60 protein-coding genes, 1 other RNA gene and 1 pseudogene (2 of these 62 cut by a window edge) are annotated in these 57671 nt (G+C 38.3%); 28 read left to right on the top strand and 34 right to left on the bottom strand.

The window, feature by feature from the left end; genetic code table 11:
• Window positions 1-170: the 5' end (the start) of an NAD(P)H-binding protein gene (locus AC0JIQ_RS10100; protein ID WP_046739194.1), read on the bottom strand. It extends 496 nt beyond the left edge of the window; 170 of the gene's 666 nt are visible here — the first part of the coding sequence; it begins with the start codon at window positions 168-170; the stop codon falls past the left edge of the window.
• A 212-nt stretch (window positions 171-382) separates the two neighbouring features.
• On the opposite strand from AC0JIQ_RS10100, the gene rpsT reads away from it, so the two are divergent.
• Window positions 383-649 carry a 30S ribosomal protein S20 gene (gene rpsT, locus AC0JIQ_RS10105; protein ID WP_004639414.1) on the top strand — a complete coding sequence of 89 codons (267 nt, stop codon included), beginning with the start codon at window positions 383-385 and terminating at the stop codon, window positions 647-649.
• 118 nt (window positions 650-767) lie between these two features.
• Here the strand turns inward: rpsT and AC0JIQ_RS10110 are convergent, their stop codons facing one another.
• Together AC0JIQ_RS10110 and AC0JIQ_RS10115 are read right to left on the bottom strand one after the other, a co-directional pair.
• Window positions 768-1499, bottom strand: coding sequence for a histidine phosphatase family protein (locus tag AC0JIQ_RS10110; RefSeq protein ID WP_474203250.1), 732 nt, complete (start codon window positions 1497-1499; stop codon window positions 768-770).
• A gap of 51 nt (window positions 1500-1550) precedes the next feature.
• Entirely contained in the window at window positions 1551-2408 is an 858-nt protein-coding gene (locus AC0JIQ_RS10115; protein WP_474201573.1) for a 3'(2'),5'-bisphosphate nucleotidase CysQ family protein, read from the bottom strand.
• Between the two features lie 11 nt (window positions 2409-2419).
• Here AC0JIQ_RS10115 and AC0JIQ_RS10120 point away from each other — a divergent pair, with 11 nt between their 5' ends.
• The 4 genes from AC0JIQ_RS10120 (at window position 2420) to AC0JIQ_RS10135 (ending at window position 5270) form a co-directional block, all read left to right on the top strand.
• Window positions 2420-3124: an HAD-IA family hydrolase gene (locus tag AC0JIQ_RS10120; protein ID WP_474201574.1), complete on the top strand. Its 705-nt coding sequence runs from the start codon at window positions 2420-2422 to the stop codon at window positions 3122-3124.
• Window positions 3108-3536, top strand: a complete 429-nt coding sequence (locus tag AC0JIQ_RS10125) for an RNA-binding S4 domain-containing protein (RefSeq protein ID WP_005215468.1) — start codon at window positions 3108-3110, stop codon at window positions 3534-3536. The genes AC0JIQ_RS10120 and AC0JIQ_RS10125 overlap by 17 nt, the downstream gene beginning before the upstream one ends.
• Before the next feature lie 158 nt (window positions 3537-3694).
• Window positions 3695-4741 carry a recombinase RecA gene (gene recA / locus AC0JIQ_RS10130; RefSeq protein WP_004661473.1) on the top strand — a complete coding sequence of 349 codons (1047 nt, stop codon included), beginning with the start codon at window positions 3695-3697 and terminating at the stop codon, window positions 4739-4741.
• Between the two features lie 46 nt (window positions 4742-4787).
• The gene (locus AC0JIQ_RS10135; protein ID WP_346511181.1) at window positions 4788-5270 is read left to right on the top strand and encodes a regulatory protein RecX; all 483 of its coding nucleotides are present in this window, start codon (window positions 4788-4790) and stop codon (window positions 5268-5270) included.
• Between the two features lie 10 nt (window positions 5271-5280).
• Here the strand turns inward: AC0JIQ_RS10135 and ffs are convergent.
• Window positions 5281-5377, bottom strand: an RNA gene (ffs, locus tag AC0JIQ_RS10140) — signal recognition particle sRNA small type.
• A gap of 319 nt (window positions 5378-5696) precedes the next feature.
• Here ffs and AC0JIQ_RS10145 point away from each other — a divergent pair.
• Window positions 5697-6560 carry a YbgF trimerization domain-containing protein gene (locus AC0JIQ_RS10145; RefSeq protein ID WP_474201575.1) on the top strand — a complete coding sequence of 288 codons (864 nt, stop codon included), beginning with the start codon at window positions 5697-5699 and terminating at the stop codon, window positions 6558-6560.
• A gap of 68 nt (window positions 6561-6628) precedes the next feature.
• Here AC0JIQ_RS10145 and AC0JIQ_RS10150 read toward each other — a convergent pair whose 3' ends face one another.
• The 3 genes from AC0JIQ_RS10150 to AC0JIQ_RS10160 all read right to left on the bottom strand — a co-directional run bounded on the left by AC0JIQ_RS10150 (window position 6629) and on the right by AC0JIQ_RS10160 (window position 9523).
• Window positions 6629-8500 (bottom strand): SurA N-terminal domain-containing protein, encoded by a 1872-nt coding sequence (locus AC0JIQ_RS10150; protein WP_474201576.1) that lies wholly within the window; start codon window positions 8498-8500, stop codon window positions 6629-6631.
• A 128-nt stretch (window positions 8501-8628) separates the two neighbouring features.
• The gene (locus tag AC0JIQ_RS10155; RefSeq protein ID WP_004661469.1) at window positions 8629-8901 is read right to left on the bottom strand and encodes an HU family DNA-binding protein; all 273 of its coding nucleotides are present in this window, start codon (window positions 8899-8901) and stop codon (window positions 8629-8631) included.
• 166 nt (window positions 8902-9067) lie between these two features.
• Window positions 9068-9523, bottom strand: coding sequence for a phasin family protein (locus tag AC0JIQ_RS10160; RefSeq protein ID WP_474201577.1), 456 nt, complete (start codon window positions 9521-9523; stop codon window positions 9068-9070).
• 209 nt (window positions 9524-9732) lie between these two features.
• On the opposite strand from AC0JIQ_RS10160, the gene AC0JIQ_RS10165 reads away from it, so the two are divergent.
• The 8 genes from AC0JIQ_RS10165 (at window position 9733) to fdx (ending at window position 15865) form a co-directional block, all read left to right on the top strand.
• Window positions 9733-10380, top strand: a complete 648-nt coding sequence (locus AC0JIQ_RS10165; protein ID WP_474203251.1) for a hypothetical protein — start codon at window positions 9733-9735, stop codon at window positions 10378-10380.
• A 108-nt stretch (window positions 10381-10488) separates the two neighbouring features.
• Window positions 10489-10962 carry an Rrf2 family transcriptional regulator gene (locus AC0JIQ_RS10170; protein WP_004661463.1) on the top strand — a complete coding sequence of 158 codons (474 nt, stop codon included), beginning with the start codon at window positions 10489-10491 and terminating at the stop codon, window positions 10960-10962.
• 1 nt (window position 10963) lies between these two features.
• Window positions 10964-12181 carry an IscS subfamily cysteine desulfurase gene (locus AC0JIQ_RS10175; RefSeq protein ID WP_474201578.1) on the top strand — a complete coding sequence of 406 codons (1218 nt, stop codon included), beginning with the start codon at window positions 10964-10966 and terminating at the stop codon, window positions 12179-12181.
• 91 nt (window positions 12182-12272) lie between these two features.
• A complete protein-coding gene (gene iscU, locus AC0JIQ_RS10180) occupies window positions 12273-12659 on the top strand; it encodes a Fe-S cluster assembly scaffold IscU (RefSeq protein ID WP_004639432.1) in 387 nt (128 codons plus the stop codon).
• A gap of 29 nt (window positions 12660-12688) precedes the next feature.
• Window positions 12689-13009 (top strand): iron-sulfur cluster assembly protein IscA, encoded by a 321-nt coding sequence (gene iscA, locus AC0JIQ_RS10185; protein WP_004661460.1) that lies wholly within the window; start codon window positions 12689-12691, stop codon window positions 13007-13009.
• A gap of 83 nt (window positions 13010-13092) precedes the next feature.
• Window positions 13093-13611 carry a Fe-S protein assembly co-chaperone HscB gene (gene hscB, locus AC0JIQ_RS10190; RefSeq protein ID WP_004661458.1) on the top strand — a complete coding sequence of 173 codons (519 nt, stop codon included), beginning with the start codon at window positions 13093-13095 and terminating at the stop codon, window positions 13609-13611.
• A gap of 38 nt (window positions 13612-13649) precedes the next feature.
• Window positions 13650-15509: a Fe-S protein assembly chaperone HscA gene (gene hscA, locus AC0JIQ_RS10195; RefSeq protein WP_474201579.1), complete on the top strand. Its 1860-nt coding sequence runs from the start codon at window positions 13650-13652 to the stop codon at window positions 15507-15509.
• A gap of 17 nt (window positions 15510-15526) precedes the next feature.
• Window positions 15527-15865, top strand: a complete 339-nt coding sequence (gene fdx / locus AC0JIQ_RS10200; RefSeq protein WP_004661453.1) for an ISC system 2Fe-2S type ferredoxin — start codon at window positions 15527-15529, stop codon at window positions 15863-15865.
• Window positions 15866-15917: 52 nt separating this feature from the next.
• Here the strand turns inward: fdx and AC0JIQ_RS10205 are convergent, their stop codons facing one another.
• The 5 genes from AC0JIQ_RS10205 to AC0JIQ_RS10225 all read right to left on the bottom strand — a co-directional run bounded on the left by AC0JIQ_RS10205 (window position 15918) and on the right by AC0JIQ_RS10225 (window position 23196).
• A complete protein-coding gene (locus AC0JIQ_RS10205) occupies window positions 15918-16688 on the bottom strand; it encodes a hypothetical protein (RefSeq protein WP_474201580.1) in 771 nt (256 codons plus the stop codon).
• Window positions 16689-16720: 32 nt separating this feature from the next.
• A complete protein-coding gene (locus AC0JIQ_RS10210) occupies window positions 16721-18157 on the bottom strand; it encodes an adenylate/guanylate cyclase domain-containing protein (RefSeq protein ID WP_004661449.1) in 1437 nt (478 codons plus the stop codon).
• A 49-nt stretch (window positions 18158-18206) separates the two neighbouring features.
• Window positions 18207-18641, bottom strand: coding sequence for an HIT domain-containing protein (locus AC0JIQ_RS10215; protein WP_004661448.1), 435 nt, complete (start codon window positions 18639-18641; stop codon window positions 18207-18209).
• 199 nt (window positions 18642-18840) lie between these two features.
• Complete coding sequence (gene mfd, locus AC0JIQ_RS10220; protein WP_474201581.1) at window positions 18841-22302, bottom strand: transcription-repair coupling factor; 3462 nt, start codon at window positions 22300-22302, stop codon at window positions 18841-18843.
• Between the two features lie 81 nt (window positions 22303-22383).
• Window positions 22384-23196 (bottom strand): SDR family NAD(P)-dependent oxidoreductase, encoded by an 813-nt coding sequence (locus tag AC0JIQ_RS10225; protein ID WP_474201582.1) that lies wholly within the window; start codon window positions 23194-23196, stop codon window positions 22384-22386.
• A gap of 284 nt (window positions 23197-23480) precedes the next feature.
• Between AC0JIQ_RS10225 and AC0JIQ_RS10230 the strand changes: the two genes are divergently transcribed.
• Window positions 23481-24071: a DUF4291 domain-containing protein gene (locus AC0JIQ_RS10230; protein WP_474201583.1), complete on the top strand. Its 591-nt coding sequence runs from the start codon at window positions 23481-23483 to the stop codon at window positions 24069-24071.
• Between the two features lie 99 nt (window positions 24072-24170).
• On the opposite strand, the gene aceI is transcribed toward AC0JIQ_RS10230, so the two are convergent.
• Window positions 24171-24605 carry a chlorhexidine efflux PACE transporter AceI gene (aceI, locus tag AC0JIQ_RS10235; protein ID WP_004661441.1) on the bottom strand — a complete coding sequence of 145 codons (435 nt, stop codon included), beginning with the start codon at window positions 24603-24605 and terminating at the stop codon, window positions 24171-24173.
• An 87-nt stretch (window positions 24606-24692) separates the two neighbouring features.
• Between aceI and aceR the strand changes: the two genes are divergently transcribed.
• The 4 genes from aceR (at window position 24693) to AC0JIQ_RS10255 (ending at window position 28693) form a co-directional block, all read left to right on the top strand.
• Window positions 24693-25586 carry an HTH-type transcriptional regulator AceR gene (gene aceR, locus AC0JIQ_RS10240; protein WP_474201584.1) on the top strand — a complete coding sequence of 298 codons (894 nt, stop codon included), beginning with the start codon at window positions 24693-24695 and terminating at the stop codon, window positions 25584-25586.
• 107 nt (window positions 25587-25693) lie between these two features.
• On the top strand, window positions 25694-26683 hold the full coding sequence (gene tal / locus AC0JIQ_RS10245) for a transaldolase (RefSeq protein WP_336937202.1): 990 nt from the start codon (window positions 25694-25696) through the stop codon (window positions 26681-26683).
• Between the two features lie 73 nt (window positions 26684-26756).
• Window positions 26757-27407 (top strand): leucine efflux protein LeuE, encoded by a 651-nt coding sequence (gene leuE / locus AC0JIQ_RS10250; protein ID WP_474201585.1) that lies wholly within the window; start codon window positions 26757-26759, stop codon window positions 27405-27407.
• Window positions 27408-27514: 107 nt separating this feature from the next.
• A complete protein-coding gene (locus tag AC0JIQ_RS10255) occupies window positions 27515-28693 on the top strand; it encodes a benzoate/H(+) symporter BenE family transporter (RefSeq protein WP_474201586.1) in 1179 nt (392 codons plus the stop codon).
• A gap of 44 nt (window positions 28694-28737) precedes the next feature.
• Here AC0JIQ_RS10255 and AC0JIQ_RS10260 read toward each other — a convergent pair whose 3' ends face one another.
• The 6 genes from AC0JIQ_RS10260 to pepN all read right to left on the bottom strand — a co-directional run bounded on the left by AC0JIQ_RS10260 (window position 28738) and on the right by pepN (window position 36365).
• On the bottom strand, window positions 28738-30570 hold the full coding sequence (locus AC0JIQ_RS10260) for a monovalent cation:proton antiporter-2 (CPA2) family protein (RefSeq protein WP_474201587.1): 1833 nt from the start codon (window positions 30568-30570) through the stop codon (window positions 28738-28740).
• A 116-nt stretch (window positions 30571-30686) separates the two neighbouring features.
• Window positions 30687-31406, bottom strand: coding sequence for an MgtC/SapB family protein (locus tag AC0JIQ_RS10265; RefSeq protein ID WP_346511165.1), 720 nt, complete (start codon window positions 31404-31406; stop codon window positions 30687-30689).
• Between the two features lie 56 nt (window positions 31407-31462).
• A complete protein-coding gene (locus tag AC0JIQ_RS10270; RefSeq protein WP_474201588.1) occupies window positions 31463-32155 on the bottom strand; it encodes a hypothetical protein in 693 nt (230 codons plus the stop codon).
• 322 nt (window positions 32156-32477) lie between these two features.
• Entirely contained in the window at window positions 32478-32894 is a 417-nt protein-coding gene (locus tag AC0JIQ_RS10275) for an RDD family protein (RefSeq protein ID WP_241307663.1), read from the bottom strand.
• A gap of 69 nt (window positions 32895-32963) precedes the next feature.
• The gene (locus AC0JIQ_RS10280; protein WP_474201589.1) at window positions 32964-33647 is read right to left on the bottom strand and encodes a dienelactone hydrolase family protein; all 684 of its coding nucleotides are present in this window, start codon (window positions 33645-33647) and stop codon (window positions 32964-32966) included.
• 111 nt (window positions 33648-33758) lie between these two features.
• Window positions 33759-36365, bottom strand: a complete 2607-nt coding sequence (gene pepN, locus AC0JIQ_RS10285) for an aminopeptidase N (RefSeq protein ID WP_474201590.1) — start codon at window positions 36363-36365, stop codon at window positions 33759-33761.
• Window positions 36366-36709: 344 nt separating this feature from the next.
• Here pepN and AC0JIQ_RS10290 point away from each other — a divergent pair, with 344 nt between their 5' ends.
• Window positions 36710-36967 (top strand): hypothetical protein, encoded by a 258-nt coding sequence (locus AC0JIQ_RS10290; protein ID WP_004661424.1) that lies wholly within the window; start codon window positions 36710-36712, stop codon window positions 36965-36967.
• Between the two features lie 55 nt (window positions 36968-37022).
• Here AC0JIQ_RS10290 and AC0JIQ_RS10295 read toward each other — a convergent pair whose 3' ends face one another.
• The 4 genes from AC0JIQ_RS10295 to AC0JIQ_RS10310 form a co-directional block, all read right to left on the bottom strand.
• Window positions 37023-37496 carry a DUF2147 domain-containing protein gene (locus AC0JIQ_RS10295; RefSeq protein WP_034601217.1) on the bottom strand — a complete coding sequence of 158 codons (474 nt, stop codon included), beginning with the start codon at window positions 37494-37496 and terminating at the stop codon, window positions 37023-37025.
• A 206-nt stretch (window positions 37497-37702) separates the two neighbouring features.
• The gene (locus tag AC0JIQ_RS10300; protein WP_228129370.1) at window positions 37703-38140 is read right to left on the bottom strand and encodes a DUF2147 domain-containing protein; all 438 of its coding nucleotides are present in this window, start codon (window positions 38138-38140) and stop codon (window positions 37703-37705) included.
• A 238-nt stretch (window positions 38141-38378) separates the two neighbouring features.
• On the bottom strand, window positions 38379-38855 hold the full coding sequence (locus AC0JIQ_RS10305; protein ID WP_004661419.1) for a DUF2147 domain-containing protein: 477 nt from the start codon (window positions 38853-38855) through the stop codon (window positions 38379-38381).
• Window positions 38856-38997: 142 nt separating this feature from the next.
• Window positions 38998-39471 carry a DUF2147 domain-containing protein gene (locus tag AC0JIQ_RS10310; RefSeq protein ID WP_474201591.1) on the bottom strand — a complete coding sequence of 158 codons (474 nt, stop codon included), beginning with the start codon at window positions 39469-39471 and terminating at the stop codon, window positions 38998-39000.
• A 228-nt stretch (window positions 39472-39699) separates the two neighbouring features.
• Between AC0JIQ_RS10310 and AC0JIQ_RS10315 the strand changes: the two genes are divergently transcribed.
• Together AC0JIQ_RS10315 and thiM are read left to right on the top strand one after the other, a co-directional pair.
• A complete protein-coding gene (locus AC0JIQ_RS10315; protein ID WP_474201592.1) occupies window positions 39700-40860 on the top strand; it encodes a hypothetical protein in 1161 nt (386 codons plus the stop codon).
• A 35-nt stretch (window positions 40861-40895) separates the two neighbouring features.
• Entirely contained in the window at window positions 40896-41711 is an 816-nt protein-coding gene (thiM, locus tag AC0JIQ_RS10320) for a hydroxyethylthiazole kinase (RefSeq protein WP_474201593.1), read from the top strand.
• 31 nt (window positions 41712-41742) lie between these two features.
• On the opposite strand, the gene AC0JIQ_RS10325 is transcribed toward thiM, so the two are convergent.
• The 3 genes from AC0JIQ_RS10325 to AC0JIQ_RS10335 form a co-directional block, all read right to left on the bottom strand.
• Window positions 41743-42594, bottom strand: a complete 852-nt coding sequence (locus tag AC0JIQ_RS10325; RefSeq protein ID WP_474201594.1) for an AraC family transcriptional regulator — start codon at window positions 42592-42594, stop codon at window positions 41743-41745.
• An 87-nt stretch (window positions 42595-42681) separates the two neighbouring features.
• The gene (locus tag AC0JIQ_RS10330; protein WP_474201595.1) at window positions 42682-43044 is read right to left on the bottom strand and encodes a 5-carboxymethyl-2-hydroxymuconate Delta-isomerase; all 363 of its coding nucleotides are present in this window, start codon (window positions 43042-43044) and stop codon (window positions 42682-42684) included.
• 9 nt (window positions 43045-43053) lie between these two features.
• On the bottom strand, window positions 43054-44766 hold the full coding sequence (locus AC0JIQ_RS10335) for an AAA family ATPase (protein WP_474201596.1): 1713 nt from the start codon (window positions 44764-44766) through the stop codon (window positions 43054-43056).
• Between the two features lie 159 nt (window positions 44767-44925).
• Here AC0JIQ_RS10335 and AC0JIQ_RS10340 point away from each other — a divergent pair, with 159 nt between their 5' ends.
• On the top strand, window positions 44926-45891 hold the full coding sequence (locus AC0JIQ_RS10340) for an alpha/beta hydrolase (protein WP_046739221.1): 966 nt from the start codon (window positions 44926-44928) through the stop codon (window positions 45889-45891).
• A 31-nt stretch (window positions 45892-45922) separates the two neighbouring features.
• Window positions 45923-46636, top strand: a complete 714-nt coding sequence (locus AC0JIQ_RS10345; protein ID WP_474201597.1) for a glutamine amidotransferase — start codon at window positions 45923-45925, stop codon at window positions 46634-46636.
• 411 nt (window positions 46637-47047) lie between these two features.
• On the opposite strand, the gene AC0JIQ_RS10350 is transcribed toward AC0JIQ_RS10345, so the two are convergent.
• Window positions 47048-48775, bottom strand: a complete 1728-nt coding sequence (locus AC0JIQ_RS10350; protein WP_474201598.1) for a glutamine--tRNA ligase/YqeY domain fusion protein — start codon at window positions 48773-48775, stop codon at window positions 47048-47050.
• A gap of 167 nt (window positions 48776-48942) precedes the next feature.
• Here AC0JIQ_RS10350 and AC0JIQ_RS10355 point away from each other — a divergent pair, with 167 nt between their 5' ends.
• From AC0JIQ_RS10355 to nfsB, 3 genes are all read left to right on the top strand, one after another.
• Window positions 48943-49452 carry a peptidylprolyl isomerase gene (locus AC0JIQ_RS10355; protein ID WP_004654349.1) on the top strand — a complete coding sequence of 170 codons (510 nt, stop codon included), beginning with the start codon at window positions 48943-48945 and terminating at the stop codon, window positions 49450-49452.
• A gap of 84 nt (window positions 49453-49536) precedes the next feature.
• On the top strand, window positions 49537-50253 hold the full coding sequence (locus AC0JIQ_RS10360) for a UDP-2,3-diacylglucosamine diphosphatase (protein ID WP_474201599.1): 717 nt from the start codon (window positions 49537-49539) through the stop codon (window positions 50251-50253).
• 290 nt (window positions 50254-50543) lie between these two features.
• A complete protein-coding gene (gene nfsB / locus AC0JIQ_RS10365; protein ID WP_005204680.1) occupies window positions 50544-51197 on the top strand; it encodes an oxygen-insensitive NAD(P)H nitroreductase in 654 nt (217 codons plus the stop codon).
• 62 nt (window positions 51198-51259) lie between these two features.
• Here nfsB and AC0JIQ_RS10370 read toward each other — a convergent pair whose 3' ends face one another.
• The 7 genes and pseudogenes from AC0JIQ_RS10370 to tsaE form a co-directional block, all read right to left on the bottom strand.
• Window positions 51260-51886 carry an NAD(P)H-dependent oxidoreductase gene (locus AC0JIQ_RS10370; protein WP_474201600.1) on the bottom strand — a complete coding sequence of 209 codons (627 nt, stop codon included), beginning with the start codon at window positions 51884-51886 and terminating at the stop codon, window positions 51260-51262.
• Between the two features lie 78 nt (window positions 51887-51964).
• Window positions 51965-52552: pseudogene (locus tag AC0JIQ_RS10375) on the bottom strand (TetR/AcrR family transcriptional regulator).
• Window positions 52553-52585: 33 nt separating this feature from the next.
• Window positions 52586-53443, bottom strand: a complete 858-nt coding sequence (locus AC0JIQ_RS10380) for an EamA family transporter (RefSeq protein WP_474201601.1) — start codon at window positions 53441-53443, stop codon at window positions 52586-52588.
• Between the two features lie 81 nt (window positions 53444-53524).
• Window positions 53525-54037, bottom strand: a complete 513-nt coding sequence (gene hfq, locus AC0JIQ_RS10385) for an RNA chaperone Hfq (RefSeq protein ID WP_005215403.1) — start codon at window positions 54035-54037, stop codon at window positions 53525-53527.
• 91 nt (window positions 54038-54128) lie between these two features.
• Window positions 54129-55073, bottom strand: coding sequence for a tRNA (adenosine(37)-N6)-dimethylallyltransferase MiaA (gene miaA, locus AC0JIQ_RS10390; protein ID WP_050039440.1), 945 nt, complete (start codon window positions 55071-55073; stop codon window positions 54129-54131).
• A gap of 6 nt (window positions 55074-55079) precedes the next feature.
• A complete protein-coding gene (gene mutL, locus AC0JIQ_RS10395) occupies window positions 55080-57017 on the bottom strand; it encodes a DNA mismatch repair endonuclease MutL (protein ID WP_474201602.1) in 1938 nt (645 codons plus the stop codon).
• Window positions 57007-57483 carry a tRNA (adenosine(37)-N6)-threonylcarbamoyltransferase complex ATPase subunit type 1 TsaE gene (gene tsaE / locus AC0JIQ_RS10400; protein ID WP_474201603.1) on the bottom strand — a complete coding sequence of 159 codons (477 nt, stop codon included), beginning with the start codon at window positions 57481-57483 and terminating at the stop codon, window positions 57007-57009. The genes mutL and tsaE overlap by 11 nt, the downstream gene beginning before the upstream one ends.
• A 107-nt stretch (window positions 57484-57590) precedes the next feature.
• Between tsaE and AC0JIQ_RS10405 the strand changes: the two genes are divergently transcribed.
• On the top strand, window positions 57591-57671 hold the 5' portion of the coding sequence (locus AC0JIQ_RS10405) for a hypothetical protein (RefSeq protein WP_474201604.1). 552 nt of this gene lie beyond the right edge of the window; 81 of the gene's 633 nt are visible here — the first part of the coding sequence; it begins with the start codon at window positions 57591-57593; the stop codon falls past the right edge of the window.

Raw genomic sequence — 57671 nt, forward strand, 5'->3', positions numbered from 1 at the left:
TCTAGAATAAGTTGGGTCACTTTACTATAAGATTTTAATTTATCTGAATTTTTCCTTACAACAACAGTCACAGAACTAAAATCATTTGACTGTTCCAATTCAGCCACTAGCGCTTCACCCACTAGCCCTGTAGCACCAATAACAATTGCTTTTTTGTCACCTATTCTCATTTTTATTTATTCCGACTCATAACTAAGCCTAATGTAACGTTTTCTTGCAAGATTATCACCTGTTAAATGTACTTAAAAGTATCACAAGGCTTGACTTCGGGGCTTAGTTTCCTCAAAATATGGCACTTGTTTACGGGCTGGTGAATGTTGCCAATATTTTTTGGTTTTAACTTCAGCCCGCCCAGACCAACTTATTTTCAAGGAGTGCACGAGTGGCAAACTCTGCTCAAGCTAAAAAACGTGCTCGTCAAAACGTTAAAGCACGTAAACACAACGCAAGCTTGCGTTCTATGGTTCGTACTTACATCAAACGTACTGTAAATGCGATCGCTGCTGGTGACTATGCTGTTGCTTCAGAAGCTTATAAAACAGCTGTACCTGTAATCGACCGTATGGCTGATAAAGGCATCATCCACAAAAATAAAGCTGCTCGTCACAAGAGCCGCTTAAACGCTCAAATTAAAGCATTAGCTAACTAATTTGATGCATGTAAAAAAGCCCGATTTTCGGGCTTTTTTATTGTCTTCAATTTAGTAATGCAACGTTAGTAGTTTTTTAATTTTAAATTGCACAATTCAATCATACTTTTCAAAAATCTTATTTATTCTGAAAATCTTTAATGACCAGTTCATGCTTTTGACCACGCCAAATCCATTTTAGCTTACTATTGCTAAAATCCTCACCCTCAAACCACACAAATAAGCCCTCCATCATCTCAGGCCAATCCGACTTATCAATCTGTGTTTGACCTGAAATCACTGCAACGATCGCAGCAATAATGGTGTCGTGACTAACAGCCAAGCTTAAACCTTGATGTTGAGTCGGATGGGTATGATATAACAGCTCCAAAACATCAAAAACGCCTGTAATTGGATTTTTCATACCAGGCAAAGCATTGTTCACAAAACTATTAATAAACCCTAATGCGCCTTGTTTACGAAAGTAAGGGGCTGCTTGCTGAATATCCAGCACAAAACTTCCGGGTTCTACTAACAATCGCTGCTCAACAATTTCGATCGTATGAGTATTTATTGCCTCATGAATCCCATCTGCACCTTGAATCATTAATGCAGCCGTATCAACACAACGCTGAATCGGACTAGAGATACAATGTTGAATTGCTCGATCCGTATTTTTAATAAGATATTGACCCCATGCATAAGCCAAATCTCGACCTTGCTCCGTTAATTGCAAGTCATAACCAGCCAAACCCTGCCCATTCACCAACTCACGTAAAGAGTGACGAGTAAACAACGTGACAGGAGTTGAAGCATCTGGCAGTAAATCAATTGCTTCAAACATACTTTTAGGCAATAAATGCAGGGCCATATTCACATACAAGCTTAAATTTAGCTCACTATACCACGCACGCTAGAAGACTCAATCTAAAATGCCCGAATGCGCCAACGCCTCGTAAGCAATTTTTTTGCAATATTGATCTCTAAATGCGATAAAACCACCATTCAAAACAGTCTCACGCTGATTATATTGAAATGGTTTTCCATCCAGAGTCATCAATCCACCACCGATACTTTCAAGTAAAGCTTGTCCTGAACTCGTATCCCACTCTGAAGTTGGATGAAATCTTGGGTAAATATCAATTTCACCCTCTAACATCATGCAGAACTTATAGGCACTCCCTGCCTCACGTCTTTCTACAGCACGATCTCGCAAAATTGGTTCGATAAAGTTTTTATATTTGGGGTTTTTACTGCTATGGCTTAAACCAATTTGAAGTGGTGCTGCCAAATCATGTTCTTCGATCTGGTATTGAAACCATTCTTGACGGCTAAAACTATACTTATAAGGTAAGTGTGACTGATAACCAATATACACGACCTGTTCACAGGGTACGGCAATAATTGCAAAAGTCGTTTCATTACCTTCGATCAAGCTTAAATTAATCGTAAATTCATCACGCTCATGAATAAACTCTTTCGTACCATCTAAAGGATCGAGCATCCAGCAACGCGACCAAGCAGATCGAGCAGAATAATCACTCTCCTCTGACAACACTGGTAACTCTGGCGTAAATTCCGCTAACTGCTTTAATAAAAAACGATTTACTTTCAAATCTGCCTGAGTCACAGGCGAATCATCACTTTTTTCCTGAATATTAAACTCACCACCCGCACAATAATTTTGATATTCTTCCAATAATATTTGACTTGCCTGCGCCATGATTGGCACAAGTTTCAGAATAAATTGATCTTGTGGGGCAAGCGTTTTAATAAACATAGATCAGCCTTATGTCATATTCAGATTTACAGCAGCAGCCTATCGCCATGTTCGACATGGATGGCACATTACTCGATTTAGCCTTCGATGATTTCATTTGGAATCATTGTTTACCTGAACGTCATGCCCAAACACATCAGTGCAGTTTAGAGCAAAGTAAACAAACACTATTCCAATTTTACCAACAACATAAGCATACACTATCTTGGTATTCTTCGGCGTATTGGACTGCTAAAGTTGGCGTAGATGTTTTGCAACTACAATATGAACACCGTGAAAAAATTCGCGCACGTAAAGGTTGTCATGAATTATTAGAACAACTCAAAGCTCAAGGCTATCGCTGTTGGTTACTGACCAATGCCGATCGAGCAGGCGTGCAACTGAAGCTTGAAAATGTCGAACTTAGCCCTTACTTTGAAGTCATGATCAGTAGCGAAGAGCTTGGGCATGCCAAAGAAGAAGTCGCTTTTTGGCAAAAGTTACAACAAATACATCCATTTGATCCAGCTCAAGCAATATTTATTGATGATACGGTTGCGGTACTCCAAGGCGCTGAACGTTTTGGTATTACCCAACTGTTTAGCATTTTACAACCGTCTAGTGCTAAACCAGCTCGACTCGCCACGGAAATAGCGTACCCATCACTCGATCATTTAACCAATCTCTTTGATTATCTTGACACCAACTTACAGGTAACAGATGCCAAAACAGCATGAATCAGACAGCATGGATGCCATGCGCATTGATAAATGGCTTTGGGCTGCGCGTTTTTTTAAAACACGCTCTATTGCCAAAGCCGCAATTGAAGGTGGTAAAGTCCATCACAACAATGACCGCGTTAAAGTTTCTAGAGACGTCCGTATTGGAATGGAACTCACCATCCAGCAAGGTTTTGAGAAAAAGACCGTTGTTGTGAAAGCGCTATCAGCTGTTCGAGGTGGTGCCCCCATGGCTCAACTTCTTTATGAAGAAACGCCTGAAAGTATTGAACGCAGAGAGTTGCATGCATCACAGCGAAAATTGCATAATCTAGCCCGACCTGATCACCGACCAAGTAAAAAAGATCGTCGTGATATCAATCGTTTTAAACAAGAAAATGTACAATCATGGTCATATCATGATGAATAAAATTTTCTAATTTGGATGCGTCATCTTGTGTCGTACTGACACAGATCAGATGTGGAATATACAACTAGAATCTGCCACTATACTCAAGTCCCAACAAGTTGAGATTCAATACATCCACTTGGGTTAGTCGTTAAGAAATAAAGTTTTGAGGTTTTGAGATGGATGATAATAAAAGCAAGGCGTTACAAGCAGCCTTAAGCCAAATTGAAAAGCAGTTTGGTAAAAATACCGTGATGCGCTTAGGTGATAATACTGTACAAGCTGTTGAAGCGGTTTCTACAGGTTCTTTAACTCTTGATATCGCATTAGGGATTGGCGGATTACCTAAAGGTCGTATTATCGAAATTTATGGTCCTGAATCTTCAGGTAAAACTACCATGACATTACAAGCAATTGCTCAATGTCAAAAAAATGGCGGTACCTGTGCCTTTATCGATGCAGAACATGCATTAGATCCAGAATATGCACGTAAGCTTGGCGTAGATATTGATAATCTATTGGTTTCACAACCTGACCACGGTGAGCAAGCGCTCGAAATCGCCGATATGTTGGTGCGTTCTGGTGCAATCGATTTAATCGTTGTCGACTCTGTAGCAGCATTAACCCCTAAAGCCGAAATTGAAGGCGAAATGGGTGACTCGCACATGGGCTTACAAGCACGCTTAATGAGTCAGGCTCTACGTAAAATTACAGGTAATGCGAAACGCTCGAACTGTATGGTGATCTTCATTAACCAAATCCGTATGAAGATTGGTGTGATGTTTGGTAGCCCAGAAACTACTACAGGTGGTAATGCACTTAAGTTCTACGCTTCTGTACGCTTAGACATCCGTCGTATTGGCCAAGTGAAAGAAGGTGACGAGATCACAGGTAACGAAACGCGTGTTAAAGTTGTGAAAAACAAAATGGCGCCTCCGTTCAAAGAAGCTGTGTTCCAAATCATGTATGGCAAAGGCACTAATCAGTTAGGCGAATTGGTTGATCTTGCTGTTCAACAAGACATCGTACAAAAAGCGGGTGCTTGGTATTCTTATCAAGGCAATAAAATTGGCCAAGGTAAAAATAACGTGATTCGACATTTTGAGGAAAATCCAGCAATGGCTCAAGAAATCGAAAAGGTCATTCGCGAACAACTTCTTACTAAAAACAACAAAGAAGCAGCTCAAACTGAAGATGAAGAAGAACCAGATTTTTTAGAAAGCTAAGCTGAAACGCCCTTCGGGGCGTTTTTCTTTCAAGAGGATATAAAACTTGTTTAATTCTGAAAAAATAGAGAAACCGAAAACACTAACAGGTGCAAGATTACGCTCTTATGCATTTGCCCTTCTTACACGTCGGGATTATTCCAAAGCAGATCTCGAAGCAAAATTAAATCAATATGCGATCAATCCAGAAGAAGTCACAAATCTAGTTGATGAGTTAGCACAACAAAATTACCAAAGCGACCAACGTGTTGCAGAACTCACATTGGCCAGTCAACTTAGAAAAGGTAAAGGATTACAAAGAATTAAACAGGCTTTAAAAGCAAAACAACTCGATACAGAACTTATTACAGAAGAACTTTCAGAGGTCGATTGGCTAGATCAAGCTTATCAACTCAAAATAAAGAAATTTGGGATAGATGTAGAGACAGATCCAAAACTAAAAGCAAGACAAATTAGATTCTTACAATACCGAGGATTTGATATGGGAATAATTATGAAAGCAATTGCTCGAACGAGCGATGAAGAATAAATGGTGGCAGCCCTACTAGCATTACTTCGGCACATCATAGATCTATTACCGTTGCTACCTTCCGGTCCTGGCGGGGTTCATAGAGTACAATTGCGAAGCTACCAGCAGGGCTACCATTGCCTGACAAAGTATAGAGATTTTTGCCTGAGTTGCAAGACTTGTATCTGTTTTTAAGTGACTTTTTGATTCAATTGCTTATTTCATCAGCAAAATCTATCTCTATATTATCTATTTAATTTAAAAGTGTATAAACATTAAACAATAGATAATTTCTTTATTCGAAAAATGCTTGAAGATTGTAAATGCTTATTGCATTTAAATGAGTTGCTGCTTTAATGACTAAATCAAAAACATAGATCTAGTGTGCCACAAGTAAACATGAGGACTTGTTCGCTCACGGCTTTTTAACTTTATGGATGAATTTTTATGCTAAAAAAGTATTCCGTACTTTTTACTGCCTTACTCGCTAGCGCACATTTATATGCAAATGTTCCCATTGAATCTCGTGCACTCAGCCAAACGATTGCAGATAATACAAATATCTCTAATACTGGCTCAAACCTAAATTGGGATCTCATTCAAAAGAACCAAAAACTAGAAGAAGAAGTTCGAAAATTACGAGGCCAATTAGAAGAGCATGACAATTCAATTGAGCAACTGAAAAAAGAGTTGGCAAATCGCTATACAGATTTAGATCAACGCTTAGAATTACTCTCTCAAAAAATTGATCCGCCAGAAGAAAATACAGAACCAGAAAATAGTACGCCAACAGATACAGTAAAAACAGAAACAAACTCAGCTCCAACATCTGCACCCGCCTCAGCAGCTCCCAACCCTGTAAAACAGGATTCAGTGCCTCAAACACCTGTCGTACAACCGAAGTCAAATACTGCTACCACGAGCAATACCAACAACCAAATTGAGCTGGAAAAAGCAGCATATACGGTTGCACTAGATGCCTACAAACAAGGTGGGGCAAAAAAAGCCATTCAACCAATGCAAAATTTCATTAAGAACCACCCAAATGGAATTTATGTTGGAAACGCTTACTTTTGGCTAGCTGAGTTTTATTTAGCGGTTGAACCTGTTGACTATAAAGCAGCCAAGCAAAACTATAATATCGTAGTAACACGCTATCCTAATTCAGCAAAAGCTTCTCGAGCGGTTTATCAACTTTATAGCATTGCAAAAGAAGTCGATAAAAATGCAGCTTTAGCTAGTCAATATAAAACCAAGTTGTTAAGCCAATACCCTCAATCTGAAGAAGCAAAATTTATTCAGAAAAAATAATGCTTATAATGCACAAAAAAGCCAGTTCATAAGAACTGGCTTTTTAAATTTCAAAGCTTAGATCAAACTTATTTGATCTTCGCCTGTGATTTTAAATAATCAGTATAGTCTTCTAGTAACTGCTGACCACGGAACTGCTGATACAACTTAGTTAACTCAGCAATTTGCTCTGGCGGTAACTCATTTGCAGCATTAGTATTCACGTTTGAAACTGCAACGATAACCAACTCATTAGGTAATTTTGCTGTCGTAGCAGACCACATACCGTCTTTGGTTGGCGCTGGAATACTGAAAGCAGCACGCTCAATTGCACGTTTTAGACCTTGAGAACGTGCAAATGTCCCTGCATCTTCAAAAGTGACTTGTGATTTTGCAACAACTTGTGCAGCAGGCAACGCTTTAAAATCAGCTAAAATTTTTGCAATTTTTGCTTGAGCAGCTTTATATGCCTTTGCTTCAATGACTTTTGCTTTTACTTCAGCAGTCGCTTGATCTAATGGTTTAACGCCCGCTGCATGGTAATTACGGACTTTAATCCAAATCGTATCACCATTCGCTAACTGAATATTAGAAGATGCATTACGGTCACCGTTTTTCACATCATCATTAAACAGTTTTGCTTTAACATTTAAATCGCTCAAATAAGGGTTTTGAGTGGTTAAGGTCACCCCATTTAAAGATTCAACACGAGCACCCTTCACCTCTTGAGCAACTGCTTCTAAAGAGTCATTGCCCACAACCATTTCATTTAAGCTATTTACAGTATCGCTAAATAAATTTGCAGTTTTTGCCTTCTGTACTTCAGCTGTTAAGCGAGCTTTCTCAGTCTCAAATGAAGGAATGTTTGCAACTGGTGCATTTGCCTCAATGATATGGTAGCCATATTGTGTTTTAACAGGCTTAGAAACTTCACCATTCTTTAATGCATTAACTGCATTATCAAAGTCAGCTGAGAAAATACCTGGTGCATAAGCATCAACTAAACCACCTTGTGCTTTTGAAGTTGGATCTTCAGAGAATTGCGCAGCCGCTTGAGCAAATGGCATTCCACCTTGAATCTTGGCATAAACATCATTCGCAATTTTTTGAGCTGCTGCCGCATCGCGCGCATCAGTTGTAATTAAAATATGCTTCACTTCACGTTTTGCATCTTTCTGCTGCTTTTCAACAAAAGCTTTATAAGCCTGTTGTAAATCAGCCTCAGTGATATTTAAATTAGTTTGAGGCAATAATGCTGGGCTTAAAACCACATAATCAACATCAACACTCGCAACTTGCTTAAATTCATTTTTATGCTTGTTGTAGTACTCTGTTATTTCTTGAGTTGACGCAGTCAAACCTTTTTTATAATCATCCAACTTAATACTTGCTAAATGTAAAGTACGCTGTTCTGTTTGCAAACTCGCAAGCTGATGTAAATCAGATTTACTCACCAACGCATAATCTAACAAAGTCGATGAAATCATTTTTAGGGCATGATCTTGACGCAAGCTTGCAATTAAAGCTTGGTTAGTCATTCCAACTGAACGTAAATAATTTTCATACAACTTTTGAGAAAACTGTCCATTCTCTTGGAAACTCGGTTGTTGTGCCAACATTTGCTCTAGCTGAGTATCGCTCAAAGAAATACCTAATTTTTCCGCCTGTTGTTGCAGTAAAGAGCGTGCAATCAGCGCATCTAAAGCTTTTTGCTGAATAACTGGCTGATTTAAAAGAGACTCATCACCCTTTACCATTGATAAATATTGATCTTTATAATTTTTAGTCGCACTTTCCAAGTCTTTATTAGAAATATCTTGTCCGTTAACAGATTTCGCAACGTCTGCTTTATTACTGCCGCTAAAATATCCTTCAATACCTACAAGCGCTAAAGGGGTCAAAAACAAAACTAATAGGACTTTGCCAAGCCAACCCTTAATGACTGTACGAAATGATTCCATAAGTATTCCAATATTTTATTTCGGGGCAATTTTAACTGAAAAACCAAAGCGAATGAATGCTGAATAAAGTATTTCATTCAATAAATAAAAAACGCACCCAAAATGGTGCGTTTTCTGATTTAAAAAGATTACGCAACTGAATCTTTTAAACCCTTACCTGGTTTAAAACTAGGTACTTTGCTTGCTTTAATTTGAAGCTCTTCACCTGTTTTAGGATTACGACCAGTACGTGCAGCACGTTCTTTAACGCTAAATGTACCAAAACCAACTAAAGTAACCGTATCACCGCTTTTAAGTGCTTCAGTGATTGACGCAATTGTTGCATCGAGTGCCTTACCAGCATCCGATTTAGATACTCCCCCTTTTTCAGCAATCGCATCAATTAATTCTGATTTATTCATGATAAAAAATATCCTCTTAATATCGTTTGTTAAGATCCAAGGCTATAGTTTAAAAGGCCATGCCGCCTTTATAGCAATGCTTTAGGGGAGAACGCAATACTAGAAAGGCTTTTTAGCAAAAATAAATACTCAAAAACCACACAAACAGACGAGTGCCTATATTTTTTTACTTTTTATTCAATTTACTCTTTAATTGATTATTTTCTTCAATCAATGCATCTACTTTAATATGTAGCTGAACTAAAAGTTGCTCGATATGCTGGAGATCTTTTGGAGTGACTAGACCAATACGATTCAACGAATGATTCACGCCTGTGTCTAAAATTTTTTCAACTTTATCTTTAGTATCCGTCACTGATTCTTTGGCTTTTTCAGTCACTTTTCCAACAGTGTTATCAGCAAAATCTACGGTCTTGGATTCTAGCTCTTCACCCACCTTGACTAAAGAGTCAAATAATTTATTTCCCTCTTCTTCGGCACGTGAAAAAGCACCTAATCCAGCCAGCCAAATCTGTTGCGTATACTTTTTGAAATCAAGGGCAGATTTTTTAGAACTCTTTGATTTTAGCTTAGTTTTTACCTCTACCTCATCAGTTGGTTGTTCTACATTTGAGTTGTCCATTAACCATTACTCCCAAGCACTTTACAAACAGTATGTCGTATTTAACCATAAAAATGTTTTTATAATATCAAAGTTAAGACTTGATCGTTTTAAAAAACTGTTCTACAAAGCAATAAAGTCATGTAAATTATTTTTAACAATTGAGTATGGATACTCAGATTTACGTGCTTTATGAAATTTATAGTGTGATTGCAAGGATAAAGAGACCTATGAGTGATACGCAACAAAGACATAAACACCCCCATTTGTTGCTAAACATTGTCATCATTGTTTTAGAAACTTTTTTTTCATTCATTCTCACGCATGATGCAACTTTACGGCTGCAAGCGAAAAAGCTTATCGATGAAAAAGTTACCATTCGAATCAACAGTTATATTCCTTTTTTTGACTTTTATGTCCAATTTACCGAAAAAGGAATGTTGTTTGATATGAAAGCACTAGATCGAAAAGTTGATCTAGAAATAAATAGCACACTCATCGATTTGATTAAAATTTTCGTATTTAATAATCAGCGCAGTATTTACAATATGCGTATTTTAGGTGATGCAAGACTTCAAGAAGATGTGATGGATTTAATCCCTCACCTCACACTCACGAGTATACTCGCAAATTGGAAACAATGGTTCAACGCATTTGATAGTGATGCAGAAGCTATTGCGTCTCAGCAACGAATTGCGCCATTGCTTGATAAAATCGATCAGCAACGGTCTGAGATCAACTCATTATTGGTTGAAGTTAAACAATATCAAAACCGCATTCATCGCCTGCAAAAACGCCAACGTTGGATTAATATTTCATTCGCTGTATTCAGCTTTATTTTAATAGGCTTTTTCGTTTATAATATGTGGATACAATAATTCCAACATATTTCACTTTTCACACGCATTTTGGCAATTAAAAAACTTGACTATTTTAGTCGGAATTCATAAAATTTAGACATCTAGTCTAACCATGTGTACCGAATCATGCGTCTTACAACTCGCGGTCGTTACGCAGTGACTGCTCTACTTGATTTAGCTTTGCAGCCAACTGAACAAACGATCACGCTTGCCGAAATAGCAGCACGTCAATCCATATCAGTCGCCTATTTAGAACAGTTATTCGCAAAACTTAAACGACATGGGTTAGTTTCGAGTGTTCGTGGTGCTAATGGTGGATATCATCTTGCACGAAATGCAACTGAAATTACCGTGCTAGAAATCATCGAAGCTGTAAATGAAACCGTCGATGCAACACGTTGCGACCATAAAGGCAATTGTCAAAATGGTGCAATGTGCTTAACGCATGACTTATGGCAAGAACTCTCCCACCATATTGCCGATTATCTCGCAAAAATCTCTCTTGCAGACCTGATCGCACGCGACAACGTTCAAACTGTTGCACTTCGCCAAAACTCAGCAAGTTTAGATTCAGCCCTCCTATCGGTTACAGGTATTTGACATGAAACGTCCAATTTATCTTGATTATGCAGCAACAACACCAGTACTTCCTGAAGTTGCAGAACGTATGATGGAATGTTTAACCTTTGAAGGGACTTTTGGTAATCCTGCATCACGCTCGCATGCCTATGGTTGGCAAGCTGAAGAAAAAGCTGAATATGCACGTGAACAAGTTGCAAACCTGGTTAAAGCAGATCCACGTGAGATCGTTTGGACTTCTGGTGCAACTGAATCTGACAACTTAGCACTAAAAGGTATTGCTCAGTTTTACGGTTCAAAAGGCAAGCACATCATTACTAGTAAAATCGAACACAAAGCAGTGTTAGATACTTGCCGTGAGCTAGAAGAACAAGGTTTTGAAATTACTTATTTAGAACCTGAACCATGCACAGGTTTAATTACGCCTGAAATGGTGAAAGCAGCTTTACGTCCAGATACCATTCTTGTTTCACTGATGATGGTGAACAATGAAATCGGTACGATTACTGACGTAGCAGCTATTGGCGAGCTAACACGTGCGAATAAAACATTCTTACACGTTGATGCTGCACAAGCCGCTGGTAAAGTTGAAATCGATCTTTCAACTATGAAAATTGATTTAATGAGCTTCTCTGGTCATAAAATTTATGGCCCTAAAGGAATTGGTGCCCTATTTGTCCGCCGTAGCCCACGTGTTCGCTTAAAAGCACAAATGCATGGTGGTGGTCATGAGCGTGGTATGCGTTCTGGTACTTTAGCAACTCATCAAATTGTAGGTATGGGTGAAGCTTTTGAAATTGCTGGTAAAACTATGCAAGCAGAACAAGAGCGTCTTCGCCACCTACGTGACAAACTATGGAATGGCTTCCAAGACCTTGAGCAAGTATTCTTGAATGGTCATCCGACTGAGAACGTTGCAAACTATCTTAATGTCAGCTTTAACTTCGTTGAAGGTGAATCATTGATGATGGCGTTAAAAGATCTTGCAGTATCAAGTGGTTCAGCATGTACATCTGCGACATTAGAGCCTTCATATGTATTACGTGCTTTAGGTTTATCTGATGAATTAGCACATAGTTCAATTCGTTTTAGTTTTGGTAAATACACAACTGAAGCAGATATTGATCATGTGTTAACAATTACCAAAGCTGCTGTTGAGAAATTACGTGAACTTTCTCCGCTTTGGGATATGTATAAAGAAGGTATCGACCTTTCAACAGTTGAATGGGCTGAACACTAATTCATTGTAGTTTGAATTGAACTCTTCATTGAAAACAGTGTTTTAACCCTCATATTAATATTAGGCTGACCCCGAGGTTTGGAGAAGCGACATGGCTTATAGCGAAAAGGTAATTGATCATTACGAAAACCCTCGTAATGTTGGTGTATTAGACAAAAATGCAGAAAACGTAGGTACAGGTATGGTCGGCGCACCTGCATGTGGCGACGTGATGCGTTTACAAATTCAAGTCGATGACAATGGCGTAATTGAAGAAGCTCGCTTCAAAACTTACGGCTGTGGTTCTGCAATCGCATCAAGCTCTCTTGTAACTGAATGGTTAAAAGGTAAAACACTTGATGAAGCTCAAGCAATTAAAAATATTGATATTGCGACCGAGCTTGCGCTTCCACCAGTAAAAGTACACTGCTCTGTATTGGCTGAAGATGCAATCAAAGCTGCGATTGAAGACTATCGTGGTAAGAAAGCGAAAGCTTAATTGATGACCGAAATAATATTGGAGTTTTCATGATCCATTTAACTGAAAATGCTGCGACTCACATCAGCAATTACCTGCAAAACCGCGGTAAGGGTGAAGGCATTCGTATTGGTGTGAAAACTTCGGGTTGTTCTGGGTTGGCTTATGTACTTGAGTTTGTCGATGATATCGATACACATGATCAAGTGTTTGAACAACTCGGTGTTAAAGTTTTTGTTGACCCTAAAAGCCTCGTTTATCTCAATGGTTTAGAGATGGATTATGTGAAAAATGGTTTGAATGAAGGCTTTGAATTTAACAACCCTAACCAAAAAGGTGAATGTGGTTGCGGTGAATCATTTACCGTCTAACTAGCAACACCCTCTTTCTTTTCGTCAAAACAGTGTGTTCCGCACTGTTTTAACGTATTTATTAATAGCGGAATTCATCTCCCATGAATCATTTTGAGTTGTTCCAATTACCAGAAGCACTCGATATAGATTTAGCAGCTTTAAAAAAACAATTTTTAAGTTTGCAACAGCAATATCATCCCGATAAAGCCACTGACAAAGATCAAGCATTGATTAAGTCGAGTGAAATCAATCAAGCGTATAAAGTGCTCTCACAAGTTGATAGTCGTGCGGCGTATTTACTTGGCTTAAAAAAACAAGATCATCACTTGGATCAGTCCATTAGCGATTTTGAATTTTTACAATCTGCACTCGAAATGCGTGAACAGCTTGATGAGGCCACCTCTACCGAGCAACTTAGTACCTTAAAAGTTGAAGTTCAGCAATGGATTGACGGTTTAGTTCGTGAATTTAAAATCGATTTTGCTGAAGAAGATTGGGCTGAGGCTCGTGATACCGTTCGTAAACTACGTTTTTTTCAACGTGTAATGAATGATATTGATAAAGCTGAAGATCGTATGTTGGACGAAGAAGATAGCTTCGATCTCGATGATGATTTTTAATCCGCTGTTACCAAATATTTTCAAGGGATACCTCACGCATGGCACTTTTGCAAATTGCTGAACCAGGTCAAGCTACTGCCCCGCATCAACATCGTATTGCGATCGGTATTGACTTAGGGACAACCCACTCTTTAGTGGCGACAGTGCTATCGGGAAAACCGAAAGTTCTGCAAGATGACAAAGATCGTGTATTACTACCGTCGATTGTTCATTACGCAAAAGATTCAACGACGTTTGGTTATGAAGCCAAGCCGTTTATGATGACTGACCCCAAAAATACTGTTGTTTCAGTAAAACGTTTTATGGGTCGCTCGCAAGCAGATATCAAATTCCAGCATCCGTATACACTTGTTGGTGCAGAAAATGAGATGCCAGCATTTGAAACTGCTGCTGGTCGCAAAACGCCTGTCGAAATTTCTGCTGACATTTTAAAGCAGTTAAAAGACCGTGCCGAAGCAAGCCTCAACAACCCTATCAACGGTGCAGTGATCACTGTTCCAGCATATTTTGATGAAGCACAACGCCAAGCGACACGTGATGCTGCTCAACTTGCAGGTTTAAATGTTTTACGTTTGTTGAATGAACCTACTGCGGCAGCTGTTGCCTATGGATTAGACCAAGATACCAACTTGAGCACCGATCGTAACTACGTGATTTACGACCTCGGTGGCGGTACATTTGACGTTTCTATTTTACGTTTCTCACAAGGTGTTTTTGAAGTTCTTGCGACTGGTGGACATACCGCGCTTGGTGGTGATGACCTAGACCGCTTAATCGTAAAATGGGCAAAAAAACAGCTTAATATCGAAACTTTAAGCGATGAAGAATATGCTGTTTTTGTTGTTGCAGCGCGTCAAGCCAAAGAATACTTAACAGATCATGAATCTGCTGAATTAAAATTACTGGATGATCGCCTTACTTTAGATCGCCCAACTTTTGAATCGATTATTCAAGTCGCACTCGATAGAACCATGAGTGTATGTAAACGTGTACTGCGTGATGCCAAACTTGAGCTCGATGAAATCGAACATGTGGTTTTAGTAGGTGGTTCAACACGTTCGTATGCCGTACAAAAAGCTGTACGCGAATTATTTGAACATGAACCACTCTGTACTATCAATCCTGATGAAGTCGTTGCAATTGGTGCATCTATTACCGCAAACCAGCTCATTGGCAACAGTCAAGATGGTTCATTATTACTTGATGTCACGCCACTTTCTCTTGGTCTAGAAACCATGGGTGGATTGGTTGAACGTTTGATCTCGCGAAACACCGCAATCCCTGTAGCACGCCGTCAAGAATTCACCACTTATCAAGATGGCCAAACAGCAATGTTGATTCATGTGGTACAAGGTGAACGTGATTTAGTCGAGCATTGTCGCTCATTGGGTCGTTTTGTGTTACATGGCATCCCACCAATGACTGCTGGTCAAGCACGCATTGAAGTAACCTTCCAAGTTGATGCTGATGGCTTACTGACAGTATCTGCAAAAGAAACTACTTCTGGTGTTCAAGCGCAAATTGATATCAAACCATCTTATGGTCTATCTGCAGCGGATACTGAACGCCTCTTGGTTGAAGGTTTCCAACATGCGGAAGAAGACAAACAATTGCGCCATCTGCAAGAAACAAAAGTGGAAGCACAACGTGAGTTGGAAGCTTTAGAACAAGCGTTAAAAGCAGATACCGATTTACTCTCTCAGCAACAAGCACGAGATCTAATTCTTGCTGCTGAAGCGTTAAAAGCTCGCCTTAAAACCGATGAGCTTGCAGCGATTGAACATGCTGTTCAACAACTTAAAATTCACAGCGATGCGTTTGCAGCACTTCGTATGAATCGACATATTGACCATGCCTTAAAAGGTACAAAACTTGAAGATTGGTCAAACTCAAACTAAAGGTATAGGTGATCAATATGCCACGTATTAAAGTTCTTCCTCATGCACTCATTTGCCCCGAAGGTGCAGAATTTGAAGTCGAACAAAACGCCAATTTATGCCAAAGCTTATTGAAACAAGGCATTAAAATTGAACATGCTTGCGACATGTCTGCGGCATGTACGACTTGCCACGTGATTGTTCGTAAAGGATTCGATAGCCTTGAAGAAATGAACGATGTTGAAGCAGATTTACTCGATCGTGCATGGGGTTTAGAGCCTGACTCTCGCCTGTCATGTCAGGTTGAGATCGTTGATGAAGATTTAGAAATTGAAATTCCGAAATATACGATTAATCATGCTTCGGAAAATCATTAAACTTTATCCATAAAAAAACTCCTCTTTATTAGAGGAGTTTTTTAATCTAAGTTTATTGATCAACATCATAATCATCAAAATATTGCCAAATAGACTCCACATGATCTCTATAAGCACCTTTATCTATAGGTAGATCATATAATATTTGCAAATCTGGATTATATTTGAGTAATTGCGCCATATTGGTCAATTGAATATTTTGCTCAAAATCCAAACTATTTTCAGAAAAATCATGTGCATCCACATGACAATACATTTGCCAATCTCCGCCTGCGTGAGATACCCAACGTATTGGCAATTTTCCATCAATGACACAACAACACGCAATAACCCCTAAATATTGTGGGAATGCTTTGTATGCTTGCGGATTAAAATCTCTGGTGAAAGGAGTCGCATCCATCACTTCCTGATAGCCTGTAAATGCAATTCCCCGTTCCGCAAAGAAATTTTCAATATCACCATCTTGACGTTTTGCATTATTCAACCAGATCACTTGCCACTCAGTTAGACGTTCTCCACGATCAGCAGTAAATACGCCTGTTTGAGGTTCGTTAATCCAACAGCTTTGACGTATCAAAACCAAAGGATGTTCCGCTCCAGCTGTTTTTTCGGAAAACTGTTGAGCATCTTCATAACTGGAAAATGCACAATAATAATCTTGCCCCTCATATTCATCTAGTGCACCACGTTCTGGATGACACCAAACTCGATATTCAAGAACATCATCATAAAAATAACCTGCACCTGACTTTACCAAAGCAGGATACTCACCCACCATGCTCTCATCAATAGCCAATGGATACTGTGAAACGAATGCAGACATTATTAAACTCTATAATTAATTATTGAATATTTTTATCTTACTTCATCATCCAAAGTCAGCTTTGGAATACCCTGAGCATTGGTAATTTTTTGTTGTGTTTTGATACGCTGAACCATATTCTCCAAAATTTCAACCAATTCCGGATATTCATAATTCTGCACTTCCTCTAAATTCAAGACCAGATGGAAGCCTTTATAATCGAAATCAAACCATTTTTGTGTATCGGATTTCTTACCTGTGAATTTTTCCATTACCTGCCACGTTTTAACAGGTCCTTGAATCCCTTTTAAATAAATTGGCACTTTCGGTACGCACAAAAACTCACCTTTGATCAGTTGGTGAGTGTCATCCGCAATTAAGATTTCATCAACTTCAGCAGCAGACTGCAAACGTGCTGCTAAATTTACATCACGACCAACAATGGTGTAAGCCATACGATGTGAAGCCCCGTAGTTGCCTACGTGACAATAACCCGTACTAATACCCATTCGAATGTGCAACGCTGGATAGCCCATTTTCTTCCAACGCTCACGCAACAATTTCATTTGCTGACGCATTGCGATCGCCATTTCTACACAAGACTTCGCGTCTTGTTCAACACCCTGAGAATTTGGATCACCGAAGAAGATGAGAATCGCATCGCCCATAAACTTATCAACGGTTGCTTCATACTGTTTTGCTATTTCAGTCATATGACTTAAATAATCATTAAGTAAAAAAGCTAAATCATCTGGAATAAGGCTTTCTGAAAGTTCAGTAAACCCTTGAATATCGGAGAAGAAAATGGTTAATTTCTTACGTTTGTATTCAATTTTAGCTTCAGCTTCCCCACGCATGATCGACTGCCATAATTGTAATGGCGCATATCGACTCAATTGGTTAGCAAAAGCAATGTAGCGTGTCATTTGGTTATGATAATGCTGACGCTGTTGCCCTAAAATATTGATTCTTCTATGTTGATAATAGTTACCAATCACAATGAACATCATCAAACCAAATAAACTAACAACAGTTAGTTCTGGGTTTGTAGGCTCGAAATATTCTTCAGCACCAAAAATTGCAAAAGTACAAAAGTAAAAAGTGAGAACACCGATCAGTCCGATTAAACACGCAACAGGGAGTGTAATTTTATTATTTAAACCAACGTAAAGAAGTCCAAATAAAATCGTAAAAGTAGGAACTAAACTAAGGTGTAATCCCGCAAGGACGATCGCAACAATGACAGCTTCAAAAGCAAAAAGTACATTTTTTTCAGTATTCTTATCAAATTTGTATTGAAGCCAGTTGTCTAATTTGGGACAGATTAGGAAATGAATCAGTAATAAAGGAAGGATGTAAAGTTGATAGTTAGCACTCGGTGCGGTAAATGTATAAATTACCAAAATCAATGACAATATCGAATATCCCATCAAACGATGAAAATAAGCGAACTGTCTAGGTTCTTTATCTATTAACCTATCTAGTGGCACCCTATCCTCCTTCCTTATTATAGAAGATTGTTTTTATTTTATATTTCCATCAATCCATACGCCAGTCGAATGGCATATCGCCTTGACCACGTAATGCAAGCATCAAGGTTTGACGCATATGCGCAAGTACATCATTACTATAAGGTACCGCAGGCGTACCCCAAACAGGTTTCGGCCATGCAACATCATTTTGATAACGCACAACATGATGAAAATGAAGTTGTGGTACAACATTACCTAATGCAGCAACATTCATTTTGTCTGCACGAAAAACCCGTGACAATTGACTAGATAACCAACTAGATTCGCGCAAGAACTGCTCTTGATCAGCTTGGCTTAATTCATATAACTCGGTAATCCCTGGTACACGTGGTACAAGAATTAACCATGGAAATTGCATATCATTCATTAAACGACATGTTGAAAGCGGGAAATCGCCTACAAAAAATGTATCTTGAGCAAGTTGTGGATGCAAACTAAACATATCTTTATAAATGATGCAGAATAATGATGATGGTCAATACTATCACATCAGTTTTGATGTGAGTATTATTAGTCGCCTGTTTGATTACAAATAACAATGATTTTCTTTATTTATTACATCAACATCTGACAAAAAGCAGATTCTTTGCTTAAAGAAAATCAAAGTAGTTTAATTATGCAGCAAAAAATTTACTTTTCAACTAACTATGTAGTTCGTTGAGTAGTTTATTCAATAGATCAACAATAAACTGAATCCGCTTATCGTACTCAGCCATTTGCACTGTGATCTTTAAACGTTGACCACCTTCCATACGATAGTGGGTTGGATTCTTTTGCATTAATTGAATGATACTGATTGCTTGCACTGGTGTGTCTGGCGAAAATTCAATGTATCCACCATTATTATTGACATCAATCTTAGTAATCCCTAACTGCTCTGCTTTCAAACGTAATTGATGCACACTAAACAATTGTTTGACTGACTGAGGTGGAATGCCAAAACGATCAATCAGTTCCATCCGAATATTATCAAGCTTCTCTTGCGTATCAGTATTACTAATACGCTTGTAAAACAACAAACGCTGATGTACATCTCCTAGATAATCATCTGGAATCAGCGCAGGCATATGTAGGTTAATTTCAGCAGTTAATGACAAAGGCGCATCAAAGTTTGGCGTTTTACCTTTTTGGATGGCTTTGGTCGCTTTCTCTAGCATTTCCATATACAAGCTATAACCAATCGCTTGCATCGAACCACTTTGCTGCTCACCGAGTAATTCACCCGCACCCCGAATCTCCAAGTCTTCAGTTGCAAGCATGAATCCTGCGCCCAGTGTTGAAGCACGTTGAATGGCATCAAGACGCTTTTCTGCATCGCCTTTGAGATGTTTTAGCGATGGAACCAATAAATAAGCATACGCTTGGTGATGCGAACGCCCAACACGACCACGTAATTGATGCAATTGCGCCAAACCTAACTTATCTGCTCTTTCAATGATAATCGTATTGGCATTGGGTACATCAATACCCGTTTCGATAATGGTTGAACACACGAGAACATTATATTCTTTGTGATAGAACTGCTGCATGACCTGCTCAAGTTCACGTTCGCGCATTTGTCCATGAGCAACCGCAACACGTGCCTCAGGAACTAAATTACGAATCGTTTCTGCTGCTCTTTCAATGGTTTCAACTTCATTATGTAATAAATAAACCTGACCACCACGTAACAACTCACGCAAAATCGCTTCTTTAATTGAGTCATCTGTATGTTCTTGAACAAAAGTTTTGACTGCTAAACGGCGGGCAGGCGGCGTTGCAATAATCGAAAGATCTCGCATCCCAGAGAATGCCATATTCAGAGTTCGTGGAATCGGCGTCGCCGTTAGCGTCAGCATATCTACATCGGCACGCAAAGCTTTAATCCGTTCTTTATCACGAACACCAAAACGATGTTCCTCATCAACAATCATTAATCCAAGATTCTTGAATTGAATGTTTTCTTGCAGGATTTTATGTGTTCCCACCACAATATCAACTTTGCCTTCAGCTAAGTCTTCAATCGTTTTCAAATGCGTTTTATTACTACCAAAACGAGACAGCACTTCAATACGCACCGCTGTATCAGCAAAACGATCTTTAAAGGACTCATAATGCTGCTGTGCCAATAAAGTAGTAGGAACTAATACTGCAACTTGCTTGTTGTTTTGTACTGCAACAAAGGCTGCACGCATCGCCACTTCGGTTTTACCAAAGCCCACGTCCCCACATACCAAACGATCCATTGGTTTCGCCAACTGCATATCATGGATGGTTGCTTCAATCGCGTTAGCTTGGTCTAAAGTCTCTTCATAGGCAAAGCCACTAGAGAATTGCATATATCCAGTATGATCGAGCTCAAAGGCAAAACCCGGTTTCGATTGACGGCGTGCCTGAATATGTAACAACTCAGCCGCAACATCATGAATTTGCTCTAAAGCTTTCCGCTTGGCTTTACTCCATGTATCTGTACCTAATTTATGTAAAGGTGCTAAGTCAGGATCGCCACCACTATAACGACTGATCAGGTGTAAATTGGTGACAGGCACATAAACTTTTGCACCATCTGCATAATCGAGCTGTAAAAACTCATGATCCTGTTGATCAATTTCTAAGGTAATTAAGCCTGCATAACGCCCAACACCATGATCGATATGTACTACAGGCGCACCGATACTGAGTTCAGTTAAACTCCGGACAAGAAATTCTTCAGAAACTTCTTGCTGACGCTTACGACGTCGTTGCACTACCCGATGTTCATAGAGTTGATTTTCAGAAATGACTGATAGTTGATTGCTGAGCACGAGTCCACGATCTAATGGCGCGCTTGTGATTGCAACTTGGAGCTTGTCTTTCTGAAATTGAACAAAACTCTCTACATTTTGGATTTCACCTAGAACCGAACGTAATGCATCTTTTAAGGTTTCACGCCGACCTGCACTTTCAGCGACCAATAACACAGGATGTTTAACTTGGTCGATATAATGTTTAACTGCTTCAAATGGCTGTTCTTTTTTAGGATCAACTGCAAGCTTTGGTGGTTGTTCTGCTGCAAGATTTAAAACACCTACTTTTTCGTCAAATGCTTCTGCTGAAGCTAAAATCCTTGGAAATTGATTTAATGCCTGTAACACATGATTTGGCATTAAAAAAAGCTCTTCAGGCGGAAGAATTGGTTGGTCGATGTTATGACGGCGATCTTCATAACGACGAACCACTTCTTTCCAGAAATTAATTAATTCATCTTCAACTTCGTTATTTGTAATGACAACGCAATTCTTTGGTAAGTATGTCATAAGCATACTTTGCGCTTCCATCACCTTTTTCTCAAAGAACAAAGGTAAATAGAACTCTAATCCTGGTGTTGCGATTCCTTCAAGTACATCTTGATAAATTGGGTTTTTCTTAGGATTCGCAGTTGGAAAACTTTCTGCGTAACGATCTCTAAAGGTAGAACGTCCCTCTTTTAAAGGAAATTCTTTTGCTGGTAAAACAGTGAAGTTTTTTAAAGATTCAGTGGTTCTTTGCGTTTCTGGATCAAAGAATTTTAAGCTTTCAATTTCATCATCAAATAAATCAATTCGAATCGGTTGATCTTGTCCAGATGCATAAATGTCCATGATACTGCCACGAACTGCAAATTCCCCATGATCATAAACAGTATCAACCAAACGATAACCCGCCTGCACCAGTTGCTTTTTCTGTGCTTCTAAATCGAGTCGTTGTCCAACTTTAATATCAAAGTGTTCACCAACTACCCATGAGTACGGTGCAACACGTTGCGCTAAGGTACTGGCAGAAACTAGTAGAATACCCTTTTGTGGCATATTCGCTAAAATCGCCAAACGTTCAGAAACAATATCTTGATGTGGCGATAAACGGTCATAAGGCAAGATTTCCCAATCAGGAAAAATCGTTGGTTTTATCCCGTAAAATTCAAGTTCACTTTCGAGCTGAGCAAGATGTTGATTATTTCTCGCAACAATCACATATAGATTTGAACTTTGCGTGGCAATTTCTTTGAATAATAATGCTGCTGATGATCCAAGTAAGGAACCAATCCAGCGTTTTTCGCCTGCTTTGAATTGTTGTAGGTTTAATTGAGAGATTTCTTGTTGAAACATAGAGAAAATCATGTAATCGAAAAGACAATAGGCTTAGTTTAACATGGAGTTTTTTATGTGGATATGAATCCAGAAAGAAGACTAACTGGATTTATCCTTTAATTTTTTCTCTAATCGACGATCCATCAAACGAAATAATGGTCGAGTTAAATTCATCACAGTTGTCGGCGCTGTATTCAGTAAAGCATTGGCAATTGCACCACTGGTACTGGTAATACGATAAGATTTTTGCTGTACAGCTTTGACAATCCAGCCTGCGGCGGTGGACGTATCTAGCATCCGCATATGTTTATAAATCTTTGTTTTAGATGACATGGGTGTTCTTACCATTGGGAAATAAACAATACTCACATCAATTCCTTGATCACCTAACTCCATTCTGAGCGAACGTGAAAAGGATTCTAAAGCCGATTTACTGGCTAGATATGCTGAAAATAATGGAATTGGAACTTGAGTTGACATAGTAGAAATATTGACAACATGTCCCTCACCTTTTTCCAGAAAGTGTGGCAACAAGGCTAATGTCAAACGCACTGCTGCAAAATAATTGATTTGCATGGTACGCTCAAAATCGTGCAGCCGATCTAATGCCTGAATAATTGGACGACGTATTGAGCGAGCAGCATTATTAATCAGGACATCAACTTTTGCATGTTCACTAAGTATTTGTTCAATACAGTTTTTAGCATGATCTTCCTGAGTAATATCTACAGGATAAATCCATACTTGACCGCTTTGCTGTTGAATGACCTGCTGTACTCGTTCCAATTCATCTTTACGGCGAGCAATGAGACAAATTTTCGCACCCAATGCAGCAAGTTGAATCGCAGCCTGTTCACCAATTCCACCTGATGCACCTGTCAATATAATGGTTTTTCCTTGTAGATTTGTCATACGTTTTCCTATTTTTATACAATCTATAATTATCCATTTTGATCTTATTCATTTAGCTTTCAGGAGAAAAGTCTTCTTTGGAAAAACTCAAAAAATGCCTTTCTCAATTTATAATTAAGCTCACCAATAATTTTGGTTTACTTAGGCTATTTAACTCGCTATCCTATTCAAATCGTTTATATGCGATAAAAATGAAACTCACGGTCATTTAAAAATAAACTTTAAATTAAAAATCAAATAGTTAACTTACTTTCAATAAAAAGAGAGAAATTTAATCTAAATCTATGTCAATAATCACTCCCACTCAACAAATTCGAGCTGTTTATAACAATCAGACTATTCGTGTTTATCAAGCTTATTCTGATGCTATTGCAAATGCCGCCCTTCTTAATCAAACTTTTGTCTCACCACCATTTAAAATGGAAAGAATGACATGGATCAAACCATCATTCCTTTGGATGATGTATCGTGCAGGCTGGGGTTTTAAAGACAACGGACAAAACCGTATCTTGGCCATTGATATTCGCCGAGAAGGTTTTGAATGGGCTTTGGCACATAGTTGTCTTAGTCACCGTGATCCGATCACAAGTGAGCAAGCATGGCAACAACTGAAAGAAAATTCACCTGTACGAATTCAATGGGATCCTGAACGCGATCTATTATTACGACCACTTGAACATAGAGCGATACAAATTGGACTGAGTAAAGAAGCAGTTCAACATTATGTAAATCAATGGATTGTTTCGATTACAGAGGTCACACCACTTGCACATCAGATTTATGCTTTAGTACAAAAGAATAAAATGGAAGAAGCTCAATTATTATTACCAAAAGAAATGGTATATATTCCTTCAATAAAAAAAGATTCACTCTGATTGAATCATTTTTTATTGAAAAATAGGATTTTCTAAACTTTTTTCAGCATCAAATCGTTAAACAATAAAGGCTGATTTCTCAGCCTTTATCTATATCTATTAATTGACAGAAGCCAACTTCACATCAGGAAAGAAACGCTCTTCTACCATGTCATAACACCATTGGAAAATAAAGGTATAAACCAAAATACACATCGTAAGACCAAAATCTAAAATTAATGCATCAATAAAGCTCATCTTCATCATATAAGCAATAATTGGAATGGTCGCAAGCATCAAACCACCCTCAAAACCAATCGCATGCAAAATACGCACAGGAATCGTTCGTTTCCACTGATATTTATGTTCAACTTTCTCAAAATAATGGTTAAAAATCATGTTCCAAATAACCGAAATGACGGCCATGATTACACCTAGAATACCAGTCACCTCTAAAGGCATACTAAAAATAAAACTTAACGCAATTGCGATGATGACCAATAAGATCACTTCATAGCTAATTGCATGAATGAGTCTTCTTCTGGAAATCAACATTTTCTAACACTCTTTTGTTTGGATACGTGCCATTTTATTTTTATAATCTTGATTAATCTAATCAGGTTCTTTCAGTTTTTTTGACAGATGAATATTAATCAAGAACAACTTCTAATGTTTCAAACTGTCATTGAGACAGGCTCATTTTCTGCGGCTGCGCGGAAACTCGGCAAAGTTCCTTCGGCAGTGAGTATGTCAATTGCCAATTTAGAAATTGATCTCAATCTCAATTTATTCGAGCGAGCTGGACGTGAACCTACACCAACACCTGCGGCAATGGTTTTATATGAAAAAACTCAACAACTTTTGATTGAGATAAATCAGTGGAAACAACATGCTCATGCGCTCAGCACTGGACTAGAGTCAACTTTAAACATTGTCGTCGTCTCTGAATTGCTACATACCAATTGGACCGATTACATCACGTTACTTGAACAACATTTTCCAAATCTAACTATTAATATTTTTTCTGCTCCTCAGGAAGATGCTTTACAGATGTTACTGGATCAGTCTGCGCAACTTGCACTCATGTTTGAACGAGAACAGTTAGACAGTCGTGAACAATTTGTTGAATTAAAAAGAGAAGCTCTTGTTCCAGTGATTGCTCAAGGTCATGCTTTAGCCCAATTTGAGCAAATATCATTTGAGCAAATGGTGCAGACGCGCCAAATCGTGGTCGCTAGCCGTGACCATAGCATCAAGCCAGAACTACTATTTTCTAAAGATTATTGGCGTACAGATAATCATCACTCTGCGTGTATGATGATTCTTCGGAATTTAGGTTGGGGTGTTTTGCCCTTAGAAATGTTTAATGAAAACCCTGAATTAAAGAAAAAGTTAAAAGTTTTGCAACTTTATGATTTCACCCCAAAGTTTGAATACTACGTCGATCTAGTTTGGAGTCGTGAAAGCGAGTTAGGTGTTGCTGCTAGATTTTTGATTGAACACATTCGACAACTACGTCAGCAACCTAGAAAATAGAGTAAATCACTCAGGTTTAAATGTATTCAAAGCGATGCTTTGCTTTCCTGTAGATTGTGCTATAAAGAAGTTATCCATAATTTTGTTTAAGTAAGAACGCTATATCAATGACTCAGACTGCATTACACCAATTAAAAAATTTAACAACCGTTGTTGCCGATAGTAGTGATCTAGAAGCGATTGAAAAATTTCGTCCCTTAGATGCAACAACCAATCCATCACTCATTACAGCAGCGGCTGAACAACCTGAAAGTAAGCAACTGATTGAAGATGCTTATACACAAGCAAAACAAGAAGGCTATCAAAGTGATGAACTGATTGAACGCACCATTGATATTTTGACGGTGAAGTTTGGCGTTGAAATTTTAAAATTGATTGATGGACGTGTTTCAACTGAAGTCGATGCTTCTCTTTCTTATGATACTGATGCGACGATTGCCAAAGCGCGTGAACTTTCTAAACTTTACCAAGGCTATGGTATTGAGCAATCTCGTATCTTAATCAAAATCGCATCAACGTGGGAAGGCATTCAAGCAGCTAAAGTTTTAGAGGCTGAAGGGATTCCATGTAACTTAACATTATTGTTTGGTTTGCATCAGGCCCAAGCTTGCGCAGATGCAAAAGTAACCCTAATTTCTCCTTTTGTCGGTCGCATATTAGACTGGTATAAAAAAGCGGAAGGCGTCGAGCAATACCCAATCGAAAACGATCCAGGTGTTCTTTCAGTCAAGAAAATTTATAACTATTACAAACAACACGGCATTGCGACACAGGTCATGGGAGCAAGTTTCCGTAGCACAGCACAAGTCCTTGGTTTAGCAGGTTGTGACTTACTCACAATTGCACCAAATCTATTGGCTCAACTTGAACAAGATCAACAGGTTGTTGAAGCTCAACTCAGCTCAACTTCGGCGCAACAAGCTGAGAAAATTGAACGTACAGCTCAAACCAAAGAAAGTTTTAAAGCTGAACTTGAGCAAGATTTAATGGCTTTCCAATTACTACAAGGTGGTATTGATGGCTTTATCAAAGCACGTGATCATTTGAGTTTATTACTGCGTCAATCTTTTGGTATTGATGCAGAGATTCGACCTTAATTAGTTTATTTTTCACCTATAAAAACCGATTTTTGTTATATTAGCGAAAATCGGTTTTTTTAATGAGTAGATTGTGTTCGGCATAACAGATTTAACCACTTTCATTATTGGTACAATCTTAATTGTGTTATTGCCTGGCCCAAACTCTTTATATGTAATGTCCGTCGCTTCACGCTATGGTATTCGTACTGGTTATGCAGCGGCATGTGGCGTATTCACAGGCGATTCTATTTTAATCTTGTGTACAGTCTTAGGTGCGGCATCATTATTAAAAGCCTTCCCAATTTTATTTATCGTTCTCAAGTTAACAGGGGCTTGTTATCTCGCTTATCTAGGCTTCAAGCTATTACAAAGTGCATATCAGACATGGAATAAACCTCCACACCCTACTGAGATGGCTGATTTACCACGTTTAGATCAAATTCATCCCTATCGTACCGCACTCAGTATCAGTTTACTCAATCCTAAAGCGATTCTGTTTTTCCTGTCTTTTTTCGTGCAATTTGTACAACCCAATTATACTTATCCAGCACTCAGCTTTCTGATCTTAGCCATTATTGTGCAACTGGTCAGTTTGACCTATCTGACTGCTCTGATTTTTTCAGGTGTTAAATTAGCAAACTTTTTCAAACATAATTACAAACTTGCCGCTGGAGGTGTTTGTAGCGTGGGTATTTTATTCTTTATTTTTGGATTACGATTGGCAACGTCTACCCTTACATAATAATGTTTTGATCATATGATCAATTAATTCAATCATTTTTAAACTACGATTTCCGCTGAATTAACGATATACTTTTCAACAAATTTTAATCAAGTATAGATGCATTGATGCAACGTCTAATTCAAGATTTTTCGATTCCTGCCGTTTTTGCTGGCTTTATTACTTTCCTGATTGGGATTAGCGTTTCTGCTGTATTAGTGATCCAAGGCGCACAATCTTTAGGTGCAAATACAGCACAAATCAGCTCTTGGTTTTGGGCATTAGGTTTGGCGATTGGATTATCAGGACTCATCTTATCTTGGAAATATAAATATCCAGTTGCTACTGCATGGTCGACTCCGGGGATTGCACTGATCATTGCATCGACTGGTCATTATGATTTGTATGAAGCGATTGGTGCTTTCTTAATTTGTGGCGTCGCAATCGCAATCGTTGGATTTTCAGGCATTTTCCAAAAGTTACTGGCGCATATTCCTCAAAGCCTCACATGTGCGATGCTTGCAGGGATTTTATTAAAATTTGGAATTCAGATCTTCAGCAGCTTAGAAAATCAGCTCGGTTTTATCTTGAGCATGTTAGCAATTTATCTTGTTTCAAAACGCATATTGCCTCGTTATAGCATTGTGCTGACAGTGATTTTAGGTGCAATGATTTGCCCTCTATTTATTGATTTTCAATTACATTCAATCACTTGGTCTTTTACTCAACCTGTATGGATGCAACCCTCATTTTCATGGTCTGCATTACTGGGTCTAGCCTTACCGTTGTTTGTCATTAATATGACTTCGCAAAATTTGCCCGGTATTGCCATGATTAAAAGCTATGGTTATCACCCACACGTCAATCAACTAGTAGGCTGGACAGGTATTGCACATACGATTTTCGCTCCTTTTGGTTGCTTCTCGATAAATTTAGCCGCGATTAGTGCAGCGGTCAGCTTAGATGATCAAGTGCATCCTGATCCGAGCAAACGCTATATTGCAGGTATAAGTTGTGGTTTGTTTTATATTTTAATGGGGCTTTTCGCTGCAACCTTAGTCAGCTTACTCATGTCATTTCCGCCTATTTTTATTGTTGCACTTGCAGGTATTGCCCTATTTGCCACGATTAGCCATAACATTGCAGTGGCTTTTGCAAACGTAGAAGAACGAGAAGCAGCATTACTCACCTTTTTATGTAGCGCATCTGGGATTCAGTTTTTCGGAATTGGTTCTGCATTTTGGGGGCTTTTATTGGGTATTTTTGTTTTAGTTTTATTCAAATTTAAATTAAAAAATAAGTCTTAGTTCTGGCTAAGACTTATTTAAATCCATTTTATTTCAAAGTCGATTTACCTATCTTCTACATCCTTTTCAGTTTCTTCACCATTTAAAATTCGTCCTGCTTGCTTAGGTCGAATCAATGGTGCTGTAGGCCGAGGATGGGAATGTGAGTATTGTAAACCTACCCCTGCATAGACATCATCCGCAGCAATTTCTGTTTCAAAACGCTCATTATCACGTTCTCGAATTTCATTTGAGATCATGCGAACCTCATCTTCATCGACACCTAATTGTTCTAAAATGACTTCACCGAATTTAATCGCAGATTCAAAGGTTTCACGAATCATATAATCGACTTTTTGTTTGACCAAATGTAGTGAATGTTCCCGATCATAAGAACGAACCAAGACTTTGGCTAACGGAAACTCATTCGTAACCAATTCCACAATTCGATTGGTTGTTTGCTTACTGTCAACACAAATCACGATTGCTTCTGCCGTCGAAGCGCCTGAAGCATGTAAAATATCGAGACGACAGCCATCGCCGTAGTAAATTTTAAAACCAAATTTTTCTGCGTTTTGAATCATGTCGATGTCATTATCAATGATCGTCACATCAACCCCTCTTGCCAAGAGTAATTGACTCGTCACTTGACCAAAACGACCAAAACCAATCATTAGAATACTGCCGCTTAGACCTTCAGCAATATCGACATTATCAAGAGAAACTGAATCTTTGGTTTCGGTAAATCGCTTAAAAAGAATGCCTAAGATTGGAGTTAACACCATAGACAGTACAATAATTGCTGTTAGATTCGACTTAACTGTATTATCAATCACTTGGGCAGAGACAGCAGCAGAAAACAGAACAAAGGCAAACTCACCACCTTGAGCCATCAATAAAGCACGATCCAAAGCTTCCGTATGCCGACTTTGGGTTATTCGCGCAACGATATAAATCATGAGTGATTTAGCAAACATCATTGCAATAACGCCACTGACAATCAGTTGCCAGTTTTGCTTCACGACCGATAAATCTAGCGACATTCCAACACCAAGGAAAAATAGCCCCAATAAAATTCCTCGAAATGGTTCAATATCGGCTTCAATTTGGTGTCTAAAAGTTGATTCTGATAGCAACACGCCTGCAAGAAATGCCCCCATTGCCATAGATAAGCCACTGACTTGCATCAATAAAGCAGCACCCAACACCACTAAAAGTGCAGCAGCAGTCATTACTTCTCGTGCTTTTGCAGCAGCAAGCAATCTAAACAAAGGATTGAGCAACCAATAACCTGCGGCGATTAAACCTGCAATTGCAATTAAACCAATACCTATATTTTCCAAACGTGCTGAGGTACTTTCCACCACATGATTCGGTGCCATAAAAGCAACAATTGCCAGTAATGGGACAATTAATAAATCTTCAAATAATAAAATCGCAACAATCTTTTGACCTTGTGGCTGTGCAATATCACCACGATCACCCAAGAGTTGCATCACAATTGCGGTAGACGTCAGTACAAAACCTGCTGCACCAATAAATGCAACTTGCCATTTAAATCCAAATAAAAGCCCAACACCTGTTAATGCCAAAGCACAAGCAATAATTTGCAAAGTTCCTAAGCCAAAAATCTCACGCCTTAGACTCCATAAATGTGAGGGCTGCATTTCCAGCCCAATCACAAATAAGTACATGACAATACCAAGCTCTGCAATATGTAGAATCGAAGCAGAATCATGAAAAAATGCGAATCCAAATGGACCAATAACTAAGCCAGCAATTAAATAACCAAGAACTGAGCCCAAGCCAATTCGTTTAAAAATAGGAACGGCTATTACGGCCGCGGCCAATAAAACGACAGGGGCAATTAAACTGATCGAGTGTGCTTCTGAACTCATACTGTTCTCATTTTTATTTATCTGACTTTATTGTATGTGAAACAATAAAAGACTTGTATATCAATTACGAGATAGTTATTCCCAATAGAGCTATTTAAAATACTGATATATATAACTTAGTTAATTGCATTTTTATCCCAGAAAGCTTGACGAATTTGTGGCATCGCGTTCAGATGATTAATAATATGCTGCGCATCTTCAGTCTCAATTGAACTCGCAATCAGTGTCGCTTCTATCTCAACCTCTTTTTCACCAAACGGCGTTACATCAATATCTTTGGCAGGATAGTTATGATGTTTCAAAGTTAGATTCAGCTCGTCCATGACTACCTTACTCTGAGTACGATCACAAATAATATAGATAACATGTAAGACTTCTGCCTCATCATCTAATGGACGGCGATCTATGGCGTGAACAATAGGTCTTAAGAGCGTATTTGCCGCTAAAATAAAAGCTGTTGCAAGTATCGCTTCAACAATCAAATCAGCACCTGCCGAGGCACCGACAGCAGCAGAACACCATAATGTCGCAGCCGTATTTAAACCATGAATGTTGCCTTCTTGGCGCATAATCACACCTGCACCTAAGAAACCAATTCCTGAAACAACATAAGCAATCACCCGAACTGCTCCATCAGCTCCAGTCAAATTAATTGCAATATCTACAAAAATTGCTGCGCCCACAGCGACTAAAACATTTGTTCTAAGTCCCGCTGTACGCTGTCGATATTGACGTTCAAATCCAATCAATGCACCTAAAATGAATGCAACAGATAAACTAATTAAAGTATCAACGATATTGGATAAATCTGTATTTTCTAGAAATTTTAATTGCATCTGACACCTATTTATTATTAGTGATTCTAATAATGGATAAATTGAATCTAAGATAATTATGATGATGGCGTATAGCTTAAGCCCAGTCCAAACCAATGCTGTTTTATACGACCTAAACGATCACCAAAGGAGGCTTCCAAAGTAAGTACATTGGGAATCAAACTATATTGCAACGCTGTCTGGAAAAATGGCGCTTGGCGATCTTGATTATAAGTTTCAAGTGTTACACCGACATGCTCGGTCAGCGTATAGGTTGAAGCTATTCCCCAGCGAACGAGGCGCTCATCAGCCTGTTGATAACCGAGATTGGCATCCAATGCTAAACGTTGATCTAAAAGTTGAAAACTGACAGGAACATTCAAAAACCAGTTTAAATCCCCATGATGAGCAACATCATCACGTGATAGCTGTAAACTACTGGCGATCCCCCAGTCATTCTCCATTGGCTTTAAAATACTTTTCGCTTGAACCGAAAAGCCATGAATCTGATCCTGATCTTTACTTGAATGATAGCCCAATGATACTTCTAGATTTTGATTAAGGTTACAGGCAGGTATAACTTGATAAGACCAAGTACGATCTTTGTTATAACTATATGTACTTTCTAGCTGACACAGCTGTGCCGCTGTAATAGAGACATCATCTGTGTTGATGAGTGGACCCGCCTTACTCTTTTGAGTCAGCAATAATCCACACAAAATAAATACATTAAGAATGGCAAGCCATTGAATGGAAGCATGAAAAAACATAGGCTTCTCCCCATTTTAGGTGAGAAACTAAACAGGATGCAGTCAATACAATAAATTTTATGGGTACAGCAAAATATTATAGAAGGGTTTAGAATATTTTTAACAAAGCTAACTCATTGCAAGATAGCCGACCTAAATAGCTCACTTGCTCAGTATTCGTTTTGGCTTAATCTTCTATTAAACCCGAACCTCGAACAACTTCCCATTTAGGATCTCCGTTGAATAAACTCACGGGCATTATAGGGCGTGCTATAGGATTAACAAGCCCTATTATGTGAATTTTTTATTACACGATAAATTTAAATTTTGAAAACTTTTTAGATTACAGCTCTCTCACCACCACTGTTTTGGCCATTTTGTCGTGCCAGCCTTGTTTCTTAGAATCAAAAGCTACCCAAATCAAACCAATAAATAGAACTAATATTGCTGGAAAATAACCAATATATCGAATAATTCCTTGTCCAACAGTAATATTTTCACCAGTCCTTTCATCTAGTACTTTTAAACGTAGTAAACGTTTTCCTGGCGTACCTGCAAATTTAACCCAACAAAATACAAAAAATACTGCAACCAGAATTTGCCAGAGCCAGTCAATTCCTGAACTTAAGCGAGATGAATAGGTCGATTCCCAACCTAAAAGCATTGCAATAGGAATCAATGCAACAAAAATAATGATGTTATCAATTATTGATGCTGCAAAACGTATCCAGAAACCAGCATATTCGTACTTATGTGACATGTTCCCCTCTCTTCTATTTCTCTAGAATATAAATACTTATAAATTATCTATTTTTCAGCATATCACTCATCAAGCATTTTGTTTTAATTCTCGATCAAAAAAATCAACCGTGCGCTGCCAAACGACTTTAGCCTCTGGAAGTCCACGACTAACACTGCGGAAACCATGTGGCATATTGTAAGTATAAGCTTCCACTCGATCACCCAAGTGTTGAATCAGTTTATTGCGCTTAGTGGCAGGACAAAATGGATCAACCGTAGACCAATGCCCTTGTAAAATACGCACTTCATCTAAAGATTCTTTGTTTGGAACACCCGCGCCTTGAATACCCAGAGAATGATGATAAACCACAGGTGCTAACATATCTTCCCGCTTCGCCATCTGAATCACATAACCACCGGTTAAGCACTGCCCTAACATGCCTAAGCGACCATTTGATCGAGGATCTGCCTTTAATGCATCGAGCAAGACATGAATTTCTTGATTGACTTCACTGTCCGCTGCATTGATACGTCCTGCTTTACTCACCATAGCACGAATACAATATTTGACTGCACCGCCACTAAATAGATTAGGCACATAGACCAAATAGCCACGATCAGCCAAGTCTTGAGCATCTTCACGATAGACATCGAGGATACCAAATAACTCGTGTAGCAATAAAATCGCAGGTGTTTTTTCAGAGCTTTGTGTGGGTGCATACACTTCAACTTCAATTTGACGTGTTGGTAATGTGATTGTTTTTATTTCCATTGCAGTCATCCGTTACATTCGAATAATTTCCATACTATTTCTGACAATACTAATTGTCAAATAAAAAAGGATGTCTGACGACATCCTTTTCCTATTCATTCAATCAGTAAATTAAATACTGAGTAAACTGTTCAATGTTTCTGCTACATTTTTCGATTTTACTTTAGGTTGCAATGCTTTAAGTGCTTGTTGCACCTGGCTACGTTGTGGTTCAGCCAAGGTGTACCAACGTGACAACACTTGTAATAAACGCGAACCTAAAATTGGATTTTTCTCATCCAAATAAGCGGCAAGCTCAATAAAATGATCGACACCAAAGCTCCACGTATTGACTGGATTTGCAGCAAGTCCACCACTCACAGCACGGATACGGTTTGGTGTACCCAAATCATAATCCGCATGTTTGGTGAGGTATTCAATCGTTTCCGCTGTCGCACATGGATTCGAAGCTTGGATGCTAAACCACTGATCTAAAGATAAGGCTTCATCTTTAAAACGGTTATAGAAATCTGCAAGTGCAGCCTGCGCTTGTGGCGCATCATTCCAGACTAAAACACGTAATGCGCCTAAACGTTCAGACATATTGCCTGTTTGTTGGTATTGCGCATAAGCCAAATCAAATACAGACTCATCACCTTGGCGCGCCAACATATTCAGAGTGATATTCTTTAATGAACGTACGCCCATCGCCAAAGAAAACTCTTTTTGCTGGTCTGGATCTAAGGCCAAATAAGTCTCTTTCCAGAATGAACCTAGGTCACGTGCTAAACGATCCAGCACCGCTTCACGCTTCTCACGAATCAATTCAGGCTCATAGTCTTGATCAATACGACTACCTAAATAGTTTTCACTTGGTACATCAAATAAACGCGATGCCAATAACGGATCTTTATTCACTAGGTCTGGCAAGGTATTTTTAATTGCCTGAATATAGGTATCCACCTTATGGTCTTCTAAAAGAATACGTTCCAATAAAGTTTGTGTCGCTTGCCATTGGTTAAAGCCATTGGTTTCGTGCTGAATCAAGAACGCAAGATCATCATTGGAATAATCAAACACCAAATTGACAGGTGCAGAGAAATTACGTAATAACGAAGCCACAGGTTGCTCAGTCACCCCTGTAAATTCAATTGTTGCTTCATCTTGATCAAATAAATATACGCCATCTTTGACATCATTCACAAACAGATCAGTGCTGTGCAAGGTATATTGTTCACCTGTATTGGCATTAAATAATGCCAGAGCCACAGGAATTGGCACTGCTTTGAGATTTGGATATTTTGGATGTGCTTTCAAGTTTTGTTTGAAGCTTAAACGATAAGTCTGCGCAGCAGCATCATATTCACCTTTAGCTTCTAACTTTGGTGTACCAGGTTGGTTATACCAAGTGAGGAAGTTAGATAGATCAACACCTGAACCTGCGCTCAATGCCGCAACCCAATCTTCAACTGTAACCGCTTGCCCATCATGACGCAGGAAATATTCATCAGTCCCTTGACGGTATTTTTCTTTACCCAATAAAGTGGCCATCATACGGTTGATTTCAGCACCCTTCTCATACACTGTCGCGGTATAGAAGTTGTTGATTTCGACAAAATGGTCTGGACGAGGCGGATGCGATAATGGGCCAGCATCTTCTGGGAACTGATGCGATTTCAATACCGCTACATCATCAATTCGTTGTACCGCTGCTGATTGTAAATCTTCAGAGAAAGACTGATCACGGAAAACCGTTAAGCCCTCTTTTAAACACAATTGGAACCAGTCACGACAGGTAATTCGGTTGCCTGTCCAGTTATGGAAATATTCATGTGCAATCACAGACTGAACTCGCATAATCGCAGCATCAGTGGTGTATTCCTCATCGGCAAGCACACAAGACGTATTAAAGATATTTAAACCTTTATTTTCCATCGCACCCATGTTGAACTGACTGACGGCGACAATCATGTAGTTATCGAGATCGTAAGGACGACCATAGTGTTCTTCGTCCCAACGCATCGAATGCTTTAATGCTTCCATGGCGATGTGACATTTCGGAATATCTTTCTCGATTGCATAAATTTCTAAAGCAACATCACGACCTTCAGACGTGGTGTAACGATCTTTCAATACTGCCAAATCACCAATCACACAGGCAAATAAATAGCTTGGTTTCTTGGTCGGATCTTGCCAGATCGCAAAATGACGACCTTCACCAGCCTCACCTGTTTCCAATAAGTTACCATTTGCAAGTAGTACTGGATATTTCGTATCAGCCTCTACACGCGTAGTAAATTCAGCCAATACATCAGGACGGTCAGGATAGAAGGTAATTTTACGGAAACCCTCGGGCTCATTCTGAGTGACGAATAAATCACCCGCCTTGTATAAACCTTCAAGCTGCGTGTTCGATTCTGGATGAATGATCACTTGAGTTTGTAGAATGACCTGATCTGGTGCATCAGTGATCAGCAATTGTTCACTATCTAACTGATATTGCTCTGCACTCAGGACTTGCCCATTCAATTGAACCGATTTTAATTCAAGATCACGACCTAACAGAACCAACTCCCCTGCAGTCTGACGCTTCATCACCAGTGTAGAATCAACAATCGTATGATCATCATAAACTTGAATATTTAAGTTGATTGATTCAACCAAGAACGATGGCTTTTGATAATCTTTTAAATAAATCGTTTGATCTGCTTGTACAGGAGGCTGTGCTGCAATATTCATCAGTATTCCTTATCGTTCATCATGTCGGATGGTCTTGTTATCAAGACTTCTTGATTAGTCGATCATACGCCAACTTACAAAAGCTGTCTTTAAGCCCATATCTTAGTTTCAAGTATTTTTATTGGGGTTTAGTTCAGTGATTTTCAAATTAATTGATTAAAATGGAATTCTATTTAGACAGAATAACAACAGTATTTTCTAATTTTAAATAAACGCTACAAAATTAACCAAATTCCAAGGTTCGAATTACATTTTTTTTATGCGCTTTACATTTTGTGCACGGTTATTGCTTAAGTTTATATGCCAATGTAGGTAATACAATAAAACAAGCGAGGGTTAAGACGATGGAATTAAAAGCACACTTATATCGTTTAGAAAATATTAAAGCGATCCATGATCTCGCAAAAGCAGGTGTGGATCATCATGTCATTTCCGTTTTTTTAACAGCAGAAGGAATCGAACTCAGCAGCTTAGAAGTAACGAATATCGTGAATACCTATGACGAACTTGGAAAAGAAAAATTACCAAGTAAAAAAGTTCAAGCGCTTATCAACGCCAAAAAAATCGGTCAGGAGGACGAAAACTTACCATGCCCTGTTTAACTTTTACATTTAATAAAAAACCTCGAAATATTTTCGAGGTTTTTTATTACACTAATTAAGGATTTGCACTATCTGTTCGTAACCAGACGACTGTACGACCTAAGGCAGAAACGCCCATATAACCGCGCATACGTAAACGTTTACCTTCACCCGTTACGACCGCTTTACCTTTATAAACTTTACCACTGCTCGCCTCTAATACTCGGCCATCGATATAGGCATCTGGTTTATCTGGATCTTCTCTAAAACCTGATAAAATTTCTAAACCAAGCAATGGCTTATTTGTATTTGGTGCTGCGCATTTGATGCAGTTAGTCAATGAAAAACCACGAGCGTTAGGATAGCGATAAACAATTTTACCGTGAAAACGACCATCTGATCCTTTACGAATCTCGACAATTGAAAGCTGTTCACCTGTACGTTCTTCAATACTTTTCCAATAACCTTCGATTGAAGCGGAATAGGTCGTCATGCTTAAAAAAGCAATAGAAAGCCCCATGAATCCCTTCATGAATATTTGATTTAGCATACTAACCCCGTCTTTTAAAAACTAACCCATTCATCTTTATAGGTTTAATTATTGAAACTTATCACACTTCATTAGAACTTTCACTCTACTGGTGCGTTCTTTTGCTTAAAAAACAACTTATCTAACTGATATAATTCATGTAATCAATAACATTATTTTTTAAATACAAAATAGATTCTTCACATTTCTAACAACTTACAATATTTTTAAGGATTGGCATGATCCGTTCTTAGCCAAACCACGGTCCGCCCTAAAGCCGAGATCCCCATATAGCCACGCATCCGTAAGCGCTTACCATCACTCGTTACAAGTGCCTTGCCTTTGTAGATCCGGCCACTGGTAGGTTCCATTATTCTACCATCAATATACGCATCTGGATTTTCAGGATTGTCTTTGAGCTTTGATAAGATTTCTAAGCCAAGGATTGGATGATTGGTATATGGCTCAGGGCATTTAACACAATTGGCTAACTTAATACCGTGTGCATTGGGGTAACGATAGACAATTTTGCCATGATAATAACCGTCAGTGCCTTTTCTAATTTCGACAATTGAAAGCTGCTCACCCGTACGATCATCTATACTTTTCCAGTAACCCTCGATTGAACTTGCATAACTACCAACACTTGTAATTATCAACGCCATTCCGATTAGGCATTTCTTTAATGAATTTTTATACATAGAAGCCTCAACGTTTTGAATAAGGAAAATCTTTTTTATGCTCGATCTCTTAGGATAGAGCATAAAAAACCTCTCTGATTCAATATCAAAGCATTGAAACTGATCTACATAAATGAATTCATAAAATAACTAAATACGATTAGACATAAATTCATTAAGATATAAACCCTGATATTGAACCAAATTTATTTGTTCAACAAGGTTAAGGATTGGCACTGTCAGTCCTAATCCAAACTTGGGTACGACCTAAAGCAGAAATCCCCATATATCCGCGCATACGTAAACGTTTACCATCAGCACTTAACTGAGCTTTGCCTTTATAAACATTGCCCGTTTTAGGTTCGAGTACTTTTCCATCAATATAATGGTTTGGATTTTTAGGATCTTCTCTCAAACCTGATGCGATCTGAAGTCCTAAAATAGGTTTGTTTTTGAAAGGCTCAGGACATTTAACACAATTGGTTAATACCGTACCACCGCCCGGTACTGGATAACGATATACAATTGTTCCTGTATAAGTATTATCAGGTTTCTTTTTAATTTCTACGATTGAAAGCTGTTCACCCGTACGGTCATCAATACTTTTCCAAAAGCCTTCAGGTGTCGCCGCGAAATTAGCAGTTGCGAATAGGGCAAATGAAATTCCCACGAGTCCTTTCATGAGTGAGTTTTTTTGCATAATCTGCTCCCTAATGCAAAATAGATCCATCTGATATACATTTTTATTCCAATGTTCTTAGACAGTCAACAAGACGAATGGATATTTAATTGCTTAAAATCACAATGAATTTTAAGCAACTCACATATTAAAAAATAAATGATTACGGGTTCGCACTATCTGTGCGTATCCAAACCGTATTTCTACCCAAAGCTGAAATTCCAACATAACCGCGCATATTTAAATGCTTACCATCTGCATTTAATCGAGCTTTACCTTTGTACACTTTTCCAGTTTTGCTCTCTAAGATGCGTCCATTAATAAAACTATTTGCTTTATTGGGGTCTTCAACCAAACCAGTTAAAACTTCTAAACCTAAACGTGGCTTTCCTGTATATGGCGGTGGACAGTTAACACAATGTGTTACGATCGCCCCTTGCGCATTCGGATAGATATAAACGATTTTTCCGCGATAAGTGTTATCCGTTGCTTTCCTGATTTCAATGATGGTCAGTTGTTCACCTGTCCGATCATCAATACTGCGCCAATAGCCTTCAATTGAACTTGCATATGAGAGAATACTTGTAAAACAAGCAATTAATGCAATAGAGCATTTCAACAATATTTGATTATTCATCCTTATCCCTTTCTACTTCTATAAACAAACTTAATAACATCTTTTAATTGGGACAGAAATTTACCATATTTTAAAAAATGGATAAGCCACTTGCTTAGCTTTTATATAAAATTCAGTGGATTAAATCTCAATACAAAATCACTTTTTCAGTGCAAATAATCTTTTTCTCACTCCGAGCACGAGCAATGTATAATCCTTTCATTTCGTGGTTATATAGGTTTATTGTCAATGGATTTACAGATTCTGCAAAAGCAGCTAGATGAAAGTAGCCATTGTCCATTGTGCCAAGCATCCATGTTCTGGATTGAAGCTGAGCAATACTCGCAAGAATTCCAATTTCATGAATGTAGTCATTGCAAACATCGTGTATTTAAAAGTGACAGCAAACTGAATTGCCATTGTGCTCAATGCACCGCTCAACGCAAAAAACAAACTCAACAAACCATTTTACAAGAACAACGTAAATACAAAGTCAAAGATGAAGTGATTTATAGCCTGAATCAACTCAGCTTCATGCATAAATTATTTTTACTAAGTTTGTTGGACAGTTATGCTCGTGAAGATGTACAGCATGATGAATTAATCCACTGGAAGAACATTAAATATCATGATTTCACCCCCAATTATTTATTTCAAAATCAACTCGTTCAAGAGTTACTCAAATTAGGCATCTTAAAATCACAAGATTCGAGCCTAGAAACAGAACATTTTTATCTTAATCTTCGGCTTGATGGTTATTCTGATCCGAGTCTGTTTAGTGTAACCCAACAATTGCGCCATTGGTTTTATGAGAATCTAAGTTTAGGTATTCCCTTCAAAACGACAGATGAAGTTAAAGATGCTTTGTATTTAATTCTTTATCAAGAAATCGTCCAGTTCATGCAATTTTATTGTAGAACTTGGGGAATTCAAATTGCAGGCAATCGCTCCTTTCAGGCCTTTTGCTATCGCTTGATGGAAGGGCTCGCAGTGGGTCAAATTTTTTACTTAATTCAAACTGCGTTAGAGTACCTCTATAAGCAAAAAGCATTGCAGCCAAGAAACGATAAATTTATTAATACCAACTTACTCAAAAAGACATTAGAACAATATCGTGAACGCGCTTTGGCTGAACGCTGGGAAACCACGACATTACCTCGCCCTTACACCATTCCATTTAGTAAAATGAGCGAAGTATTATTATTTAAATTTTTAGGTTATGACGAGAGTGTTTTTATTCAACCTGTCTGGAAATCTTGGCGCAAGATTGAACCTCGTTTAAATTTTTATGCAGTAAAGCGTTGCATGTATTGCGGTTCAAATGATCTTGTAGTCGATTATGATGCTACAGACTATGTATCATTGATTTGCCGTCGATGTAAGCATCAAGACCACTACTTCACGCGTTAAACTATTATTTTTTTAAAATTTTAAAGGGGTGATGAATGTCACAAAAACAACAACTCATTGAACAAGTGATTGAAGCTTGGCAAGCGCTTCAGCAACAAGCCCCATTGGTACAATGTATTACCAATAGTGTCGCCAATAATTACGTCGCAAATATATTACTTGCAGCTGGTGCATCGCCCGCAATGATCGACAATCCATTTGAAGCAGCAGATTTTACAAACATTTGCGCAGCTTTAAGCATCAACATTGGTACACCGACGACTGAACAAACTCAAGCGATGCTCATTTCTGCTGAAACAGCACAACAGCAAAAAAGACCATGGGTACTCGATCCTGTTGGCTATGGATCAATCCTGAAATGGCGTAGTGAAACTGTTGATCAATTACTCAAGTTTCAACCTACCATTATCCGCGGCAATGCCTCTGAAATAAGCACTTTAGCAGGTAGTCAAGTTCAATCTAAAGGTGTTGATAGCACACTAAATAGCCATGATGTTTATGCTCAAGCAAAAAGTTTGTTACAGCACACCGAGTGTGTTGCGATTTCTGGTGAATCTGACTATATCATTTCCAAACAATTGGATATGGTAATCAAAGTAAATGGTGGTTGCCATTTACAGCCTAAAATTACTGCAACAGGATGCGCTCTAGGTGCATTAACCGCCGCTTATCATGCAGTAACGAATTCAACCATTGCGGCGCTTGCTGCACATATTCATTTTGCTATTGCAGGCAAACTGGCATATGACCATGCTCAAACAGTTGGAAGCTTTAATGTTACTTTTTTAGATTATATTCATATGCTCGATGATAATTTAATTCAGCAATATGTAGATATTGAAATTTTATAATTCAGCTCTGCTAATAAGCAGAGCTTAAACCCTATTTCAGTAATAAATAAATGTCTGTGATCAAATCACATTCATCTACATCATGAACAAAGTTGTGGTAGTGAAAAAAGACAGGGAAATCCCCTACTTCACGCGCTGATTGTGGTAACCAGTCCCGATATAGATAGTAAACACTGTCTTTAATATGATCGTGACTACCCAAATGCCGAATCACTGCATAGTTGCCTTTGGGAAGAATACCTGTGCTTACACTGTATGTATTTTCAGGGATATTCCCCGTGATTGTTCCAGCAATATCAAAACGGAATTCATCACTTAAAGTCTGTTCAGGGTCAGAAAATGGAATACCGTAGGTACGGCTTTTTGCTATAGGAGATAACCCCGTTTCTTTGCGCCACTGAATAAATTGTGCTGCCGTTTCAAATACACGCTCAGGTGCACCGTGATGAGAAATAAATGCGATTTTCTCTTCGGCTCTTTCTACAATATTAACATTCATCATGATTTCTCTCGAAGGTAAAGAAAAAACAAACCTTTTATGCCAAGACGGCCAATGCGGCTGTTCTCTAAAAGCACTTGGGGTTTGATCAAATGAACGTTTAAATGCGCGGCTAAATGCTTCAGGGCTATCAAAACCAGACTGTAAAGCAATATCAATAATTTTAGTATCAGTAGAAAATGCAAGTTGAAATGATGCTCGTTTTAAACGACACAACTGAATAAACTTCATCAGATTCACACCTGTATTCGCTACAAAAATGCGATGAAAATGAAATTTAGATAGTGATGCAACTTGACTCAACGTATTCAGATCTAGCTCATCATCTAGATGTTGCTGGATGTACTCACATACACGTTGCAACTTCTGATCATATAGCGTCATACATTTAACTCAATTCATTTGATGAAAGCTAATTTGCCAGATTTATATCCTGTAAACTTGATCAGAATTGCGGATTTTCAAATCAAATTAGACCGTTGCCTTAAAATAATTCTCTTTTGGCATATCAATCACTTCAACACATAATTGAATTGAATATTCAGCCTCATTTTTTAGATAATCTTTTTGTTCTAACAATCGGAGTAATGCCTCACCTGCTGCTTGCTTCTGAACTTGGGTTCGTCCACTCAAAATATAAAGTTTTAGATGAACATAAGCTTCTTGATGATCCTCCAACCCAATCAAAAACACCTCATCTTTAAAAATGCGCGACTTAATATCATGGGCACTAAATAATCCAGTCTCAACCAATACTGTATTGACTAGCTTAAGAAGTTTTTGCTGATCAAGATCAGCTAAATTTGCTGAATAATTTGCAATCAGATGAGGCATTTAAATCTCTTATTCGATAAACAGTAACGCTAAACGGACTTGATCATAAGCCATACGCGGACTTGTAGCTTCCACAATTGGACGTAACTTAATTGAACCATCATCGGTAAAATGCTCAGGATTTTTACGTTTGTGTAAACGTTTATAAATCTTACGAACTTCTTCAACGACTTCATCACCAGGGTTAGCAATAGAAATATCTAATCCTTGTTCTTTATGCAATCGCGCGAGATGGTTAATAATCGTTGCAGGCGTTAACCCTCGCTCATGGGCAATATCTTCAATTTCATAACCATCTTCAAATAAAGCACGCGTTTCCTCTAAAGTCGCTGCTGCATAATTTTGTTTTTCGCCTTTCGAAAGTTTTTTCTCATTACGTGCAATTTCAGTTGCATTCAGCGTACCGCCACAATGACGAATAAAGGCATTATGCTGTGGGGTTAGATCAATATTTTCAAAATTGACTTCTGCTTCAGTCGATAATTCCTGAAAACGGCGATCTGCTTTAATTGCTAAACTATCCAACTCTAATGCTTGTTCACTAAACCCAAGCAATTTCAGTCCAGTCAGTGACTTTAACCGAGACAAAGCCACATAGCCCTGACCTTTTTCAAAAGTATGCGTTAAATTAATTTCTGCTGCTTCTAAAGTCATACCCTGACTTTTATGAATAGTAATCGCCCACGCCAAACGTAAAGGAATTTGCTGATAACTTGCAATCACCTTGCCTGCTTCATTTTCAATTGACCATGTTTCTGGCTCAACAAGTAGTGTCGTTCCATCTGTCAATTTGACCTTTGGTAAAATCCCTTGTTTATCATCTTCCTCAAAACCAATCACTTCACCTAAACTGCCATTGATATAACCCATATCAAAGTTATTTTTGACAAACATCACTTTGGCATGCTTTTTAAGGGTCAATTCTTCAGGTGCGCGTACTGAGGACTTCAGTGTTTCGATCAATTTTTCATTACCATCTAAAACAGCATTAAATTGATGACTTTCATTCTCAATTTCGTTCAGATGCTGATAATTGATATTATCCACATCCATATTATGTGTGTATAAACGGGTAAAGGTTTCACCAATATCATGCTGACGTGATTGTTGTAATGCAAAAATATGATTTTGCTGAATGCTCTGTGCTCGAATCGCATTTAATATCTGATTTAAAATTTCATCATCCTGACGGTGTTGCTCAGTCAAATAGCAAACTCGGAATTTTGCTTCAACCCAAGCCTCGGACATGAAGCAAAATTTATCTCGATTACTTTCATCCTTCTTACCCACTGGTGGTAACTGAAAAAAATCACCTGCAACAATGACTTGAATTCCACCAAAAGCTTCATCACTTTCTTTAAAGTATTTAAGTACCTGATTGACTAAATTGAGCTGTTTGGCATGCAGCATTGAAATTTCATCAATAATCAAGACTTGGGCATTTTCTAAATGCTCTTTTAAATATTTACGCTCTTTCATACGCTTCAGATCATCATCATTCAAACGATCTTTAATCCCAATCCCTGCCCATGTATGAATGGTCATTCCATTCATATGCGTAGCCGCGATCCCTGTAGAAGCCGTAATCGCAACGGGGACTTTTCGCGCTTTAAGATAGTGAATATATTGATTTAGCGTATAGGTTTTTCCTGCACCCGCGGAACCTGTTAAAAAAACATTTTCCCCAGCTTTAAGTAACTTCAGTGCAGTCTCTTGTTTCATAATTTCTTCAGTCAAAAACAACAGCACATAGCTTAACGATTTTTTTGTAAAAGTAAAAACTCAAACTGATTTTGAGAACTGTTTGTATCTCATTTTTACATTGACATCCAAACATTTTCATTTAATGTGTTTCTTAATTAATTCAGATTAGATATAAAAATGAACAGTTCAAATTCATATAAATATCAAACAGATATACTAGGAGAAGATTATCAGCAACTCACTTTAAATTTTGCTGATGATTATGATGGTAAAGTCGTTGCAACATTAGTTCGTAAGAAAGCAGCTCAAGCCACCAAGAAAGCAGTTCTATATATCCACGGTTTCTGTGATTACTTCTTTCAAACAGAAATGGCAGAGCAATTTAACCAGCATGGTTATGATTTTTATGCTCTCGATCTCAGAAAATATGGTCGCTCAAAATTACCGCATCAGAAGTTTTATTATCTACTCGACTTACGTGAATATGATGCTGAAATCAGTAAAGCACTAGAAATTATTGGTCAAGAAAACCATAACCAAGTTTTACTTGCAGGACATTCTACAGGCGGTTTAATTACTACACTTTATGCCGCACACTATCCAGACCATCGACTCATTAAAGCTTTATGGACCAACAGTCCATTTTACGATTTCTATAAAAGTGTAATAGAGAAAAAAGTTGGTATTCCCTTATTAAGTGAAGTTGGCAAACGTTTACCAAATGCAAAATTCCCAAGTGGCTTAAATCAATGGTATACACCAAGCCTACATAAAGCATTTTATGGCGAATGGACTTTCAATTTAGAGTGGAAACCTAAATCAATGCCTTTTGTAGACTTATGCTTTGTACATGCAATACATGAAGCACAAAAAGAAATCCATCGCGGTATTACTTTAAATATTCCAACCTTGATTATGCATTCACATCAATCCAAATATCCCAAAAAATGGGGCGTTGATGCACAGCAAAGTGATGTGATTTTAGATGTCAAAGATATGACTCATAATGCGAAGAAAATGAAAGGTGATGTACAAACCTTAGCAATCAAAAATGGCTTACATGATTTGGTCTTATCTGCACCGCCTGTGCGAGAGAAAGTCTATCAGGATTTATTTTCTTGGCTTGAACAAAAAATGCCTTAACTAAGCTCTATTTATAGTGATTACACAGATTATGAATACTTCAATTTCTTTACCTAAAACAGTTTATGCAATTCAGCATCTTGCTTTTGAAGATTTAGGTTCATTAGAAGATATTTTTTATCAACTCGGTTTCCGTATTCGTTATTTTGAAGCGGGTGTAGATGATCTTAAACCCGCTTTAAATTATGAAGGTCTTACCATTATCCTTGGTGGACCAATTGGTGTTTATGAAACTGAAGACTACCCTTTTCTTATAGAAGAAATTGAAGGCCTCAAGCAACGCTTGAATGCGAATAAACCAACTATTGGTATTTGTTTAGGCGCACAATTGATCGCACACGCATTAGGTGCAAAAGTCTATGCAGGTCATCAAAAAGAAATTGGTTGGAGCCCATTAGAAATAAAAAATGTTGATCAAAACCCATTATCAGCATTAGAAAATATTCATGTCTTACACTGGCATGGTGATACTTTCGATTTACCATCACAAGCAACTTTACTCGCTAGCTCAGAAATTTATCCAAATCAGGCATTCGCCGTGGGAAATAATATTCTAGCTTTACAATTCCATCTTGAAATTACTCAGCACAGTTTTGAAAAATGGTTGATTGGTCATACTTGTGAGATACGTCATGCAGGTTTATCCATTCCTCAATTAAGACAAGCTAATTTAGATTATGCTGAACAATTAGAAAGTAAATGTAGGGCAATTATTGAAGTTTTTTTAGAAAAACTTAATGATTAAATTCAAGACTCAAAAATAGTATGTTTATGATAAATTTAGACATACTATTTGCCTAACTTAAATTAGTTATTTGAAAAATAGAATATTACACTTATTAAAATTTTATTACAGAAACAAACATTAAGACCAATAAGTAACGACATTACTCGCAAGCTATTTTCTAAAAAAACAATAAAATAACATTATTCATTCATACTCTTTTAGTTGGAATAAAAATATGATCAAGTTAATAAAAAGTTTTCACTCAATCAATACTTATTTATTCATGTCGACGGCTTTACTTATTTCAATGGTTATTTATTTCTATCACATAAATCCATAATATAATAAAAAAAGCCCAATTTAAAATTGGGCTTTTTCATGTCTAAACTAAATTCTTCGAGCTAAAAAGAGTTCAAATTCACCTAAAGGTTATTTCTTCTCTACTTTAAAGCTATCTTTTAGATCTAGAATACGGTTAAACACTGGTTTTTCAGCTTGATGATCATGTTGATCGGCAACAAAGTAACCTTCACGTTCAAACTGGAAACGATCTTCAGGTTTCGCTTGTGCTAAAGCAGGCTCAATCACCGCTTGAACCACTTTTAATGATTCTGGATTTAGATTTGCCAAGAAATCATCATCTGCATCTGGCGCAGCTTCGGTAAATAAACGATCGTAAATACGAACTTCCGCAGGTACACCTTTGGTCGCAGAGACCCAATGAATCACACCTTTTACCTTACGCCCTTCAGGATTTTTACCTAAAGTTTCAGGGTCAATCGAACATTTAAGTTCAATCACTTCACCATTGGCATCTTTAATCACTTCATCACACTTGATGACATAAGCATGGCGTAAACGCACTTCACCATCAGGAATTAGACGCTTAAAGCCTTTCGGTGGTACTTCTTCAAAGTCTTTACGATCAATATAAAGTTCACGTGTTAACGGAATAACACGTTCGCCCATATCCACGTTTGGATGACGTGCATGAGTGAGATCTAATTCTTCAGGTAAATTTGTCAAGGTTACTTTTAATGGGTTCAATACTGCCATGCCACGTGCTGCTGCATTTTCCAATGACTGACGGATACAGAACTCAAGCATTGCCACATCAACAATACCATCTGTTTTCGATACACCCACACGCTTACAGAAATCGCGTAAACCTTCTGCTGTAAAACCACGGCGACGCATTCCAACGACTGTTGGCATACGCGGATCATCCCAACCCTGTACATGATTGCCTTCAACCAACTTACGTAATTTACGTTTAGAAGTAATGGTGTAATCGATATTTAAACGTGAAGATTCGTACTGACGTGGTACAGCTTGCGAGTGAACTTTCTCAACAATCCAGTCATAGAATGGACGGTGATCTTGAAATTCTAAAGTACAGAGTGAATGGGTAATACCTTCAATTGCATCTGACAATGGATGAGCATAGTCATACATTGGGTACATTTTCCATTTATCACCGGTTTGGTGATGTTCTGAATGCAATACGCGATAAAGAATCGGATCACGCATATGTACGTTCGGGCTGGCCATATCAATTTTGGCACGTAGAACAGCACCGCCTTCCTGAATTTCGCCATTACGCATTTGTTCAAAGCGCGCTAGGTTATCGGCAACCGTTGCATCACGGTATGGAGAATTTTTACCAGGTTCAACGAAATTACCGCGGTTCAGCTTAATTTCTTCTGGGGTTTGCAAATCAACATAAGCATCACCTTGTTCAATTAATTGAACAGCCCATGTATAAAGTTGATCAAAATAACCTGAAGCATAGCGAGGCTCACCATTCCAGTTAAAACCTAACCATTTCACATCGTTGGCAATACCATCAACATATTCTTGTTCTTCGGCATCTGGGTTTGTATCATCAAAACGTAAATTACATAGACCATCAAATTCTTCAGCAATACCAAAGTTCAAACAAATTGCTTTGACATGACCAATATGAAGATAACCATTTGGCTCAGGTGGAAAACGTGTTACTACTTTTTGGGTACGCCCTTCTTTAAGATCGTCGGTAATTACTTGTCGAACAAAATCTAAGCCTGCCTGTTGTTCTTGCTGCGCGGCATCGACAGAGGCATGGGTATTCGGCGTCGGGGTCTTTGGCAGTTCAGAAACAACATCATTTGGCTTCATAGGGTGTAAATCACTTCTTACAGTTAAAAATGGGAAATAAAAACGCAATCTTTGCTTTTTCTGAAAGATTTTAACGTTTTTTACTTGCCTTGTAGTTTACAGTTTGCTTATGCTTCTCTCAACCAAAAACCCATGGTCAATTTGCCCATGTTTAGGAGATTAATGTAATGAGTTTTCCTCAAGTCGAATTAAACACCAACAAAGGTCGTATTGTTCTTGAGCTTAACGCTGAAAAAGCACCAAAAACGGTTGCAAATTTCTTAGAATATGTACGTGACGGTTTCTATGACGGCGTAATTTTCCACCGCGTGATTGATGGTTTCATGATCCAGGGCGGTGGCATGGATGAAAACTTCAAAGAAAAAGCAACACGTGATTCAATCGAAAACGAAGCTGATAACGGCTTAAGCAACGATGAAGGCACAATTGCAATGGCGCGTACTCAAGCTCCGCACTCTGCATCTGCTCAATTCTTTATCAATGTTAAAAACAACTCTTTCTTAAACCACACTGGTAAAACAGCACAAGGCTGGGGTTATGCAGTATTTGGTAAAGTCGTTGAAGGCATGGACATTGTAGAAGCAATTAAAGGTGTTCGTACTGGGAACCGTGGTTACCATGCAGATGTTCCTTTAGAGAACGTTGTGATCGAATCTGCTAAAATTATCTCTGAATAATAATCCCTCCTCCCCCCCTTTATAAAGGGAGGAAAGTCCCTCTTTAAGAAAGAGGGATTTAGGGAGATTTAAAAGGATAAAAGTGTGACCTACCTGTTTATCTCAGATTTACATCTGTCACCTGATCACCCTCGACTCGTTCGAGGGTTTTTAGCTTTATTGAAACAATATCAGGATAAAAAAACGCACCTCTATATTTTGGGTGATTGGTTTAATGCTTGGATTGGGGATGATTACACCGCCCCGTGGTTAGATGAAATTGTCAGCGCTTTGCAAAAATTCACCGCAGTGAATAACCAAGTTTATTTCCAAGTGGGGAATCGTGATTTTGCCTTAGGTCAAAAATTCTTAAAGCAATTTAATGGGATTTTATTACCTGACGTTTATACCTTAAATATTCAGCGACATACGTTCCGACTGGAGCATGGCGATGCGCTCTGCACTGATGATGTTGCCTATCAGCGTTTTCGCAAAGTGATTCGCAATCCCATCTTATTGGGGCTAATAAAACGTACCCCTCTCAGCTTTAGACAAAAGCTCGCCAATGGTTTTCGTAAAAAAAGTATTGAAACCAAACAACTAAAAAGCTATGACATCATGGATGTAAATGCTCAAGCAGTAGAATCCGTGATTGAACACGTTGATTATTTAATTCACGGCCATACCCATCGTCCAGAGATTCACCATGTCCTTAAGAAACAACGTATTGTTTTGGGAGATTGGCGAGCAGATTCAGCTTGGATTTTAGAGCTCAATGAGCAAGAAAATTATCAATTAGATTTTAAACAGTGGTTCTATTAGTTAATCACTCTTTAACTGATCTTAACGACTTCTTTTATCTCTTCATATTTTTATCTCAGCCATTCATTAATAAATTATTGCCTTACACTTGGATAAGAACTTTAGTCGCTTTAAGCCTCTTGCACTTTGCTAAACCTTCAATCGGTCATCTCCTTACGCTTGATCAGAACTTTAATCGCTCTAACCCACTCATATACGACTTAAATCTATATAGAAATCACATTTAGCTACTTTTCGTGAAATTTAGATCAAGTAAAATAAATTAAATTTTAAAATCGAGTGAATGACGGATGGATACTTTAGCTACAGCAAAAACACGTTACGCCACAAAAGCTTATGATGCAGAGAAAAAAATTCCTCAAGCACAATTTGAAAAACTACTCGAAATTTTACGTTTCAGCCCTTCTTCGGTAAATATTCAACCTTGGCACTTTTTGGTTGCTGAATCTGATCAAGCAAAGCAGCGTATTGCATCGGCATTGACTGGCAATTATGTGTATAACGCGGCCAAAGTTCTCAATTCTTCACATACCTTAGTATTTTGCACGCGTACCGATATTTCTGCTGAATACTTAGAACAATTATTACAGCAAGATGATGTCAGTGGTCGCTTTAAAGACGAAACTGCCAAACAAGGACAACGTGCCACCCGTTCTGGTTATGTTGAATTCTATCGTAATGAACTGAAAAATCTTCCGGCATGGATGGAAAACCAGACCTACCTTGCACTTGGGCAACTGCTTTTTGCTGCGGGTCTAGAAGGAATCGACGCAACACCTATGGAAGGGTTTGATAGAGAACTCATAAATAAAGAATTTGGTTTGGCTGAAAAAGGCTTCAAAGCCTCTGTAATTGTTGCACTCGGTTATCGCAGCGACAGTGATTTCAATGCCAAACTGCCAAAATCACGACTACCAGATGAAGTGGTTTTTACTCGCCTATAACAGCACTTATTGAATGAACGCCCTAATAATAACTAGTTAAACCTTATTATTAGGGCTTAGCATTACGCATTCGTATTGATTTGAGATTGACTTAAAACCGTCTGGTCTAATTCTTCAAAGAAGACCTTCAGATCATCAGCCTGAATAAAATCTGCTTTAAATAGCATTGAGGTTTGGACATCATCAATCCCACAATAGGCAAAAATACCTTCCACGATTTGTTTGTGAATCGCTTGTGTATAACCGTGCCGATCATTCCCAGATTGCGTCCCTGTTGCAGTCCCAATCAGTTTGACTGGAATATTTTTTAGAGTACCCAATAGATTCCCCTGTTCATCGTATTTGTAGGCCCAGTCCTGACTAAATACACGTTCAAACCAGCCCTTTAAGAAAGCTGGAACCGACCACCAATACACAGGAAAAATAAAATAAACAATATCCGCACGATCAAAGCGCGCTTGTTCAAATTGGACCTCTGCATCCAAAGCTTGACGACCACGATAAGCTTCAATATCAGAAAGCGTCATCACAGCTTGAAAACCTTCCTTATATAAATCGGCAATTTCTACTGAAACACCCTTTCCAGTTAAATCATGAGAAATATGCTGTGCAATCTGATGAGAAAGTGATTGGGTATCTGGATGCGTTATAACAATCAAAGCATGCTGGAATTTATTTGAATTAGACATAGATCCATTCCGAATAGATGATCTACACAAGTTACCAATAGTAACTTATGCTATCAACTCGGTTTATGATGCCTGTAATTAGGTCGCTGAATAATCTTGTAAAATAACTAAAAGTGAATTTTCCATCACCTGCTGTGCAGTCAGTGCATCAATTTGATTTTTACTTGCTGCTGTCGATACCGTTTCAATCAAGCCCATGATCGCGATCACGATCGCCTCACCCTCTTTTCCATCCAATTGAATAAATGGATGGATGCTTTGTTTAAAAATTTCTGTGAATTTTTGCTGACATTGCTGAAAATAGTTTTGCAAGATATCACTACCAGACAAAGCAGCAATGACCAATCCAACCTCTGGACCCGTTTAGATAAAACAACTTAAATAAGCGTCGCAAAAAATATGGATGGTTTGCTGTAAGGTTTTTGCTTCAGCAGCTAAAGACCGATTAAGCTCTGCAGTCTGTTTATCATCAAACTCCTGATAAATCGAAATCAGTAACCCTTCGCGGTCAATAAAATGTCGATAAGCAATTGGTTTAGTAATACCAGCTTGCTCTGCTAAATATCCCAGAGTTAGGGCTTCTACACCCTGAGTTCGAATAATTGAACGGGCCACCTGCAACAATTGTTGTCTGCGCTCTTCCTTACTTAGTCTCTTACCAGTCATAATTTTACTTCCATCAAATTTAACCAAATCGCTTTACATCATTGCTTTGGCTAAACACAGAACTGCAACCACACCACAGATCAATCCAATCCAGGTATAAGCTTTTAACCGTTCTTTAAATAATACGACGCCACTAAGAACACCAAGTACCACGACAAGAATATTCATCCCAGCAAAAACAATGGCAGGGGTTTCTTTGAAAATCATATGTGCTTTGACATATAAGGCAATATTGGCAAAATTGAGTACACCTAAAAATAAACCTGTAAAAATATTTTTAGGCTGCCAATTGGGTTGAGTAATTGCGATATAAGCGATGGATAAAATAAAGGCTGCAATAAACGTTAAATTCAATGTAACTGCAAACTGCAAACCTAAACTACTACTATATTTAAGTAATATATCTACAGCAGCATAACCCGCCCAAACACTAAACAAAAACAAGGCTGATTTTAAATTCATGCCTTTACTTGCCTGCTCTGTGGCCTGTCCGATAATAATCGCTAAAATCGCAATGATGCCCAGTACGACGCCAATTAATTTTAATTGGCTAAACTGCTCGCCAAAAATAAAATAGGCTGCCAATAACGACAGTATGACCGCCAAACGTTGGGCAATTTCAGTTTTTAAAATACCGGCAAATTGTAAAGATTTGGCTAGACATAAAAATATACTTGGCAATAATACTGCGAGCACAAAAATCAGCCACCACGGCGTATGATTGAATGAAATATGGGTAATATCTGTTTTAAACCAATAAAAACATAAAAGACTTGCGCTTAAATAATTCCACGCAATCATTTGAAAAACATCAAAGCCCTTTGCTTTTAAGTATTTCAGTAAAATCGAGACCAATACACTACAACACGCCGCACCAACAATCATTTCCATAATATTTATTCTAGCTTTCTAATAGACAAAAAAATGCCAGTCTATTACGAGACTGGCATTTTCTTAAAGATCATCAATCAATTAACGATTGTTTTCGTCTTCTTGACCATCTTCAAATTTAGTTTCGCCGTCGAAGCCACCTTGATGACCAAAGCCACCTTGACCGCCGAAGCCACCTTGACCACCGAAGCCACCTTGACCACCGAAGCCACCTTGACCACCGAAGCCACCACCTTGACCACCGAAGCCACCTTGACCACCGAAGCCACCACCTTGACCGCCAAAGCCACCTTGACCACCAAAGCCGCCAGTAGAACCTTGACCACCGAAACCACCAGTAGCACCTTGTGCAGGGAAACCACCAGTAGCACCTTGTGCGCCAGCTGGACGTGGGTTACGCGCAGGTACAACTGTAGAAATCGCGTGTTTATAAACCATTTGACTTACAGTGTTTTTTAATAAAACTACATATTGATCAAAAGATTCAATATGCCCCTGTAATTTAATACCGTTCACGAGGAAAATAGAAACTGGAATACGTTCTTTACGGAGAGAATTTAAGAACGGATCTTGTAAAGTTTGACCTTTAGACATTTTTAACTCCAAAAAAATTTTAAATCAGCGCAAAAAAACTATCTTTATTTTTCAACTAAAAATTATAAAAAGACAGCCTGCGAATTTTGCTTTATCCAAAGAAGTTTCGCAAGTCTTCTTTCGCCTGCTTTATCGTCACGTAAGTTTTAAAATCGTGTATTTCTTGCAAAGAACGTAACCAAGTGTATTGACGTTTGGCAAGTTGCCGTGTCGCAAATAATGCTTTGTTCTCCATTTCTACTTTATTTTTGAGACTTAGGTCACTTTTTAATAAAAAATCTAAAGCTTGACGATAACCCACAGACCGCATGGATGGTAAATTATCATTTAAATCGTATTTTCTAATTAATTCCTCTACTTCATTTAAAAATCCAATACTCCACATTTTGCTTAAACGTTGCTCAATGCGTTGATGTAATTCTACCCGATCTGGCATCAATGCGTAATTATGAAATATGTAACGATATGGTTGATTTTTAGGCTGCTCTGCCTGTAGTTTTGTTATTGGTTCACCTGTAATTCGGTAAACTTCTAATGCCCTAATAATTCTTTGTTTATCTGAAACTTTGAACTTTTGTCCAGCAATTGGATCAACTGAAGCCAATTCATCATAAACAGACTGCCAGCCTTCAAGATCAGCTTTAGCAAGAATCGCATCACGAATACTTTGATCCGCATTTGGTAGATTATCAGCTAATCCTTCAAGTAGCGATTTAAAATATAGCATTGTACCGCCCACTAAAATTGGTGTTTTGCCACGCGAATGCATGTCATCAATTAATGGGCAAACATCTTCAACAAATTGTGCTGCTGAATATACGTCCAATGGAGTAATAATATCGATTAAGTGATGCGGATATTGTTGTTGCTCTTCTTTTGTGGGTTTAGCAGTCCCAATATCCATATCTTTATAAACTAAAGCTGAATCCACAGAAATCAATTCGAAATTACCGCGTTCATAGAGTTCGCATGCCAATGCTGTTTTACCACTTGCGGTAGGCCCCATTAAATTGATGACGGGCAATTGATTTGACATGTAAAACTACTCTCCTCGAGCAAATAATTTATCTAATTGATGCAATGGAAATGCGCGCCAAGTTGGACGCCCATGATTACACTGGCTGGCAAATTCAGTTTGTTCCATTTGGCGTAATAAAGCATTCATTTCCGAAAGACTGAGTTGTCGGTGTGCTCTTACAGCTCCATGACATGCCATACCAGCAAGAAGCTCATCACGTTTTTGTAATAGCCCCCTAGCTTCATCATTTGGATCAAGATCATTTAGTAATTCTGGAATTAAATTACTAAAGTCAGCTTTATGCAAAATGGCGGGAACACCGCGCACAATCACCTGATCATCGCCGTATTGATCAATTTCCAAACCCAAACGTTCTAATTGTGGTTGTAAATCTTCAACACGTGTCGCTTGCATACGAGTAATGGAAACAACTTTAGGGATCAGAAGTTGTTGCGAAGTCCAAAATTCAGGTTTATCCCATGCCGACTTCATCTGCTGCAACAAGATACGTTCATGTGCCGCATGCATATCCACAATAATCAGGCCTTCAGTATTTTGCGCCAAAATATAGATGCCATGCAGTTGTGCGATTGCAATTCCCAAAGGAAACTCATCCACACGTGATGGGCCTTGATCATTTCCATCTTCTGTTTCTTCACGTAAAGGCGCTAAATAGCTTTTGAGTGGATTATTTAACTGTGTAGTGCCATTATAACGTGGTTCATGAGGTGTTGTGTACTGTACTGCCTGTGGGCGGCTTTGATTAAACTCAGTGAGTAAATCTGTCGAAACAACAACCTGCTGATTGGCTTGTCGTTCAGGCTCAGCTACTGCTCGATGTAAATTGAATTGTTCTTGATATTTTGGCTGAGGCTGATAATTAAAGTTTTCTGCCTCAGCTTCATCTGTTTTCACCGCTTGTGCTAAATCAGCAGTTGCGGTTTGAAATTGAGACAAGGTTGCTTTGGCATAATGCCGTACAAATTCATGTACTTCACGCTGGTTCAGAAAACGAATTTCATGCTTGGTTGGATGCACATTCACATCAATATTTTCTGGATCAACTTCTAAAAACAATAAATAAGATGAATGTTGATGACCATGCAAAATTCCTTCATAGGCCATACGTAAAGCGTGTGAAATGGTTTTGTCTTTGACAATACGACCATTCACATACACATATTGCATGTCAGTCTGTGCGCGTGCGTCGGAAGGATGCCCTAACCAACCTGACAAACGCATATTGATACTTTCAGCATCGATCCAGTATGCATTTTGAATAAACTGTTGACCTAATAACTGCTGGACACGCTGATAACGTAATTCACCACTATCAGCAATCGGCAAATTTAAACGAATATTATCGTTATGTTCGAGTACAAAACGAATTTCAAAATGAGTCAAAGCCAAACGGCGGACTATTTCTTCGATATGCCCAAATTCTGTACTTGGTTTTTTTAAAAACTTTCGGCGCGCTGGCACATTGAAAAATAAATCTTGTACACGAATATGTGTACCTTTTTGTGCTGCAACAGCCTGTATTTCTTGATGATCAAACGCTGTCCCATTCACTTCAACCTGATAGCCTACACCTTGTTCATCTTGGCTACTGGTTAACGTCAAACGTGATACCGCAGCAATCGAAGCTAATGCCTCTCCACGAAAGCCTAAACTAACAATTGCATGCAAGTCTTCCGATGTTTTAATTTTACTTGTCGCATGCCGCATTACTGCTAATGGTAAATCTTCTGAATGAATTCCATGGCCATTATCAATGATTTCAATCAGGGTCGAACCACCTTGCGCCACCCGAATAATAAGTTCGGTTGCGCCAGCATCGATTGCATTTTCTAATAATTCTTTAACAACTGATGATGGACGTTCAATCACCTCACCCGCAGCAATCTGGTTGGCTAAGGCAGCATCAAGGGTATGAATACGACGAGTTGAATCATGCGCCATTCAATTGTTCCTGCAAAGTTTGAGATAAAGATTCGGATTCAGTGGTTAGCGTAACAAACCGAGTCAATTCATCATCCGATTTTTGAATATCAATCACTACATCAGGTTTTGGAATTTCATCTCCACCTTTTGAAGGCCATTCAAATAAGAATAAAGCATCTGGCGTTTCTAAATAATCACGAATTCCCATCAGTTCTAATTCATAGGGATCATCTAAACGATATAAGTCAAAATGGAAAATTTCTTTCTTTTGAATTGTATATGGCTCAACCAAGGTATAAGTTGGGCTTTTTACTGAACCCTGATGCCCAAGATTCTGGATAAAATAACGTGCAAATGTAGTTTTCCCAGCACCTAAATCACCAATCAAATATATAACGCCTGAATGCACTTGTTGTGAGAGCACTTGCGCAAATTTTTGAGTGTCTTGTTCATGATTTAAAGTAAATTTCACTGAATATGACATGGCAAATAGAATAAAATTGGGATAACCGCTATGATAACATCGCCCTGCGTTAAAGCCTAATGCACCGAAATGAATTGCTTCTTTTTAAAACGCTCAAGATTTTAAATATGACCTTACAAAATAGAGTAAACCCTTGGGGAAAATTGCATCAGCATCCTTCTAAAAAAGCGATGCTGATGGGAAATCGC

The sequence above is a fragment of the Acinetobacter sp. FB genome (assembly GCF_056033405.1).

What these genes read in the sequence shown, in the direction of transcription:
- AC0JIQ_RS10115 (WP_474201573.1), bottom strand. Translation starts at nt 2,408, where the DNA reads ATGTTTATTAAAACGCTTGCCCCACAAGATCAATTTATTCTGAAACTT.
- AC0JIQ_RS10380 (WP_474201601.1), bottom strand. Translation starts at nt 53,443, where the DNA reads ATGGAAATGATTGTTGGTGCGGCGTGTTGTAGTGTATTGGTCTCGATT.
- AC0JIQ_RS10120 (WP_474201574.1), top strand. Translation starts at nt 2,420, where the DNA reads ATGTCATATTCAGATTTACAGCAGCAGCCTATCGCCATGTTCGACATG.
- AC0JIQ_RS10310 (WP_474201591.1), bottom strand. Translation starts at nt 39,471, where the DNA reads ATGAATAATCAAATATTGTTGAAATGCTCTATTGCATTAATTGCTTGT.
- AC0JIQ_RS10125 (WP_005215468.1), top strand. Translation starts at nt 3,108, where the DNA reads ATGCCAAAACAGCATGAATCAGACAGCATGGATGCCATGCGCATTGAT.
- AC0JIQ_RS10255 (WP_474201586.1), top strand. Translation starts at nt 27,515, where the DNA reads ATGCAACGTCTAATTCAAGATTTTTCGATTCCTGCCGTTTTTGCTGGC.
- AC0JIQ_RS10160 (WP_474201577.1), bottom strand. Translation starts at nt 9,523, where the DNA reads ATGGACAACTCAAATGTAGAACAACCAACTGATGAGGTAGAGGTAAAA.
- AC0JIQ_RS10145 (WP_474201575.1), top strand. Translation starts at nt 5,697, where the DNA reads ATGCTAAAAAAGTATTCCGTACTTTTTACTGCCTTACTCGCTAGCGCA.
- AC0JIQ_RS10330 (WP_474201595.1), bottom strand. Translation starts at nt 43,044, where the DNA reads ATGCCTCATCTGATTGCAAATTATTCAGCAAATTTAGCTGATCTTGAT.
- AC0JIQ_RS10295 (WP_034601217.1), bottom strand. Translation starts at nt 37,496, where the DNA reads ATGCTAAATCAAATATTCATGAAGGGATTCATGGGGCTTTCTATTGCT.
- mutL (WP_474201602.1), bottom strand. Translation starts at nt 57,017, where the DNA reads ATGGCGCATGATTCAACTCGTCGTATTCATACCCTTGATGCTGCCTTA.
- hfq (WP_005215403.1), bottom strand. Translation starts at nt 54,037, where the DNA reads ATGTCTAAAGGTCAAACTTTACAAGATCCGTTCTTAAATTCTCTCCGT.
- iscA (WP_004661460.1), top strand. Translation starts at nt 12,689, where the DNA reads ATGATCCATTTAACTGAAAATGCTGCGACTCACATCAGCAATTACCTG.
- AC0JIQ_RS10155 (WP_004661469.1), bottom strand. Translation starts at nt 8,901, where the DNA reads ATGAATAAATCAGAATTAATTGATGCGATTGCTGAAAAAGGGGGAGTA.
- pepN (WP_474201590.1), bottom strand. Translation starts at nt 36,365, where the DNA reads ATGAATATTGCAGCACAGCCTCCTGTACAAGCAGATCAAACGATTTAT.
- AC0JIQ_RS10280 (WP_474201589.1), bottom strand. Translation starts at nt 33,647, where the DNA reads ATGGAAATAAAAACAATCACATTACCAACACGTCAAATTGAAGTTGAA.
- AC0JIQ_RS10215 (WP_004661448.1), bottom strand. Translation starts at nt 18,641, where the DNA reads ATGTTTAGTTTGCATCCACAACTTGCTCAAGATACATTTTTTGTAGGC.
- fdx (WP_004661453.1), top strand. Translation starts at nt 15,527, where the DNA reads ATGCCACGTATTAAAGTTCTTCCTCATGCACTCATTTGCCCCGAAGGT.
- AC0JIQ_RS10270 (WP_474201588.1), bottom strand. Translation starts at nt 32,155, where the DNA reads ATGTTTTTTCATGCTTCCATTCAATGGCTTGCCATTCTTAATGTATTT.
- AC0JIQ_RS10335 (WP_474201596.1), bottom strand. Translation starts at nt 44,766, where the DNA reads ATGAAACAAGAGACTGCACTGAAGTTACTTAAAGCTGGGGAAAATGTT.
- tsaE (WP_474201603.1), bottom strand. Translation starts at nt 57,483, where the DNA reads ATGTCATATTCAGTGAAATTTACTTTAAATCATGAACAAGACACTCAA.
- AC0JIQ_RS10165 (WP_474203251.1), top strand. Translation starts at nt 9,733, where the DNA reads ATGAGTGATACGCAACAAAGACATAAACACCCCCATTTGTTGCTAAAC.
- nfsB (WP_005204680.1), top strand. Translation starts at nt 50,544, where the DNA reads ATGGATACTTTAGCTACAGCAAAAACACGTTACGCCACAAAAGCTTAT.
- recA (WP_004661473.1), top strand. Translation starts at nt 3,695, where the DNA reads ATGGATGATAATAAAAGCAAGGCGTTACAAGCAGCCTTAAGCCAAATT.
- AC0JIQ_RS10205 (WP_474201580.1), bottom strand. Translation starts at nt 16,688, where the DNA reads ATGTCTGCATTCGTTTCACAGTATCCATTGGCTATTGATGAGAGCATG.
- AC0JIQ_RS10300 (WP_228129370.1), bottom strand. Translation starts at nt 38,140, where the DNA reads ATGGCGTTGATAATTACAAGTGTTGGTAGTTATGCAAGTTCAATCGAG.
- AC0JIQ_RS10355 (WP_004654349.1), top strand. Translation starts at nt 48,943, where the DNA reads ATGAGTTTTCCTCAAGTCGAATTAAACACCAACAAAGGTCGTATTGTT.
- thiM (WP_474201593.1), top strand. Translation starts at nt 40,896, where the DNA reads ATGTCACAAAAACAACAACTCATTGAACAAGTGATTGAAGCTTGGCAA.
- AC0JIQ_RS10370 (WP_474201600.1), bottom strand. Translation starts at nt 51,886, where the DNA reads ATGTCTAATTCAAATAAATTCCAGCATGCTTTGATTGTTATAACGCAT.
- iscU (WP_004639432.1), top strand. Translation starts at nt 12,273, where the DNA reads ATGGCTTATAGCGAAAAGGTAATTGATCATTACGAAAACCCTCGTAAT.
- AC0JIQ_RS10225 (WP_474201582.1), bottom strand. Translation starts at nt 23,196, where the DNA reads ATGACAAATCTACAAGGAAAAACCATTATATTGACAGGTGCATCAGGT.
- AC0JIQ_RS10175 (WP_474201578.1), top strand. Translation starts at nt 10,964, where the DNA reads ATGAAACGTCCAATTTATCTTGATTATGCAGCAACAACACCAGTACTT.
- AC0JIQ_RS10230 (WP_474201583.1), top strand. Translation starts at nt 23,481, where the DNA reads ATGTCAATAATCACTCCCACTCAACAAATTCGAGCTGTTTATAACAAT.
- aceI (WP_004661441.1), bottom strand. Translation starts at nt 24,605, where the DNA reads ATGTTGATTTCCAGAAGAAGACTCATTCATGCAATTAGCTATGAAGTG.
- AC0JIQ_RS10260 (WP_474201587.1), bottom strand. Translation starts at nt 30,570, where the DNA reads ATGAGTTCAGAAGCACACTCGATCAGTTTAATTGCCCCTGTCGTTTTA.
- AC0JIQ_RS10305 (WP_004661419.1), bottom strand. Translation starts at nt 38,855, where the DNA reads ATGCAAAAAAACTCACTCATGAAAGGACTCGTGGGAATTTCATTTGCC.
- mfd (WP_474201581.1), bottom strand. Translation starts at nt 22,302, where the DNA reads ATGTTTCAACAAGAAATCTCTCAATTAAACCTACAACAATTCAAAGCA.
- AC0JIQ_RS10350 (WP_474201598.1), bottom strand. Translation starts at nt 48,775, where the DNA reads ATGAAGCCAAATGATGTTGTTTCTGAACTGCCAAAGACCCCGACGCCG.
- AC0JIQ_RS10340 (WP_046739221.1), top strand. Translation starts at nt 44,926, where the DNA reads ATGAACAGTTCAAATTCATATAAATATCAAACAGATATACTAGGAGAA.
- aceR (WP_474201584.1), top strand. Translation starts at nt 24,693, where the DNA reads ATGAATATTAATCAAGAACAACTTCTAATGTTTCAAACTGTCATTGAG.
- AC0JIQ_RS10110 (WP_474203250.1), bottom strand. Translation starts at nt 1,499, where the DNA reads ATGGCCCTGCATTTATTGCCTAAAAGTATGTTTGAAGCAATTGATTTA.
- AC0JIQ_RS10170 (WP_004661463.1), top strand. Translation starts at nt 10,489, where the DNA reads ATGCGTCTTACAACTCGCGGTCGTTACGCAGTGACTGCTCTACTTGAT.
- AC0JIQ_RS10290 (WP_004661424.1), top strand. Translation starts at nt 36,710, where the DNA reads ATGGAATTAAAAGCACACTTATATCGTTTAGAAAATATTAAAGCGATC.
- hscA (WP_474201579.1), top strand. Translation starts at nt 13,650, where the DNA reads ATGGCACTTTTGCAAATTGCTGAACCAGGTCAAGCTACTGCCCCGCAT.
- AC0JIQ_RS10265 (WP_346511165.1), bottom strand. Translation starts at nt 31,406, where the DNA reads ATGCAATTAAAATTTCTAGAAAATACAGATTTATCCAATATCGTTGAT.
- AC0JIQ_RS10325 (WP_474201594.1), bottom strand. Translation starts at nt 42,594, where the DNA reads ATGACGCTATATGATCAGAAGTTGCAACGTGTATGTGAGTACATCCAG.
- miaA (WP_050039440.1), bottom strand. Translation starts at nt 55,073, where the DNA reads ATGTCAAATCAATTGCCCGTCATCAATTTAATGGGGCCTACCGCAAGT.
- AC0JIQ_RS10275 (WP_241307663.1), bottom strand. Translation starts at nt 32,894, where the DNA reads ATGTCACATAAGTACGAATATGCTGGTTTCTGGATACGTTTTGCAGCA.
- AC0JIQ_RS10315 (WP_474201592.1), top strand. Translation starts at nt 39,700, where the DNA reads ATGGATTTACAGATTCTGCAAAAGCAGCTAGATGAAAGTAGCCATTGT.
- AC0JIQ_RS10345 (WP_474201597.1), top strand. Translation starts at nt 45,923, where the DNA reads ATGAATACTTCAATTTCTTTACCTAAAACAGTTTATGCAATTCAGCAT.
- AC0JIQ_RS10150 (WP_474201576.1), bottom strand. Translation starts at nt 8,500, where the DNA reads ATGGAATCATTTCGTACAGTCATTAAGGGTTGGCTTGGCAAAGTCCTA.
- hscB (WP_004661458.1), top strand. Translation starts at nt 13,093, where the DNA reads ATGAATCATTTTGAGTTGTTCCAATTACCAGAAGCACTCGATATAGAT.
- tal (WP_336937202.1), top strand. Translation starts at nt 25,694, where the DNA reads ATGACTCAGACTGCATTACACCAATTAAAAAATTTAACAACCGTTGTT.